Genomic DNA, 56,101 nt, shown 5'->3' with positions numbered 1-56,101 from the left:
GGACAGGCATTGCCGGGTACTGCTGCCTTCGGGGTGTTGCACTGCGCTCGCCTCCTCACCAACGCGGGGGATCGTCGTCGAGTGGGACCGGGCCGGACTACGGGGCGTCCGACCGGGGGTGATGCGGATCTTGCGCGTTGGGAGAATAACCCGCTACCTGAGGTCGCGCTGCGTTCCGGAGCGGCGTTTCGCCGGATTTGCCCCGAGTGGGCCGATCGTGGCTGTCCACTGTGGTGGCCGAAGGTGATCTGCGTCTCCCGATTGGAGAATCCGCGCCGGGTGGGGTAGGTCTCGGGCATGGCACAGCGAACGGGCGGCCCCGGCTGGGGGCGCGGCGGAGATCGGCAGCGGTCGGGCGGTCGCAGGCGCTTCGACCGGCCCAGCGGTGACCGCGGTGATGAGCAGGCGCTGCGGCAGGAGCTGCGCGCGATGCACGGGGCGAGCTACGGCCGCTACAAGTCGTTGAGCGGCCGGTGGTCCTTCGACGGGTTCACCCTGGAGATCCAGCGGGTGCAGCCGGATCCGTATGCGCCCGCGAGCCGCTGCGAGGTGCGGGTGGATGCGGCGGTCGCCGGTTTCCCGGAGCGGCTGTGGGCCACCGCGGTGCGGGCCCGCGGGCTGGCCGGATACCTGGTGCGGGCGGCGCATGCGCGGTTGCGGGACAGCCGGTTGCGGGTGGACGCCGGTCGGCAGCAGGTGCTGGACCGCAGTGCGTGCCAGCTGGTGGACGGTGCCGTGGCGCTGCGGCTGGGCATCGACCTGCCCGGTCGGGGCCGCACCATCGACGGGCGGCAGGCGGAGCGGGCGCTGTGCGATGAGCTGCCCGATGTGGTCGCGGCGGCACTGCGGTGGGAGACCGCCGATCAGGCGCGGTTGCGGGAGTTCGTGGATTCCATCGAGGACACCGATGCGCTGCGCCGGATGCTGCCTCGGTTGGGGTTGGTGGCCTTCGTCGCCGACGGCGCGATGCTGCCCCGGCGCAGCGGGGTGGACGATCGCCCGCTCTGCGGTGGCGTGCCGTTCGCGTCGCCGGAGTCGATGCGCGTCGAGGTGGAGTTGCCCAACCGGGGCGCGGTGCGCGGCATGGGGGTGCCGGAGGGGATCACGCTGATCGTCGGCGGTGGTTTCCACGGCAAGTCGACGTTGCTGCGGGCGCTGGAGTTCGGTGTCTACGACCACGTGCCCGGTGACGGGCGGGAGCTGGTGGTGTCCCGGGAGGACACCGTGAAGGTGCGTGCCGAGGACGGGAGGCGGGTGCACCGGGTGGATGTCAGCGCGTTCGTCAGCCACCTGCCCACCGGCGCTGACACGGCGGACTTCTCCACCGACAACGCCTCCGGTTCCACTTCGCAGGCGGCGGCGATCGTGGAGGCGGTGGAGTCCGGGGCGAAGGTGCTGTTGGTCGATGAGGACACCGCGGCGACGAACCTGATGATCCGGGACGCCCGGATGCAGGCCCTGGTGGCCAAGGAGTCCGAGCCGTTGACGCCGTTCGTGGACCTGATCCGGCCGCTGCGGGCCGCGCATGGGGTGTCGACGGTGCTGGTGATGGGCGGTTCGGGGGACTACATGGACGTCGCGGACCAGGTGTTGATGTTGGACGCCTACCACGCCCGCGACGTCACCGATCGCGCGAAGGGGTTGGCGGCGGCGCCGACCGGACGCCGCGCCGAGGCCGAGGTGTTCCCGCCGGTGCGCCACCGGGTGGTGGATCCGCGCTCGATTCCCACCGAGCGGCCGAAGATCCGCGCCCGGGGCGTGGACGCGCTGGCACTGGGGGAGTCCACTGTGGAGCTTCGGGGGGTGGAGCAGGTGGTCGACCCCGCGCAGGTCACCGGGATCGGGTTGGCGCTGGTCAGTTGCGCGCGGCGCGGGGTGCTGGATGGCACCCGCACGGTCGCCGAGGTGCTCGACGCCTTCGCCGCCGACGTCGCCGGGCGCGGGGTGGCGGCGGTGGACGAGCACTACGTGGGCGATTTCGCGGTGCCGCGGCGTTTCGAGCTGGCCGCGGCGTTGAACCGGTTGCGCGTCATGCGGGTGATCGGTTTTCGCACCTGAGGAGGTTTGCCCACCGGAGTTGAACGGGCATCATCGGGGCGAGTGGTTTCCCGATGTGCTGCCGTGCGCGCACGCGGCGGACGGGAGGCGGGCGATGCCTCGCATGAGTTTCCCGCAACGAACCGCCACCGGCTACGCCGATCGCAGGCATGCCGGTCGGACGCTGGCCCAGCGGATGACCGGGCTGAAACTGGTCGACCCCGTGGTGCTCGGGTTGGCCAGGGGAGGGGTGCCGGTGGCCGCGGAGGTGGCGCGGATGCTGGCGGCGCCGCTGCGGGTCTGCGTGGCTCGCAAGATCGGCGCGCCCAGCCAGCCGGAACTGGCCATCGGAGCGGTGACCGCCGATGGTCCGGCCAGCTTCGACGCCCACCTGGTGCGTTCCTTCCACCTCGACGAGCAAACCCTCCAGGCGGCCTGCGAGCGGGAGCGCGCCGAAGCTCGCCGCCGCGAGCGGCTTTTCCAGCACGGCGAGCCGGTGCCGCTGGCCGGTCGGGACGTGGTGCTGGTGGACGACGGGCTGGCCACCGGGGCGACGGCCCGCGCGGCGGTGCGGATGCTGCGTGAATCGTCGCCGAACCGGGTGGTGCTGGCCGTGCCGGTGGGTTCGCCGGATGCGGTCAGCGCGCTGCGCGAGGAGGCGGATGTGGTGGTCTGCGTGCTGCAACCGGTCGGCTTCGCCGCGGTGGGGCAGTGGTACCGCGATTTCAGCGCCACCACCGACGAGGAGATCCACCAGATCCTCCGCGACTTCGACTGAGAAGCCGCGCTCGTGAGCGCGAATCCCGGTTCTTACCACGACAAATCGCACGAGCTCTCGATGGTTCGATAATTCCTACTGGTTCAGTGTTTACCAAAACTATCGCCTCACCGAGGCGCAAAACCGACGCCTAGAACAACAGGCGGGTCCGCTAGGCGGTCGGATCGGGCTTCCAGGTCAGGGGAGGGTCGCCGTTCGGTCAGCGGCTCTGCCGCTGAGATGGCTTCGAGCTGTTCACGGCGGGGCCGGGTTCGTTGTCGGAGTCCGCGTTGCGGCTGTTGGGTGCTTCTTTCGACGGGGTGCGGCAGCGCGCGTCGTTGGCGTGCTGAGTCCGCGTCGTTGGATCTTGCCTGGTGGGGCTGGGTGGTGATGCTCTGGCGAAGGCGGCTGTGAAGAGCGGTTTCACCGTGGGTCGGGCCGTCTCGCGGCAGCATTGGTTTTGGTAGTTCTCGTTATTTCAGTGTGGACCAAAGTTAATCCTCCGGATCAACCCTCACCAACTGCGGCTCGGACGCGATAGCCTCGGCGGCACTTACTCCTGCGCTGCCGAAAGCTGAGAATCGGGTGGTCTCGTGTCACCGGTTGGGGGTCTTCGGGCGCGTCGGGGTGGAGGTCGACATCCGTCTCGGGTTGATTGGTTCGTTATGACTGCCGCTGGACATTCCGACAACACGCCGCCGCAGGCGGGTAGGCACACGCCACCTCGGCGGGCGGGGACGAGACGGAGTTCCGATTCCAGCGAGTCCGGCTATTCGGCCGAGGTGGCCTGGCAGGTGGGTGAGGCGGCCGTCGCGTTGGGCGACCGGCTGCGGGACCCGGCGGTGGCGCACACCGTCGAGGAGATCGAGAAGGTCATGCGCGGGTTCTCGCTGACGGTGGAGGGCATGTCCGTCGGCCTGGACGGGGTGACCGAGTGGCTGCGGGCGGCCGGTCATGTCGGTCCGCTGTCCGGGCACGCGAGCGTGATGTCGGAGCGGTTGTCGCACATCGGCAAGGAGCTCGGCCGGTTGGCCGAGGCGATCGAGCGGGCGCAGCAGCGGGCGAGTTGATCTCGGGGGTCCGCCCGGATCGGTGCGCGATGTGAACTCGGCGTTGTGCCGGTGCGTGATGCCGGGACGGCTGCTGGGCTGTTTCGGAGCTCTCAGTATGTTGGTCCCAACATCGCGACTGCGGTGATCGAGTTGTGCTCCGCAGCTCCGGGTGGTCCGGGGTCGCACCGGCTCGGTGGCGTGGTCGCGGGGATCAGTGCGCTGCTGCTGGTGGGCCGGCTGGTGGGGTTGGCGGTCGGGCGCCGGTCCCGCTGGTGGGTGGGCGATGTGCTGGTCTGCTGCTGGAGTCTGGTCGCAGGCGGGTGCCTGCGCGTGTTGTGGAGGTGGCCCGGTTGGTTCGCGGCAGTGTCGGTGATTCCTCTGCCGCCTTTGATTCGCTGTTCGGCGAGGTGCTCTCGGGAACTTCGGAGGGCGCTTCGGCTTCGGAGCGCGGGCTGGCGTTGGGGACGTTGCTGGACGCGCAGGCGCACGAGGTGGTGTCGAAGGCCGTTCGGGCCACTGTGGATTGGGGCAGTCGGGAGCTGGACAGCGCGCATCTGCTGTGGGCGGTGACGCAGGTGGGGGCGAGCGCGGATCTGCTGGTGTCCTCCGGGGTGCGGGTGGCGGAGTTGGCGTCCGCGGTGCGCTCGGCGGTGGTGGCGCAGGAGCCGGTGGGGTCGGGGCGGCCGGTGCTGTCGTCGGCGGCGCGGCGGGCGTTGTTGGGGGCTTATCAGCAGGCGTTGGGGGAGGGCGCCGATGTGGTGGGGGCGCGGCACGTGGTGTTGGGGTTGGCGGCGGATGCGGATTCGGTGGCTGGGCGGGCATTGGCGCGGGCGATCGAGTTGGGTGATCGGGGTGCGGGTCGGTCGGTGCTGAGCGTGACGCCGCGGTTGGACGAGTTCGGGTTGGATCTGACCGAGTTGGCGCGGGCGGGGAAGTTGGATCCGGTGGTGGGCCGGGACGCGGAGATCGAGCAGGCGATCGAGGTGCTGGGGCGGCGGTCGAAGAACAATCCGGTGTTCGTGGGTGATCCGGGGGTGGGCAAGACCGCGATCGTGGAGGGGTTGGCGCGGCGGATCGTCGATGGGGCGGTGCCGTGGTCGTTGGCGGACATGCGGGTGGTGTCGCTGGATCTGGCCGGGATGGTGGCGGGGGCGAAGTACCGGGGGGAGTTCGAGCAGCGGTTTCGGGATGTGCTGGCGGAGATCCGGGCGCACCGGGAGGACGTGCTGGTGTTCATCGATGAGATGCACAGCATCGTGGGAGCGGGTGCGGGTGAGGGATCGATGGATGCGGGCACGATGCTCAAGCCGGCGTTGGCGCGTGGTGAGGTGCGGTTGATCGGGGCGACCACGGTGGAGGAGTACCGGCGGCACGTGGAGAAGGATCCGGCGTTGGAGCGGCGGTTCGCGCCGATCATGGTTCCGGAGCCGTCGGTGGCGGACACGGTGGTGGTGTTGCGGGGGTTGCGGGATCGGTATCAGCGGCATCATCGGGTGCGCATCGAGGATGCGGCGTTGTCGGCGGCTGCGGAGTTGTCGCAGCGCTACATCGCGGATCGGTTCTTACCGGACAAGGCGGTGGATCTGCTGGATCAGGCGTGTTCGCGGGTGCGGTTGCGGCGGGGTGGTGAGGTGCGGGAGTCGGCGGTTTTCGAGCCGGTGGTGGGTGCTGATGATGTGGCGGATGTGGTGGCGTCGCGGACCGGGATTCCGGTGGCGGAGGTGAGTGCGCAGGATGCGCAGCGGTTGTTGGATTTGGATGAGGTGTTGCGTTCGCGGGTGGTCGGTCAGGATGCGGCGGTGGCGTCGGTGGCCGAGGCGGTGCGTCGGGCGCGGGCGGGGTTGGCGGATCCGGAGCGGCCGATCGGGAGTTTTTTGTTCTTGGGGCCGACCGGGGTGGGCAAGACGGAGTTGGCGCGGGCGTTGGCGCATGCGTTGTTCGGGGATGTGCAGCGGTTGTTGCGGCTGGACATGGGGGAGTTCCAGGAGAAGCACACGGTGTCGCGGCTGGTGGGGGCGCCGCCGGGGTATGTGGGTTATGGGGAGGCGGGGCAGTTGACCGATCGGGTGCGGCGGCAGCCGTATTCGGTGGTGTTGCTGGATGAGGTGGAGAAGGCGCATCCGGATGTGTTCAACACGTTGCTGCAGGTGTTGGATGCGGGTCGGTTGACGGATTCGCAGGGCCGGTTGGTGGATTTCCGCAATGTGGTGGTGATCATGACCTCGAACATCGGGGCGGATCGGATCATGGATGCGGGGGTGGATGCCGGGGAGTCGGCGTTGGTGGTGTTGGAGGAGTTGCGGGCGTTCTTCCGGCCGGAGTTCATCAACCGGATCGATGATGTGGTGGTGTTTCGGCCGTTGGCGGCGGTGCAGTTGCGGCGGATCGCGTCGTTGCTGTTGGAGCGCACCGGGCAGCAGTTGGGGGCCAAGGGGATTCGGTTGGTGGTTGGGGATGCGGGGTTGGATTGGTTGGTCGAGCGGGGGTTTCAGCCGGAGTTCGGGGCGCGGCCGTTGCGGCGGGTGATCGCGCGGGAGTTGGACAACCGGTTGGCGTCGATGGTGTTGGGGGGCACGTTGGCGGCGGGTGATCAGGTGTCGGTGGATGTGCTCGATGGGGAGTTGTCGTTGGTGGTGACGTCGTTGTGGGAGCCGGTGTCGGGTGGTCGGCATGCGGCGGCTGGTGTGGTGCGTCCGGAGCCGGTTCAGCGGCACAGCGTGTTCGGGTGAGGGCCCGGCCCGCCCCACCGGCGGGCCGGGGTTTGGGCTGGTGTCAGGTGGTTTCGGGGGTGGGGGGCCAGGGGATTTCGGCGAGGGCGGGGATGAGGGTGTGTTCTTCGTAGTCGAGGTGGGCGTGCAGTTCGTCGGCCAGGTGGTCGAGTTGGGTGTGGAAGTGGTGGGGGTCGGCGGTGGTGATGTCGGCCAGCAGGGCGAGTAGGTCGTCTTTGATGCGGGCGACGGTGCGGTGTTGTTGGTGGAGTCGGTCGAGGGTGTTGCGCAGGTGCGGGTGGTGGTGGGCGAGGGCGGGGAAGATGTGCTGGTCTTCGCTGGTGTGGTGGAAGGTCAGGAATTCGCAGAAGGCCAGGCAGTGTTGGCGGATTTGCATGCCGAGGCCTGGTGCGGGGTGGTTGGTCGGGTTGGTGAAGTGGGTGTCGGCTTCGGTGCGCACGTGTCGTAGTTGGGTGCGCAGCCAGGTGTGGACTTGGCGGAGTTTGTCGGCGAGGTTGGTGATCTCGTCGGGGGTGTCGTCTTCGGTGCGTTGGAGGGTGATGACCGGCAGGGTTCGGTTGGTGCGGGCCTGGTAGTCGGCGTAGCCGGGTGCTGCTCGGGTGAGGTGGGCGAAGAGCTGGTCGCGGTGTGGGCCTTCGGTGGGGACGGCGATGGCTTCGAAGGTTTCGGTGCCGAGTTCGACTTGGACCAGGGGGTGGGCGAGCAGGTTGTGGTACCAGGCGGGGTGTTGGGGTGCGCCGAGGTTGGAGGCGGTGATCAGCAGTTGGTCGCCGTGGCGGACGTAGCCGAGGGGGACGGTGTGCGGTTGTCCGGTTTTGGCGCCGGTGGTGGTCAGCAGGAGCAGGTCGTTGTCGGTGCAGGGGCCGCCGACGTTGCCTGCGTTGGCGCGGAATTCTTCGATGATGGCGTGGTTGAAGGACATGCGGTGTGGTGTCTCCAGGGGTGTTGGGGTGGGTTGGTCGCGCGTGCCCCTGGGTGAGGTCGAGTGCGCGCGGCCCGCGGTTGGGGCGGCGCTGGTGTTGGGGGGCAGTGTCGGGCACTGCTGAGGGACGACGCGCGGGGCGCTTGGGTGTCAGGCGCGGGGCGCGGAGTGCGAACTCATGGCGTGGTCCCTTGGTGAAGGTGCTCGCCCGGCTGCCGACCTGCCCACTGCTCTTTGGTCGGTGCCACGCGGCACGTGCGTCATTCAACCATGCGGGTGCTGGCTGTCAACCGGCCACTGTGGAGCCTGCTGGGCGTTTGGTGGGAAGCGATCGCCGCCACCGGCTGGACCGTGTGGTGGGGTGTCGTCCAGGTGGTTCTGGATCGTGTCGGTGGGCCGCCGATCGGGTGATGGTGGTTGGGTGCAACCCGTTGTGGCTCTTCCGGATGGGCGGGTTGGGTCGGACAGTGGAGCGGGGCGCAAGCCGTGGATCGCGCTGTTCGAGGAGGAGCAGTGGCCGAGGCGTTGGTGGGCATCGTCGCCAACCCGATGTCGGGTCGGGATGTGCGGCGGTTGGTGGCGCAGGCCTCGGTGTTCCCGACGGCGGAGAAGGCCAACATGGTGCAGCGGTTGTTGGGGGCGTTGGCGGCCGTGGGGGTTGGGCGGGTGTTGGTGTCGACGGATCTGGGTGGGATTTCGGCTGGGGTGCTGCGGGCGTGGCGGCAGCGGCGGCCGGGTCGGGATGCGCCGTGGCCGGAGGTGGAGTTCCTCGACGGGTGGGTGCCTGCGGGGTCGGCGGCGGACACGGTGCGCGCGGTGGAGCACATGGTGCGGGCCGGGGTGCGGGTGGTGGTGTGCCTGGGTGGGGATGGGACTGCTCGGGTGGCTGCGCAGGCGGTGGGGGCGGTGCCGTTGCTGCCGTTGTCGACGGGTACGAACAACGTTTTTCCGCAGTTGCGGGAGGCCACGGTCGCGGGTTTGGCGGCTGGGTTGGTGGCCACTGGTGCGGTGGCTGGGGGTTCGGTGTTGCGGCGGGCGAGTGTGTTGCGGGTGGTGGCTGGGTCGCGTCGTGAGGTGGCGTTGGTGGATGTGGCGGTGTCTTCGGCGCTGCATGTGGGTAGTCGCGCGTTGTGGGATCCCTCGACGTTGACCGAGTTGTACTGCACGTTCGCCGAGCCGGATGGGATCGGGTTGTCCAGTGTGGCCGGTTTGTTGCGGCCGAGTGGTCGGGATGAGGCGGAGGGGGTGGCGTTGCGGTTGGGTGCGGGTGGTCGGGTGGTGCGGGCGCCGATCGCGCCGGGGTTGATCCGGTCGGTTGGGGTGCGGGAGTGCCGGGTTTTGGGGGTGGGGGAGACGGTGGTGGTGCGGACGGCGTCGGGGGTGATCGCGGTTGATGGGGAGCGGGAGATCGAGTTCGGTCCTGGGGTGGTTCCGAGTGTGCGGTTGTGCGCCGAGGGCCCGTGGTGTGTGGATGTGCGGGCGGTGTTGCGGCGGGCGGCCGAGGAGTCGTTGTTGGTGGAGTGAGGATGGAGGGTTGCCATGACCGGCACGGTGTCCGAGCATGCCGCCGCGCCCGCTGGGGCGGATTTGGTGGCGGCGTATCGCACGATGCGCACCATTCGGGCGTTCGAGGATCGGGTGCACGAGGAGTTCGCGACGGGTGACATTCCGGGGTTCGTGCATCTCTATGCCGGGGAGGAGGCTTCGGCGACGGGGGTGTGCGCGCATTTGGATGATCGGGATTCGATTGCGAGTACGCATCGTGGTCATGGGCATTGCATCGCCAAGGGGGTGGATGTGAAGGCGATGATGGCTGAGATCTTCGGGCGGCGGACCGGGTCGTGCAACGGCAAGGGTGGCTCGATGCACATCGCGGATTTGAGCAAGGGGATGTTGGGGGCCAACGGGATCGTCGGTGGTGGGCCGCCGTTGATCTGCGGGACGGCGTTGGCGGGGAAGTTGGCGGGTGATGGTGCGGTGAGTGTGGCGTTCTTCGGTGATGGTGCGAGCAATCAGGGCACCACGTTGGAGGCGATGAACTTGGCGTCGGTGTGGAATCTGCCTGCGGTGTTCGTGGCGGAGAACAACGGGTATGCGGAGGCGACGGCGAGTCGGTGGTCGGTGGCTTCGGACAACATCGCTGATCGGGCGGCGGGTTTCGGGATGCCTGGGGTGATCGTGGACGGGTTTGATTTCTTCGCGGTGCACGAGGCCGCGGGGGAGGCGGTGGCGCGGGCTCGGGAGGGTGGTGGTCCGACGTTGGTCGAGGTGAAGTTGACCCGTTACTACGGGCATTTCGAGGGTGATCAGCAGAGCTATCGGGGTGATGAGGTGGCGCAGGCGCGGCGGGGGTTGGACTGCCTGGCGCGGTTTCGGGCGCGGGTGACCGAGGCGGGTCAGGTTTCGGCTTCGCGGTTGGATGCGGTGGATGCCGAGGTCGCGGCGTTGATCGAGGCCGCGGTGGGTGAGGCTCGGGCGGCGGCGAGACCGTCCGAAGTGGATTTGGAAACCGACGTCTACGTGTCGTACTGAGGGTGGAGGGAGCATTCGATGGCACGGTCGATCAGTTATCGCGAGGCGATCGGTGAGGCGTTGCGGCAGGAGATGCGTCGTGACGAGCGCGTGGTGGTGATGGGTGAGGACATCGCCGGTGGTGCGGGGGCGCCGGGCGCGGATGATGCGTGGGGTGGGGTGATGGGGGTGACCTCGGGGTTGTTCGGGGAGTTCCCGGGCCGGGTGTTGGACACCCCGATTTCGGAGTCGGCGTTCATCGGTGCCGCTATTGGTGCGGCTACGCGGGGGTTGCGGCCGGTGGCGGAGTTGATGTTCATGGATTTCCTGGGGGTGTGCTTCGATCAGATCTTCAACCAGGCGGCGAAGTTCCGGTACATGTTCGGCGGCAAGGCGGTCACGCCGGTGGTGATTCGCACGATGTACGGGGCGGGGTTGCGGGCGGCGGCGCAGCATTCGCAGTCGTTGTATTCGATTTTCACGCATATTCCGGGGTTGAAGGTGGTCACGCCGTCGTCGCCGTATGACGCCAAGGGTTTGTTGATCGCGGCGATCCGCGATGACGATCCGGTGATCTTCTGCGAGCACAAGGCGATGTACGACGTGGTGGGTGAGGTGCCGGAGGATTCGTATGCGTTGCCGTTCGGGGAGGCCGAGGTGGTGCGTGAGGGTTCGGATGTGACGGTTGTGGCGATCGGGCGGATGGTGTCGGTGGCGGCGCAGGCGGCTGAGCAGTTGGCGGCGGAGGGGGTGGAGGTGGAGTTGGTGGATCCGCGCACTCTTTCTCCGCTGGATTCGGAGACGATCTTGGAAAGCGTGGCGGGCACCGGTCGGTTGGTGGTGGTTGATGAGGCCACGCCGCGGTGCGGCATGGCTACTGATATTTCGGCGTTGGTGGCTGGTGCGGGGTTCGCGTCGTTGCGGGCGCCGATCGAGTTGGTGACGGCTCCGCACACGCCGGTGCCGTTCAGCGATGCGTTGGAGGACCTGTACGTGCCGGATGCGCAGCGGGTGGTCGGTGCGGTGAAGTCGACGGTGGGGTATCGGTCGTGAGCGCGGCGGGTGTGCGGCCGGTGGTGATGCCCAAGTGGGGTTTGTCGATGTCGCGGGGGCGGATCACCGAGTGGCTGGTGGCTGAGGGTGATCGGGTCGAGCCGGGCACGGAGTTGGCGGAGATCGAGACGGACAAGATCACCGGCACGTTGGAGGCCGGTGAGTCGGGTGTGTTGCGGGCGATCGTGGCGGATGCGGGTCGGGATGTGCCGGTGGGTGCCACTATCGCGGTCGTCGCTGGTGAGGATGTGGGGCAGGAGCCGGTGGCGGAGGTGGTGGCGGTGGCGCGGGAGCAGTTGGCCAGTGGTGTGGTCGTCGAGGAGCCCGGTGTGGCGGTGCAGGCCGTGCAGGTCGGGGGTCGGCGGTTGAGCTATGCGGGTGTGGGCGGTGGCGAGCAGGCGGTGGTGTTGGTGCACGGCTTTGGTGGGGACAAGAATTCGTGGTTGTTCGTGCAGGAGCCGTTGGCGGCCGCGGCGCGGGTGTTCGCGTTGGATTTGCCGGGGCATGGTGAGTCGAGCAAGGACGTCGGGGACGGCAGTCTGGAGGTGTTGGCGGCGTCGGTGGTGGGTTTCCTCGACGCTGTCGGTCTCGATCGCGCGCACTTGGTGGGGCATTCGTTGGGTGGTGCGGTGGTGGCCGCGGTGGCGCGGGCCGAGCCGCGGCGGGTGGCGTCGCTGACGCTGGTGGCCCCGGCGGGGTGCACCGCTGAGATCAACGTGGGGTTCGTGCGTGGTTTCGCGGCGGCGAGCGCGCGCCGTGATCTCAAGGCGCAGGTGGTGAAGTTGTTCGGCAATCCGGCGCTGGTCACTCGCCGGTTGGTGGAGGATTTGTTGAAGTACAAGCGCTTGGATGGGGTGACCGAGGCGCTGCAGACGTTGCAGGATGCGCTGCTCGACGGTGATCGGCAGGCGATCGACACGCCGGGGTTGTTGGCGGCGGTGGCCGCGCCGGTGACGGTGTTGTGGGGTGGTGCGGATCGGATTCTGCCGGTGCCACCGGAGTTGGCGGGGGTGCGGTGGGAGGTGGTCGACGGCGCCGGGCACATGCTGCACCTGGAGGATCCGCAGGTGGTGCGGGAGGCGGTGTTGGCTCGGTTGTGATGCCTCGACCGGACGTTTAAGGGCGCGCCGCGATCCAGCGACACCACCAACCCCGTGTTGTCACGTTGTGTGATGAAGTACTGTGGCGCGTAGCGGACAAATCGGACCGGTGATCGCCTGATCTAGGCCTCGTGTCACACGAACGTGGCGAGCCTTGTTGGGTGGGCTGGTGGCTCCTACGGTGGGAGGTGCGGCCACGCAGCCGCCACGGCGTACCTCTTGCGTTGAGCGCAGCGACGAGTTCCCGGGTCCGTGGCCAAGCGAACCGTCGATACGCACCAGGGGAGGTAGCGTGATCGTTTCCAGATCCAGCACACCACCGGCCGCGTGGACCTCCCGCGGCCACGAGATCGTGGCACCACGCACGCCCGACGATCCGGTCATCGGTCGCGGTACCTGCACTTCCGCGCTGCGGCTGGCGGTGGAATGGCCCGCCCCCGGAATCGTGGTGGTGCGCATCCGCGGCGAGATCGACCTCGCCACGGTGCCCAGGCTCACCGAACTCATCCGGCAGCGACTGACCGCGGCGGCCCTGCACACCGTGGTGCTGGACCTCTCCGAGGTGTCCTTCGCCAGCAGCGCCGCCGTCGAACTGCTGCTGCACACCCAGCGCCGCGCCGAACACCGGGGCATCCGGCTGTTCGTGGTGCCCGGCGCCGGGGCGATGCTGCGGCTGCTGACGATCACCCGGCTGCGGGAGAGGTTCGTCTGCCGGGAAACCGCCGCCGAAGCGGTCGCCGAAGCCCGTGCGTGAACCCCCAGCGGTGCTGGGTGATGGGCCGCGGCAAACCAGGTGATCGGGAGAACATGATCACGGGCCGATGACCACGTCATCGGCCCGTATTTTACTCGCAGCGGCCGTGGCCACCGGTGATCACCCATGCAATCGGTCACGCCGATCCGGCTGGGAGAATTGTTGGGTGATCCCCTACGTCGCATTGCTGCGCGCGGTCAATCTCGGCGGTCACGGCCGCATCGCGATGGCCGACCTGCGGGCCGTGGTCGCCGCCGCCGGTCACGCTGACGTGGCGACCTACCTGCAAAGCGGCAACGTCGTGTTCACCTCCGATACCGCTGATCCGGTGGTGCTGGCCGCGGACCTGCGGCATCGGCTGGCCGCCGAAGTCGGCGTGGACACCCCGGTCGTGGTGCGCACCGGCACCGAGATCGCCGACATCGCCGGGCACAACCCGTTCCTGGACCGCCAACCCGACCACACCAAACTGCTCGTGGCCTTCCTCGCCGAGCAACCCGACGCCGAGCTAGCCGCGCGGTTGACCGTGCCCGCCGGGGCGCCCGAGGAACTCCAGTTGGCCGGGCGGCAGCTCTACCTGCACTACCCGGCCGGGGTGGGCCGCTCCAAACTGACCGCCGCATACCTGGAAAAGCGGCTCGGGGTCAGCGTCACCGCCCGCAACTGGAAAACCGTCACCGCCTTGGCCGAACTCACCGGGGAGCGCTCATGACCGCTGACGTCGTCATCGCCGGGGCCGGACCCAACGGGCTGATGCTGGCCTGCGAGCTCGCACTGGCCGGAGTGCGCCCGCTGGTGCTGGAATCCCGGCTCGAACCCAGCCAGGAACCCAAGGCCAACGCGATCATGGGCCAGGCCGCGCGGCTGCTGGATCACCGCGGCCTGCACCACCGGCTCGGCGGCGACCCCGAGGGACCTCGCCCGGCACCGCAGTTCCTCTTCGGTGCGCTGCCACTGGATCTGCGCGACCTCACCGACAATCCGCTGCACGGGATCGCGGTGGCACAACCGGAGTTGGAACGGGTGCTGGCGCAGCGCGCCGGTGAACTCGGTGTCGAGATCCGTCGCGGTATCGAACTCACCGGCTTCGCCCAGGACACCGACGACGTCACCGTGCACGCGCACGACCCCGACGGGCCCCGCACCTTCCGCACCCGCTACCTCGTCGGCTGCGACGGTGCGCACAGCACCGTGCGCACCCACGCCGGAATCGCCTTCCCCGGCACCACCGGGGAGAACACCTGCTGGCGCGCCGCCCGGGTGATCGTCGAGAAAGCGGTGCTGCACCCGGATGCCGCAGAGGTGGACCTCGGCGGCCGACGGCTGCCGCTTTTCGCCTGGACCCGCACCGCCACCGGCACCTACGCGATCATGCCGACCGGCGGCGACGTTGTGCACATCAGCAGCATCGAATGGGATCAGGCACCGCCTGGCGATGACGTTGCGATGACCGTGGCGGAACTGCGCGCCAGCCTGCGGCGGGTTGTCGGCGTGGACCTGGTGATGCGGTTGCCCTCGGACGGGCCGCCGGTGCTGCGCCGCCGCCACGGCGCCAACACCCGCCTGGCCGAGCACTACCAGCGGGGCCGCGTCCTGCTGGTCGGCGACGCCGCCCACGTGCATTCCGCGATGGGCGCGCCCGGACTCAACGTCGGCCTGCAGGACGCGGCCAACCTCGGCTGGAAACTCGCCGCGGACCTGCGCGGCCAGGCACCACCTGGCCTGCTGGCGACCTATCACGCCGAACGCCGCCCGGCCGCCCAGCGCGTCGGCGCCCACACCCAGGCCCAGACCGCGCTGCTGGCGCCCGGAGAGCAGACCACCGCCTTGCGCGGTGTGGTGGCCGAGTTGTTCCGCGACGAACCCACCCGCCGCCGCATCGCCGCGCTGCTGGCCGGGACCGACCTGCGCTACCCGACCGCGCCCGATGCGCACCCGCTGACCGGCTACTTCGCGCCCGAGCTCACCGTGACCACCACGGGCGGGGTGCGGCGGCTGGCGGAACTGGCCCGCACCGCGCGCCCACTGCTGCTGGACTTCACCGGCGGTGAACTGTCCACAATGGCCCGCCCGTGGGCGGATCGGGTGGACGCGGTGGCCGCACGGCACCCGGATCCGCCGGCGGCGGGGTTGCTGGTGCGCCCCGACGGTTACCTCGCCTGGGCCGGTTCCCGAGGACTCACCGACGCCTTGACCGAATGGTTCGGCGCACCCGATGTCACACCGTGCGGGGGTCGGTGCTGATCTGGGCGAGGTTGCGCAGGTCTTGCAGCGCCACTGACAGCATCGGCACGTCCAGTCGCCCGGCGCCGCGCAGTTCCTCCAGGGTTTCCCGGCACCGTCGCACCGGGCCCGCGTTGTCGAGCAACCAGTCCTCGACCAACTCCCCCGCGCCCACTCCTGGCACGAACCGCGACAGTGCCGCGCTGGTCAGTCGCCGCCGCTGGGCGAAAAGGTCGTCGCGCAGCGAGATCTTGGCCAGCAGCGCCCAATGCGACTCCGAGGGCAGCTCGACGATCTGCTCCTGCAACCAGTCCATCCGCAACCCCACGTCCAGCGCCGAATACACCGCCGCCACGAACCCCGCGTCGCGGCGGTCCCCGGCGATCTCCACCACGTCCAGCGACGCCGCCAGCGGGGCGAGCGCGGCGACGCGGCCGGCCAGCAGCCCCGGCACGCCGTGTTCGGTGAGCTCACCGGTGCGCCGCGCCACCGCGTCGGCTTGGGCACCGGCCAGCGCGGCGGGCAGCACCGGGGCGAGTTGGCGGATCTGCTTGCGGAAGTGCTCGACCTCCGCGGCGATGTCCACCGGGGGGCGCCGGTTGCGCAGGAACCACAACGTGCCCAGCTGGCAGAACCGTTGCAGGTCGTGGAACATCTCGGTGCGCACCGGGGGTGGGCAGTCGGCGCCGAGACCGTCCACTTCGGACCACAGGGCGTTGAGGCCGAAGATGTCGCGCACCGCGAGGTAGGCGCGCACCGCATCCGGCGCGCTGACCCCGGTGGTCTCCTCCAGGCGGTAGAAGAATCCGGTGCCGAGTCCCCACGACTACCGGCCGGACATCCGCCATCATCCAGCACGTCCTCGACATGCCAGCACCGGTCGTCGCCGAGGCTCTCGGCTACCACCACGTCACCACCACCAGACTCGCCAGCCAAGTGGGCACGACCTGGAGCCGTTACGCCCCAGGCGATCACACACCACCAGCTTCACGGCGAACTCGCGACAGTTGAATACGCGACCTCACCAGTCCGGGACCCCAGCAGCGCCCGCACGAACCGGGGGCGGCCGGCCAGGGTCGCTTCGACGTAGGGTCGGCTGAAGGTGAACCCGGCCTGCCACAGGTAGTGGTAGGCCGCGCGCACCAGCGCGGCCTGCCGCCACGGCAGTCCGGCGGTGAGCACCAGCCGGTTGAAACCGTCGCGTTCGGCGCGGCCGGTCCACATCGCCGCGAACGCGTCCTCCACCAGCCGCGCGGAGGTATCGGTGAGTTCGTCGAGATCGTGCAGCAGCCCGAAATCGTCGACGCGGGCCGCCGGGCGACCCGCCGGGTGGACCTCGTAGCTGCGGTGGTCGGCCACCCGCAGGCCCAGCCCGGCGAAGATCGGCAGCACCTCCTGCAGCAGTGGTGCGGCATCGGGCCAGCAGATCCGCAGCCGCACCCCGCCCAGCGGCTGGTTCGGCGCCCGGTACACCCGGCCCAGCCTCGACTGGTCCGGGTGGCCTTCCATGATCGCGATGTCCTCGACCGCCTGCGGCACCGGTGAGTCGTCCCGGTAGCCAGGGGGGAACGCCTGGCGGTAGGCGGCGGCGACCTGGCGGCCGGTGGCCGCGCCGAAGGCGGCCCGCAGCGATTCGGCCACCTCCCGATCCCACTGTTGATACTGCTGCGGGTCGGTTTGGGGCGGCCCGCCCGCCACGGATGCGCGTGGATGCATGGCGCCTCGCCTCCTCGGCCGCGACACCGAGCTGCGACATCGACCAGTCTCGCCCGCCCCGACCGCGGGCGGGTAGGGCAGTTGGACCGCTCACGGGCCCAGCGGGTCCAGGGCTTCGGCGATGGCGACCTGCACCGGATCCAGGGTGGTGGCGCCGTCGTCGATGTCCCACAGGCAGTTCTGCAGCACCCGCCCCAACGTCCAGCCCGCCGCGCGCTGCCGGTCCAGGCCCAGGGTTTCGACCAGCACCGCGAACCGACGCCGCACGGCGGCGGCGATGTCGCCGGTGGCGACGATGTCGTCCCACCGGTTGTCCAAGGCGGGCAGCAGTTCGAACCCGGGGTCACCGGCCAACGGCTGCGGGTCGATGGCCAGCCACGGTTCCCGCTGCGCGGCCAGCACGTTGTCGTAGTGCAGGTCCCAGTGCAGCAACCGGTCGCCGGGCTCGTCGAGCAGATCGGTGACCGCGCCCGCGCAGCGGCGCAGCAGCCGCCGCTGCCCCGGATCGGGCAGCCGCGCGCACGCGCCGTCGAGTTGGGTGAGCATCGCGGCGGCGATGTCGGCCAGCCGCCGCAGCCCAGTGGGTGCGGGCAGCGCGCTCAGCCTCGCCAGGAGTTCGGACAGCAGCCGCAGCGCCGCGAGATCATCGTCGATGCTCGACAGCGAGCGCGGCCGCAGGCGTTCCAGCAGCATGCTCCCGGAGGCAGGCTCGTGCTCCAGCAGCCGCACCGCGCCCCGCCCGGCCCAGGCCCGCAACCCCACCGGTTCCCCGACGGTGTCCTCGGTGACCGGTTGCAGCTTCAACACCGCGGGCGTGCCGTCGGCGCGCAGCACCGGCAGCACCAACGCCACCATGCCGTGCCGGGGCGCCCCATCGGGCCGCAGATCCCACGCGGCCATCCGCTGCCCGGCCAGCTCGGGCAGCGTGGCGATCCACTCCGATGAACCGAAGACCTTGCGGTGGGTGGCCGCCAATTCGGCCGGAACCACCATGGAAAACGACATCAACCACTCCTTCGTCACGAACGAACCGAGCAACGAAGCATCAGTGGGCGGGCCACGCGAACGTCAAAGCACGACAACCACCCTAGCGACCACCCCGAGTACACGACCCGCTCGCCGACCGGGTGGCTGCGCGCCCAGGGGCGTGGCTCTAGTGGCCGGTCCAGTTGTGCGGGGTCTTGTCGAGGAAGGCGCGCACGCCGTGGCGGAAGTCGTCGCTACCGAACACCGCGCGCACCAGGTCGTCGCCGTCGGGCAGGTTCGCCAACCGCAGCCTGCGCACCGCCTCCTTGGACGCCCACATCGTCAGCGGCGCGTGCTGCACCAGCCGCTGCACCACACCCGCCACCGTCGCGTCCAGCTCGTCGACCTCGCACAGTTCCGCGACGAACCCGGCCGCGTGCGCCTCCTGCGCGCTGAACAGCCGGGCCCGCAGCAGCATGTCCTTCGCGCGGGCGGGCCCCAGGTGGAACACCAGCAGCGAATAGGTGTTCATCGCCAGGCAGTTGCCCAGCGTGCGCGCCACCGGCACCCCGAAGCGTCCGGTCACAGTGGACACCCGGATGTCGCAGGCCGCCGCCAACGCGATCCCCGCGCCCACGCAGTACCCGGAGATCGCCGCCACGGTGGGAACCTTGGTGGTCTCCAACCGCTCCAGCACGGCCTCGATCTTCTGCTCGTAGGCGACCCCGTCGTCGCCGCTGGTGAAATCGGCGAACTGGGCGATGTCGGTTCCGGCCACGAACGCGTCGTTCCCGGCGCCGCGCAACACCATCACCCGGATGTCGTCGTCGGCTTCGGCCGCCTCGCACGCCGCGACCAGCCCGTCGTACATCTGCCAGCTCATCGCGTTGCGCTGCGCCGGCCGGTTGAACGTCACCTGCAGCACGGCGCCGTCGCGGGTGACCAACAGTTCGTCAGACATGGTCCTTCTCCTCGGTGCGGGATGCCTCCGGGGTCGCCTTCCGGAGGGCGCGGACGCGGCGGGTGAGCACCGGGCCTGCCAGCAGCACCAACGCCAGCGCCAGGATCACCACCGCGATGGGTTTGGTCAAAACCAGCCACAGGTTGCCGTCCAGCAGCGCCGAGGACTGCACCAGTGCCTTCTCGAACAGCGCCCCGATGACCACCCCGACCACCAGCGGAGCCATCGGCAGGTCGAAGCGCTTCATGCCGTAGCCGATGATCCCGAAGATCAGCACCAGCCACACGCTGAAGAAGTTGTTGTCGATGGCGTAGGCGCCCACGAAGCTGGTGAACAGGATCAGCGGATACAGGTAGGCGTAGGGGATGCGCAGCAGCTGCGCGAACACCGGCGCCAACGGCAGGTTGAGCACCAGCAGGATCACGTTGCCGATGAAGAACGACACCAGCAGGCCCCACACCAGTTCCGGCTGTTCGGCGAACAGCAGCGGCCCCGGCTGCACCCCGTAGATCGTCAACGCGCCCAGCAGCACCGCCGTGGTGGCGCCGCCGGGGATGCCCAGCGTCAGCGTCGGGATGAAGTTGGCGTTGGCGGCGGCGTTGTTGGCGCTCTCCGGTGCCGCCACGCCCTGGATCGCGCCGTGCCCGAACTGGGCGGCGTTGCGGGACAGGCGTTTCTCCAGCCCATAGGCCAGGAACGACGCCAGCGTCGAACCCGCGCCGGGCAGCGTGCCCAGCAGGAACCCGATGACGCTGCCGCGCCCGATGGCCCCGGCGGAGTCGCGGATGTCGCGGCGGCGGATCACCAGATCCCGGAACCGGGCGCGGATCGGCGTGGCCGCACCCACCCGGATCTGGTACAGCACCTCGCCGACGGCGAACAGGCCGATGACGACCTCGATGTAGGGGATGCCGGAGAGCAGGTTGATGTTGCCGAAGGTGTAGCGGGCCTCGCCGGTGCCCGCGTCGATGCCCACGCACGCCAACAGCACCCCGGCGCAGGCCATCGCCGCCGCCCGCAGCTTCGACCCGGTCGAGAGCACCACCATCGTCACCAGCGCCAGCACCATCACCGCCAGGTTCTCCGGCGGCCCGAACCGCAGCGCGAACGCCGCGAACGGCGGTGCCAGCGCGGCCAGCAGGATCAGCGAGAGGATCGCGGCGGCGAACGAGCCGATCGCCGCGATCGCCAGCGCCGCCCCCGCCCGGCCCTGCCGCGCCATCTGGTAACCGTCCAAAGTGGTCACCACGCTGGCCGCTTCGCCCGGGGTGGACAGCAGCACCGAGGTGATCGTGCCGCCGTACTGCGAACCGTAGTAGATGCCGGCCAGCATGATCAGCGCCGTCACCGGTTCCACGGTCAGCGTCAACGGGATCAGGATCGCCACTCCTGTGCTGGAGCCCAGACCGGGCAGCAACCCGATCACGGTGCCCAGCACCACCCCGACGAAGCACCACAGCAGGTTCGTCGGGGTCAACGCCGTCGATAAGCCCAACAACAGGTTGTCGATCACGTGCGCCTCCGCCGGTTGAGAGGGTGCGCGGCTGACAGGATGGCGGTACTCGGCGGGCGCGGACGTCGCGTGGTGTGCATCGCCATCCCGCCTAGAACCCGAACACGCCGGTGGGCAGCGGTACCCGCAGCACCACCGCGAAGATCACGTACATGCCCGCCGCCGAGATCGCCGACAACGCCAACGCGGGCAGCACGCGGCGGCGCTCCAGCCACGTGGAGATCACCAGCACCAGCAGCCCGAACGCGGTGACCATGCCCACCACCGGCACCACCAGCAGCGCGACCGGCAGCAGCACGATCACCCGCCGCAGAATCCACTTGCGCTGCGCTGGGCTGCGCCCGAAATCATCGGTGCCCTGCTCGGTGTCGGTCTGGCCGGTGTCGGTCTGGCCGGGTCGCCGCAGCTGTTCGACCAGCAGCAGCGCGGCGAGCACCGCCAGCAGCCCACCGGCGGCCAGCGGCAGGAAACCCGGCCCGATCCGCGATTCCGGCAGCATCACGCCATAGCCGAGGGCGCTGATCGCGAAACCCGCGCCCACCAGGGTCAACCCGGCGAAGAGCACCACCTGGCCCAACCGCTGATCCCTCATCGCCGCACCACCTGCGCCAGCAGTTTCTCGCTGTCCTGCAAATACGCCCCGAACTCCGCCCCGAAGGCCATCCGCGGCTGCAGGTACTCCGACTCGATGTACTCGGTGTAGGCGGGGGAGGCGGCGAAGCGGCGGGCCAGCCCGATCCAGTACTCGGTGGCCTGCGGGTTGAGCCCGCCCGGCGCGATCATCCCGCGGAACTGCGCGAAGGTCACCGGCACGCCCTGCTCCACCGAGGTCGCGATCCCGGCCAGCTCCGGATAGGTGTAGCGCCGGTCGGCGAAGACGCACAACGCCTTGAGCTGCCCGGCCCGCAACTGCCCGATGACCTCGCTGGGGTTCAGCGACGCCAGCTCCACCTGTCCGCCCAGCACCGCGGCGACGGCCTCCCCGCCGCCTTCGTAGGGGACGGTGTCGACATCGGCGCCCGCCACCCGTTCCAGCTGGGAGAACACCACGGCATCCGGGCCGACCGCGCCGGAGATGGCGGCCAGCACCCGCCGCTTGCGGCTTTGCGCCACCGCGTCGGCGCAGCTGGTGATCGCCGAATCCGGTCGCGCCACCAGCAGCGTGTAGTCCTCGCCGACCTTCATGATCGGGGTGAAACTGCGGTGCGAGAACGCCACGTCCACGCTCAGCGGCAGCGACAGCAGCGACGTCTCGGTGGCCAGCAGGTAGTTCGGGGATCCGGCCTTGGCCAGGAAGTAGGAATAGCCCACCGCGCCCTGCCCGCCCTCCCGGTTGTCGACGGTGATCCGCAGATCCGGCTGCACCGACACCAATCCGTCGGCCATCGCGCGCCCGGCTATGTCGCTGCCGCCACCGGCGGCGAAGGGCACCACCATCGTCACGTTCCCCACCGGCCGAGGCCCGCCGGTACCGGCCGAGTCCTGCCCGGCGCTGCCGGTGCCGCACGCACCCGCCAGCGCCGCCGCGCACACCGCGGCCAGCACGCCGCGAGCAAGGGACAACGCGCGCATCGCTCCTCCTTGAGCTGCGTCGCGGAAAAGATGAACAAAGAGGGTTCGCGCGGGCCGGGGCCGCCAGCACCCCGGGACCGCGCCAAGCGCCGCTACTGGCCGCTGCCGAAGGTCCCCGACTGGCGCAGCCGGTCGAGTTCGGCGGGCGGTATCCCGGCCTCGGCGAGCACTTCGGCGGTGTGCGCGCCCAAACCCGGACCGGCGGCGTCGCGGCGTGTCGGGGTCGCCGACATCCGCATCGGCGAGCCGATCTGGCGGACCTCGCCGAGTTCGGGATGCGGTGCGTTCCAGAAGAACTCCCGCTGCCCGAGGTGCTCGTCGGTGAACACCTGGTCCATGGTGGCGATCGGCGCGCACGGCACCCCCGCCTCGGTCAGCGCCGCCACGATGTCGGCGGTGGTGCGGGTCGTGGTGGCCACCTCGATCGCCGGGATGAGGCTGTCGCGGTGCTGGTAGCGGTCGTAGGAGTTGGTGTAGCGGTCGTCGTCGAGCAGTTCGGCCAGGCCGAGGGCGTGGCAGAACGCCGGCCACGTCTTGGTGGTGGTGGCCCCCACGGTCACCCAGCCGTCCTTGCTGCGCACCGCCTGGTAGGGGGCGCTGTTCTGGTGCGCCGAACCGTGCGCGCGGCCGACCTCGCCGGTGGCGAAGTAGTTCCCGGCCTCCCACACCGCGAACGACACGCCCGCCTCGTACAGCGACACGTCGACGTGCTGGCCTTCGCCGGTGTGCTCGCGGGCGCGCAGCGCGGCCATCGCGCCCATCGCCGCGTACAACCCGCACACCAGGTCGCACATCGGGACCCCGACCTTGGTGGGCTCGCCGCCGGGGCTGCCGGTGATGCTCATCAGTCCGGCGCGGGCCTGCGCCATGATGTCCAGGCCCGGTTGGGCGGCCAGCGGCCCGTCCTGGCCCCATCCCGAGGCCGAGACGTACACCAGCCGGGGGTTGCGGGCGTGCACGCTGTCGTAGCCGAAGCCCAGTGCGGACAGCGCCCCCGGCCGCAGGTTCTCCACCAGCACGTCGGCGGTCGCCAGCAGGGTGTCGAGCAGGTGTTTGCCCTCGTCGGTCTTCAGGTCCAGTGCCACCGAGCGTTTGTTGCGGTTGAGCCGGACGAAGGGGGAGCTGTGTCCGTGCAGGAAGGGTCCGCTCTGGCGGACCGGGTCACCTCCGGCGGGGTTTTCGACCTTGATCACATCGGCGCCGAGGTCGGCTAGTTGCATCGTCGCGAACGGCGCGGCCATGAACGCGCCGATCTCCACCACGCGCACCCCGCGCAACGGGGCCTGGGCGGTAGCAGGTGAGGAAGTCATGCGCGGCTCCAAGAAATCCGGGACAAAACCGGATACCGTGATCGGCATCACCTGACTTTTGTCTACAGCAGGCAGGATGAAGCTGACAAGCTTACCCGTCGAGGTTGCTCCATGCGGACCAGTGCGCCGCCGCTGACACGCGAAGCGCCTCCGGCGCCGGCCCCGGAAGGAGACACTGCTGGTCGTGACCGGATCCGTTGAAGACAGCCCCACCGCTCACACCCGCGCCCCGAGCATCATCAGCCCACCGAGCCTGGTGGAACTGGCCGCCGCGACACTGCGCCGCATGATCATCGGCGGCGAACTGCTCTGCGGGCAGCGCGTCGTGGAGAACCGGCTGACCCACGAACTGGGCATCAGCCGCCCGCCGCTGCGCGAAGCGCTGCGGGTGCTCGAACGCGAAGGCCTGGTGCGCCAGGTCCCCCGCAAGGGCGTGATCGTGACCCCGCTGACGCTGCACGACATCTACGAGATCTGCACCCTGCGCGCCGAATTCGAGCGGCTGGCGGTGCGGCTGGGCGTGCCGGTCACCGAACCCACCCGGCTGCGCCGCTGCGAGCTGGCGCTGCGGCGGATGGGCGAGGCCATCGAGGCCGGTGACGAACCCGGCTACCGGGAATGCTCCTTCGAGTTCCACCTGTCGGTGGTCGGCCTGTCCGGGCACCAGCGCCTCGAAGAGGCCTACCGGTCGCTGCAACTGCAGGTCCTGCTGTCCATGGCGCTCAACCGGCAGGCCCGCCGGGACCGGGAAAGCCTCGCCGGTGACCTGGCCCGCCACCAGCGGCTGCTTTCGATCATCGAAGGCGGTGACCCCGACGCCGTGCTCGCCGAGCTCGCCGTGCACGGCGACCGCACCTTCCTGGACGGCATCGAGGACAAAGTGGACGGACACACCGAGGCGGCGCTGCAGTGGCTGCGGCGACAACGCGAGACACCGGAGGACAAGTGACCGCAGCGCAGTCGTTCACCCTGGCCATCGACGGCATCAGCCCGCAGATCGACCCGGCGGCCTTCGTCGCCCACGGCGCCGCGCTCATCGGCCGCGTGCGCCTGGCCGCCGGTGCCAGCATCTGGTACAACACCGTGCTGCGCGGCGACCAGGAGAACATCAGCGTCGGCACCGACAGCAACATCCAGGACGGTTGCGTCGTGCACGCCGACCCCGGTTTCCCCGCCGACATCCACACCGGGGTCACCGTCGGCCACAAAGCCGTGCTGCACGGCTGCACCGTGGAAGACCACTGCCTGATCGGCATGGGCGCGGTGGTCCTCAACGGCGCACGCATCGGCACCGGATCCCTGATCGCCGCCGGCGCCGTGGTCCTGGAAGGCACCGAGATCCCACCGGGCTCGATGGTCGCCGGAACCCCCGGCAAAGTTCGCCGCGAACTGACCCCGCAGGAGCAGGACCGCCTGAAGCTCGCCGCCGAAGGCTACGTGACCATGGCCGCCAAACACCGCCAAGCACAACGCTGAGCACGCCTAGCGGGGCAGCGCCGCGACCACCACGGTGGCATCGAGCTCATCGCAGGTCACCACGCGTGGCAGCAGCCCCGCAGCGGCCAACAACTCGCGGCTGGACGACGCCTGCGCACGGCTGGTCTCCACCAGCAGATGCCCGCCCGGCGCCAGCCACCCCGCCGCGCCCGCGGCCACCCGCCGCTGGATGTCCAGCCCGTCCGCGCCGCCATCCAGCGCCACCCGCGGCTCGTGCAGCCGGGCCTCCGGGGGCATCAGCCCCACCTCACCGCTGGGCACGTACGGGGCGTTGACCGCCAAGATCTCCACCCGCCCCCGCAACCCTCCTGGGAGGGGCCGGTAGAGGTCGCCTTCGACGACCCGACCGGCAGCGGCGATGTTGCGGCGCGCGCAGCGCACCGCGCGGGGATCCACATCCGCGGCCCACAACCGCACCCCGGAGAGGGTGGCGGCCAGTGCGGCGCCGACGGCTCCCGAACCGCAGCACAGGTCCACCACGACCGCCCGCGGCCCGGCGAGCGCGGCGGCCTGGCGGACCAGGAACTCGGTGCGGCGGCGCGGCACGAACACCCCCGATGCCACCGCGATCCGCAGCCCGCAGAACTCGGCCCAACCGAGCACCTGCTCCAAGGGCAGACCGCCGATGCGCCGCTGGAGCAGCTCGGCGAGCTCGACCGGGTCCCGCGCGGCGTCGATGAGCAACCGCGCCTCGTCTTCGGCGAAAACACAACCCGCGTCCCGAAGTCTCGTGACGACGGCAGCCAGCGGGGTGGGATGAGAGGTGGAAATGGGAGTGCCTTTCGGTGCCAGCGAGCGCCCTCCCGCATCACCGACGCGGATCACGGCCGTAAGAGGGGAGCACCCGACCTGCTGAAGCGGTAATGGGTCTCACCTCCTTCGGTCGTACGCGTTGGCGGCAACACTACCCGGACCGCAGGCGCGCGCCCCGCCCGGTGCGGTGGAGGTGGCGGCCACCTCGGCTGAGTACCTCCATCGGCCGAGCAAGTCGGTATCCGCGCCCTCGGGGAAGCGGTGCACAGGACCGTGTGGCTGCGGAGGTCGAAAGCCTGGAACACAACTGGTGCCGTGGCCGGGTGGCCACGGCACCAGTTGGAGGTTGCGCGGATCGGCGCGGGTGACGGCTGGCGCTCGTGGGCGGTTGTTCCGGTGCGAACCGGGATTTCCACTCACGACCACGTCCCGCCGGGCCCCGCCCTGCGCGCCCTCGTCTTACCAGCAAGTCCCAGGCATCGGGCCCCCGGTTGTTGGTTGCCCCGGTGCCCGCCACTGCGGACACCTCCGGACCGATGCCTCGACCACGCCCGGCCAGCAGGCCGGGCAGGGGTGGGAACCGACGTTCGTCGGCCCCCCGTTACGCGGTGCGCTCGGCGTTGGCGCTGGACTGCGGGTGCCGCATCACCATGCGGGCCCGCTGCATCTCGCGGGACACGCTGCCCAGCCAGCGAACCAGACCTGCCATCGGGGCATCCTCCACTACATCGAGGGAATGAATCGACGGTGCTCCGTCCCGTTGTCAATACCCGGCTTGCGACAACCAGCGCGAACCGGGCGGAAAGAACCCGTCTCACCCGCCATGTCGCCGCAGGTAGTCCCCGTGTTTCCAGCACTACATAACGTGTTGATAACAACGTATCGGCTGGCGTGCTCACCGGTCAAAAAGCGCAGCGCACACACCCGGATGGCCGCCGAGCGCGTGGGCCGGACAGCCGCATCAACCGGGGTGAGAACCCACGGTGTCGCGCAGCTCACCGGCCATCGCCATATCCGACTGGCGCGCGCAGTGCGCACAGCAGAAGAACCGGCCGCTGGCCTCCACACCATGCCCGAGGATCCGACACCCGCAGTGCTCGCACTGCGGCGCCAAACGCTGCACGGCGCATTCGAAGCAGTCGAAGGTGTGCACCCCACCGCCCATGGTGCGCACCTCGAAGGTCATCCAGTAGTCGTTGCCGCAGACTTCGCACGTCGCCATGATCTTGCCTTTCCGCGGGAATTTGGCCAGACACCCGCAGCATGCGGCCGCACGCATGGGTCAGCAACCGCGCCGAAAAGGACCCCCCATCACCCGCACCGCCGCTGCCCACCCGAGGCCCGGTTGTGCCAGCATGATCACGATCACGCCGAGGAATCGGGGGACCAGCCATGCACGACGACCGCCGCATCGTCGAACAGCGCCTCGACCGAGTGCTCGCCGAACGCCTGCGCCCCGCCCAATACGCCGACGCAGTGCCCTGCGACGTCGCCGTCTGGCACGCCCCCGGCGAACCGGTGCCCGCCGCCGAAGCACTGCGCGCCGACTACACGCCCACCGCCGTCGGCCAAGCATGGGGCCCGGCATGGGGCACCAGCTGGTTCCGGCTGTCCGCGACCGTGCCCGAGCACTGGGACGGGCGGACCGTGGAAGTCGTCGTCGACCTCGGCTTCGACGACGACCGCCCCGGATTCCAATGCGAAGGCCTCGCCTACACCGCCGACGGCACCCCGATCAAAGGACTGCACCCCCGCAACACCCACCTGCCCGTCGGACGCAACTCCGCCGGACGCACCCGCAGCTGGTACGTCGAAGCCGCCGCCAACCCGATCATCCTCGGCCCCCACGGCTTCCAACCCACCGAACTCGGCACCAAACCCACCACCAAAACCCCACCCCTGTACCACCTGCGCCGCGCCGAACTCGCCGTCCTCGACGAACCGGTGTGGCAACTCATCCAGGACACCGAAGTCCTCGACCAGCTCATGCGGCAACTGCCCGTGGACTCCCCGCGCCGCCACGACATCCTGCGCGCACTGGAACGCATGCTCGACCGCCTCGACCTGCACGACATCTCCGCCACCGCGCCCGCCGCCCGCACCGAACTCGCCGACACCCTCGCCAAGCCCGCCCACCCCAGCGCGCACGTGATCTCCGCCGTCGGCCACGCCCACATCGACTCCGCCTGGCTGTGGCCGCTACGCGAAACCGTCCGCAAGGTCGCCCGCACCGTCGCCAACGTCACCGCCCTGATGGCCGAGCACCCCGACTTCCACTTCGCCATGTCGCAAGCCCAACAACTGGACTGGATCAAACAGCACCACCGGCAGCTGTTCGACCGGGTGCGCACCTTCGTGCACACCGGACAGTTCGTGCCGGTCGGCGGGATGTGGGTGGAAGCCGACACCAACATGCCCGGCGGCGAGGCCATGGCCCGCCAATTCGTCCACGGCAAACGCTTCTACCTGGAAGAATTCGGCATCGAAACCCGCGAGGTGTGGCTCCCGGACTCCTTCGGCTACAGTGCCGCGCTACCGCAGCTGGTCGCCCTGTCCGGGTCCCGCTGGTTCCTGACCCAGAAGATCTCCTGGAACCAGACCAACCGGTTCCCGCACCACACCTTCTGGTGGGAAGGCATCGACGGCACCCGGGTGTTCACCCACTTCCCGCCCGCCGACACCTACAACTCCGAGATCACCGGCGCCGAACTCGCCCACGCCGCCCGCAACTTCGCCGAACACGGCTACGCCACCCGATCCCTGCTGCCCTTCGGGCACGGCGACGGCGGGGGAGGACCCACCCGCGAAATGCTCGCCCGCGCCTACCGCACCGCCGACCTGGAAGGCTCCCCACGCGTCCAACTGGACACCCCCGCGGAATTCTTCACCGCCGCCGAAGCCGACCACAGCGGCCCAGCGGTGTGGTCCGGCGAGCTGTATCTGGAGATGCACCGCGGCACCTACACCTCGCAGGCCAAGACCAAACAGGGCAACCGCCGAAGCGAACACCTGCTGCGCGAGGCCGAACTGTGGTGCGCCACCGCCACCATCGCCACCGGCCGCGACTACCCCCACCAGGCGCTGGACCGGCTGTGGAAGCAGGTGCTGCTGCACCAGTTCCACGACATCCTGCCGGGCTCGTCCATCGCATGGGTGCACCGCGAAGCCGAAGCCGCCTACGCCCGCATCGCCACCGAAGCCGAGGCGATCACCAGCCGCGCCCTGCACGCCCTCGCCGGCGAGCCCGCCCGGCCGCTGACCTTCAACGCCGCCCCGCACGCCCGCCACGGCATCCCCGCACTGGGCGCGGCCGCGGCCAGCGACACCACCGCACCCACCGCCACCCGCCACCCCGACGGCACCATCACCCTCGACAACGGGCTGCTGCGCGTCACCATCGACCAACGCGGCCTGCTCACCTCGATCTACGACCACGCCGCCGACCGCGAAGCACTGGGCGCGCCGGGCAACCTGCTGCAACTGCACGCCGACCACCCCAACGCCTGGGACGCCTGGGACCTCGACGCCTTCTACCGCCACCACGTCCACGACCTCACCGACGTCGAGGAGGTGAGCATCCACGAACACACCGTCCGCATCCGCCGCGGCTTCGGCCACTCCAGCGTGGTGCAGCACATCAGCCTCGCCGCCGAATCCCGGCGCGTGGACATCGACACCGACATCGACTGGCACGAAACCGAGAAACTGCTCAAGGTCGCCTTCCCACTGGACGTGCACGCCGACCGCTGTGCCGCCGAAACCCAGTTCGGGCACGTCATGCGCCCCACCCACACCAACACCTCGTGGGACGCCGCCAAGTTCGAGATCTGCGCGCACCGCTTCCTGCACGTCGGCGAACCCGGCTACGGCCACGCCCTGGTCAACGACGCCACCTACGGCCACGACGTCACCCGCCACACCCGCCCCGACGGCGGCACCACCACGACCGTGCGGCTGTCGCTGCTGCGCGCACCCCGCTTCCCCGACCCGGACACCGACCACGGCCACCACCGGCTGCGCTACGCCCTGATCGCCGGAGCCGACATCGGCGACGCCGTCCGCGAGGGCTACCGCATCAACCTGCCCGAACGCACCATCAGCGGATCACGGCCGGTCACGCCGCTTCTCGCCGTCGACAACCCCGCGGTGGTCGTCGAAGCGGTCAAACTCGCCGACGACCGCAGCGGCGACCTCGTCGTGCGCCTGTACGAATCCCGCGGCGGGCGGGCACAGGCCCGACTGAGCATCTCCTTCCCGGCGACCTCGGTGACCCGCACCGACCTGCTCGAACGCGCCCTGGCCGAACCGGACGCCACCACCGACGCACTGGATGTGCGGCTGCGCCCCTTCGAGATCCGCACCCTGCGTTTCGCCCGCCCGCCCCGGTGAGCCCACACTGATGCGAATGCAGCTGCCCGACGACGCGATCCGCTACGCAGACGGCGAGCCCCACGCGGTGCTCGCCGCCGACGCCGGACTGACCGCGATCCCCACCACGCTGCCGCGGCAGCTGCGGCACATCGACCTCGACGGCAACGCCATCACCGCACTGCCCGCGACCACCACCACCCTGCCCCGACTGCACACCCTGCTGCTCTACAACAACGAACTCACCAGCCTGCCAACAGAATTCGGTCCCGCACTGCGGCATTTCAGCGTCGGCCGCAACCACCTCACCGCATTGCCCGACGCGCTGTGGCAGACCACCACCCTGCACACCCTCAACCTCGCCGAGAACGAGCTCACCGAACTGCCCGACGCGGTGCGCGCACTCGCCGCGCTGCGGATGCTCGACCTCGGCCACAACCAGCTGCGCGACATCCCCGCCGCCATCGGTGACCTGCCCCAGCTCACCGACTACCTGTACCTCAGCGACAACCAGCTGCGCAGCATCCCCGCCGCGCTGGGCAACCTCGACCGCCTGGACTACCTCAACCTCACCGACAACCGGCTCACCGAACTGCCCGCCACCCTCGGCGGCATGAGCGCCCTGCGCGAGCTGCGGCTGTACCGCAACGCCCTCACCGCACTGCCGCACACCCTCGGGCAGCTGCACCGGCTGCGGGAACTGCACGCCCAAGACAACCGGCTCACCGAACTGCCCGAATCGCTTTCCGGGCTGCGGGAGCTGCGGCACCTCGACCTGCGCAACAACCCGCTGCGACGCCTCCCGGACGCCGTCGCGGCACTGACCGAACTGACCCACCTCGACCTGCGCGCCACCGCGTTGCGCGAGCTGCCCGAAGGCCTGCGGTCCCTGCCGCGGCTGACCAAGCTCGACCTGCGCTGGACGAAACTCGACCACCACCCCGACTGGCTCACCGACCTGCGCCACCGAGGCTGCGCCGTGCTGCTCTGACACCACCAGCGACCGGGCCGCAACAACCGCTTGCGACCTCCAGTCGGCGCGGGTGCGCCACCGGGGTCAGCACAGGAGTCGTTGCCAGGTGGATTGGTCCACCACGCCTGTGGTGGCGAGGCCGGTCGCGGCCTGGAATTCCCGCACCACCGCGATCATCCGGTCGGCGAACCGCGAGTCGGGGTTGAGGTACCGGCCGTGCGAGGTCAACAGCACCTGCGCGGCCCGCACCGCCTCGCCGGTGGCGCCCGAACCGAGCACCGGCGCCAGGCCCGCCCAACCCAAGCCGCCGAACATCCCCGGTTCGGGCAGCCGCGTGGCGTAGCACGGCGTGCCCGCCGCGCCCCGCGCGGCGGCCAGCTGGCATGCCGTGGCCTGCGTCAGTTCGCCGAAGATGCCGTCCACCGGCAGCAGCGCGCCCTGCGCCCGCAGCAGCAGTTGCAGCGCGGTCACCGCCGGTCCCGCCACACCCGGCCGCAGCAGCGGCCAGGTCCCCGGATGCGTCACGGTCTTGCCGGTGGCCGCGCCGACCGCCTCCCGCAGTTCCGGTAATCGGCCGTAGAGCACCTCGCCCGGGCATTCGGTGGCCATGAAGTCGCGATGCCCGTAGATCTCGCCGGGCTCGATGCCGTACTGCGCCACCATGTAGGTGCACAGCTCCACCAACGACGCCCACAACGCCTCCGGCACCGCGGCTTCGGTGTAGAGGCCCTCGTTCTCGATGCCCAGCGACACCGAGTTCTGCGCGCCCGCGTGCGCGCCCACCACGTGCTGATCGCCGGCGGTCAACGCGGCCAGGCTCTCGTGGCGGCCTTCGGTCAGCCAACCGCCGCGGGAGTTGGTGAAGTTCTGCCCGGTGTCGATCCAGCCGTTGGAATCCATGTGGAAGTTCTGGATCTGCCGGGACAGCTCGAACGCGTGCTGCCGCGAGGTGTCGTCGCTGTTGGCGGTCGCCGTGTGGTGCACGATGATCCGCACCGGTTCGCTGTCGAGCACGGTCACCGGAGAACTGGGGTCGCGGGCCTGCCAATCCGCTGTCGAGGCGATCTCCGGCGCGGCCTTCGCCCGCCGCGCCACCGCCGGTATTGCGCCCACCCCGACCGCCGTGACCGCCAGCCCACCGGCCAGCAACGCCCGCCGAGCCACTCGCACACCACGCAGCACCATAACCACTCCCAAAACGGACGAACGATCATGATCTGGGCCGAGCCTAGGAATCGAAACGGTACGCAGCAGCCCCCGGCGAGGAGAATTCCTGGCGACAATCCGCCAACATCCGGTCAATCAATCACCGCCCCACGCGGGGATGGCACGATCACTTTTCGATCAGCCGCCGTCATCACCGAACCGTCGCCGCGTCCCCTGTCTGTCACCAACACCCACCGCGGACAACGGGAGTGCGACAGATGGACCGGTTCGTCCAGTTCCTGCGCCGCCAGCTCGACATCGACCTGGAACTGCTGCGCCTGGCCCGCGAAGACGCCGAAACCGGCGCCGGCCGCGCCTGCCTGATCACCCCGATCCGCGGCTTCCGCGAATGCGAACTCAAAACCCGCCTGCTCGCCGCCCACCACCACTGCGGCAGCGGCGGCGGCCCCTGCGACACGCTGGGGGAGAGCTACCCGCCCGAAGACGAACGCGGCTGCCCCACCCGGGCCCTGCTCGGCCTGCCCTACGCCGACCGCCCCGGCTACGCCTCCCGCTGGCGCCCCTGACCCGCACCGAAGCCCCCCGGTGCTGGCAGTGCCGCGAATTACACAGCCAAAACTGAACAGTCTGAACTGAAGATCTTAGGACGAACGCCACCGCATCATCGAGACGATGGCCCTGCTCGAACGCCTCACCCACCTGTGATCCCCGCACACACCCACCGCACCCCAGCCGCACCGGAGGGCTTCAACCGCAAACTCATCGCCCCGATGATCCTGGGTTCAGTCCTCAACCCGGTGAACTCCTCCATGATCGCGGTGTCCCTGATCCCCATCGGCGCAGCCTTCGGCGCGCCACCATCCCAAACCGCCTGGCTGATCTCCGCGCTCTACCTCGCCACCCTGGCCCCAACACTGGGCGCACTGATCTTCGCCCGAGTACTGCTCGGACTGGGCACCTGCGCCGGATACCCCGCCGCGATGTTCCTCATCCGCAGCGAATCCCAACGCACCGGCCGCGACAGCCCCAACACAGTCCTCACCGCACTGTCGGTCGCCAGCCAAACCATCTCCGTCATCGGCCCCACCCTCGGCGGACTGCTCATCGGCCTCGGCGGCTGGCGCACACCTTCTCCGTCGACATCCCGCTATCACTGGCCTGCCTCATCCTCGGCGCCGACACCACCGGCCTGCACCACCTGGCCACGTTCATGATCGCCAGCGCCGCACTGTTCCTCACCGTCACCCTGCTGGACCGATCCCTGCGCCGAATCGGCACCAAACCCCACCCCGACAGATTGGCCACCCCCCATGACAGCGGGTGGCGGTTTCCCGCCACAGCGCCACCCGCCCCCCCCCCCCACCGGCGATTTCGCGCGAAATCGCCAAAACCCAGGCCCCGCACCAACGAGCACAGGGTCCTTCGACCCTGGTCGCCACCCCCACACCCCAACCGACCATGGGCGGCAACACACCAAGACAGGGGAGGGGGCCCCGATGCGCGCACTGGTGGTCTACGAATCAACGCCCGGCAACACCGAAACCATCGCCGAACACATCGCAGCCGGACTCGCCCGCTGGATGGAGGTCGACCTCGCCGAGGTCACCAGCGCCCCCACCTGCATCGGCGAGCACGCCGGACTACTCGTCGTCGGCGGCCCGACCAGCGCCTTCGACCCCAACCACCCCGCAACCGAACACGGGCTGCGCAACTGGCTCAACACCATCCACAAAGGACTCAACCCGGTGCACGCCGCCACCTTCGACACCCGCACCGAGAACACCCCCGGCCTGGCCACCCACACCGCCGAAAAACACCTCCGCCGAGCCGGCTTCCACATCATCACCGAACCCGCCAACAGCTTCTACCTCGACACCACCGGCACACCCCGCCCAGCAGAACCACAACGCGCCGGACGCTGGGCCGAACACCTCGCCGCCAAACTCGCCACCACCGCCCACCACCCCCGATAACCCACAACACACCCCGCCGCCTCAACCCCCGACCGGCACCAACACCTCAACCGTGCCCGCCGCACCATCCACCCGCACCCGATCACCACTGCGCAACCGCGCCGTCGCATTCCCACACCCGACCACCGCCGGAATCCCCAACTCCCGAGCCACGATCGCCGCATGCGACAACGGCGCACCCACATCCGTCACCACCGCCGCCACCCTCGGGAACAACGGCGTCCACCCCACGTTCGTCACCGTCGTCACCAAAACCTCCCCAGCCCGCAACGCATCACCCTCCGCCACCGACCCCAACACCCGCACCACGCCCTCCACGACACCAGCCGCACCCGCGAACCCGCGCACCGAACCCGACACCGGCGCCAACCGAGTCGACTCATCGAACACATCGAAACGACGATCCGCCCGCGCCGCCCACCGCAGCGGATCGAAACGCCCCCGGATCAACGTCGGATACGGCCCCAACGCCACACACGCCTGATACGCCCGCCGCCGATCCGCCACCGCCACCAACGGCTCCCGCGACCCGCCCAACACCGCCAAAACCTCCTCGATCCGCAAGAAGAACACATCCCCACCACATCCGATCAACTCACCAGCCCGCAACGCGAACGCCCGCAACACCCAAAACGCCCGGATCACCTCCGAACGAGCCGCCTCCCGACCCCGCGCCGCCCGCCCAGCGCTCGCGACCCGCCGCCGCAACGCCCGCTGCCTGCGCGGAAACCGCGACGCCAACCGCGCCCACGCCGCATCCCGCGCCCGCTCCTGCCGCCCCAACAGCTCCAGCGGATCAGTCCCCGCAGCCGCACCCCGCCAACTGCCGATCGATCCACTCCGGATCCTCCGCAGGCCGAGGCACCGACACCTCGAACTCGTCCGGACACCGATGCCCCCACCGCCGCACGAACGCCTCCCGATCGATCTCCCCACGCGCCAACTCTCCCAAACCCAGCGCATTGCCCGCCGCGAACGTCAAACTCAAGTTCAGGTAGAACCGCCCACCGATGTTGCCCGACAACCGATGCGGCCCCAACCGCGACAACGACATCGCCTCGGACATGAAGATCTCCACCAACGACCACGTGCACGGCGTCATCACACTCGGAATAGCCTCACCCAAATTCGCGCACGTCCACAGGTAATCCCCAGCCAGACTGTCGTTGCACACCTCAACCGGCCGCTCCCGCAACCCGGTGATCGGCCGCGCCTGCACCACCCAGAACCGACCACCCCGCACCGCCCACTCCACATCCATCGGCCGCCCGTACAACTCCTCGATCCGCACCCCCAACTCCGCCAACTCACCGACCTCGGCAGGGGAGAGGACCGCAACCCCACGACGATCCGCCGACACCGCCACCTCCCGAGTCCCACCATCGGCGCGCACCGTCATCACCGCCTTGTCCCCAACAACCTGATCACGCAACCCACCACCACGAGCCACCACGTAGGTGTCCGGCGTGACCTGACCACCGACGATCGACTCACCCAACCCCCAAGCCGCGTTCACCACCACATCCGCACCGCCACCGGTCACCGGATCCCGGGTGAACAACACCCCAGCCGCATCCGCGGCCACCAACTCCTGCACCACCACCGCAAGCGCCACCCCATCCGCGGCCACCCCGTTGCGCAACCGGTAGTCGATCGCCCGCGCCGTCCACAACGACGCCCAACACCGCCGCACCGCATCCACCACCGCCGACCCACCACGAACATTCAAAAACGTGTCCTGCTGACCAGCGAACGACATCTCCGGCAGATCCTCCGCCGTCGCCGAAGACCGCACCGCCACCGCCACCTCAGCACCCATCGCCGCGTAGGCCTCGCAGATCGCCTCAGCAACAGCCACCGGCACCGCGCTCTCGGCGAACAACCGCTGAATGCGCTCCGAGGCCGCCCGTGCGGTCTCCGGCCGATCAACATCGACCGCCGCCACCGCCGCCAAGATCGGCTCCCGCAAACCCGCAGCGGCTACGAAATCCCAATACGCCGCCGTCGTCACATCAAAACCCGGCGGCACCGGCAACCCAGCACCGGCCAACCGCGCCAACGAAGCACCCTTACCGCCCACCAACGCCAAATCCGCGTCAGCGGCATCCAACGGCACCACAACAGACACCGGAACACCCCTCATTCCTCGGAACCCAGCAGATCCCGATACTTCGTCTCCGCGTTCTCCAACGCCTCGTCCAAATACCGCACCGTCACCACCGCGAGCCGATCCGCCTGCGCCGCGGTGACCTCGCCACCAGCCGCCAGCGACCGGCACACCACCTCGGCCAGCAACTCCGCCCGCACCTCCTCCGACACCGCGAACTCCTCCGGAACCATCGGCGGCGCAAGGAAAAACCCCAGGAACGTCGCACTGACCAACTGCACCTGCTCGGCCAACCCCAGATCCAGCCGCACCAAGCCCTGCGCCCGCAGCACCCCCAGGTACCGCACGAAATCACTGCGCAACGCACTCCCGGCCTGCGCCGCCCGCTCAGCGCTGGCCAGCTTGCCGATCACATCCCTATCGCGCGTCACCACCGCCAGCAGCAACGGCCGACGCAGGTACACCAACGTCATCTGCACCAGCAGACTCCGCAGCGACGGACTCCCCGGACCCTCGACGACCCGCCGCCGCACCTCGGCCAGCAGCGCCACCCGCTCCCGCCGCAACAGCGCGATGAACAGCCGCTCCCGGTTCTTCCAATGCAGGTAGATCGTCCCCTTGGCGACCCCTGCCGACCTCGCCACATCGTCCAAAGTGGTCTTGTCGTACCCCCAGCGCAGGACCAACTCGGCCGCGGCATCCAAAATCCGCTGCCCACGCTGCTGCCGTTGCCCGGAACGACCCCGAGCGCCCTCCACCACCAAACCCTCCATGAAATGTGACCCAATGAAATGTGACCCAATGACCCGTGACGCCATGACCAAATGTGCTCATCCGGTCATGAGTGCGGACATTACGCCCACGACCCGGCGGCAGCAACACCAGGACCGCAAGGTCCGCCCAGCGATCGTCAGCGAGCCAGCTCCCCGATGAAGCGCGGGGGAGCGCTACCGGCGAACCCGGTCGTCACACGCGGCCGCTGAAGAACTCGCGCAGCGCGGCCACGGTCAGATCGGGCTGCTCCTCGGGCACGTAGTGATCGCACGGCAGGGCGGACCCCCGCACCTCGGCGGCGTAGTCGCGCCAGACCGAGAGCACGTCGTAATTGCGCCCGACGAAGCTGTCCGCACCCCACAACGCCAGCAGAGGGGCGCCGAGCACCCGGCCCGCGTCCGCTTGGTCGTGTTCGAGGTCGATCGTCGCCGCCGCGCGGTAGTCCGCACACGACGCGGCGATCGCCTCCGCAGCGGAGAAGCAGCGGACGTACTCCGCCATCGCGGCAGCATCGAAGGGCACCCCACCACGATGCCGCGCGGTCATCCTCGCCCTGATCCAGAACTCCGGGTCAGCACCGATCAACCGCTCCGGAATCCCACCACCCGCAGCAAGGAAGAACCAGTGGTAGTAACCCAACCCGAACGCCTTGTCCGCATGGGCGAAGGCATAACGCGTCGGCACGATGTCCAACACGGCCACCGCGCTCACGGCCTCGGGTGCGTCCAACGCCAACCGATGCGCGACCCGGCCACCCCGGTCGTGCCCGGCCACCCCGAAACGCTCGAACCCGAGCGCACGCATGACCAGCAACTGATCCCGCGCCATCGCGCGCTTCGAGTACTCGACGTCACCCGGCCCCGCCGGAGGTTTGTCGCTGTCGCCATATCCGCGCAGATCAGCGAGCACAACGGTGTGATCGGCGGCCAGCTCCGGCGCGACGTGGTGCCAGATCAGATGGGTCTGCGGATATCCGTGCAACAGCAGCAGCGGCGGGCCATCACCACCCACCGCGCAGTTGATGCGCACACCACCAGCATCGACAGCCTGGTAGGCGAACCACTCCGGCAGCGGAACACTCATCGCGAAAACCTCCGAACCACACCGAACCGGTGAAGCACCTGACGCACTCCACCGATCCTCGCTCTCGCCGCCGGTCGCGGCCAGAGGGGAGTGGACGGGAACGCCATGAACGAGGGGAGTGGCCAACGAGATCGCCGACAGGGGGCAGCTGGCTGGGGGCGGGGGCAGACCAAGCTCGCCCGCACCGCGACGGTCGGGCGCGTCCGTTCTGCTACTCCGGTTTTTGATCTCCATTTGATGGATAACGTTAATTATCCATCAAATGGAGAAAGGGTTCGGCGTCCAGCGGGCTGACCGCCCTCGGGGGACCGACACGACAGCTCGCACCGGAACCGCGTCGCCTCCTTGACCAACAAGGCAACGAACAACCTTCGCGTCGTGATCCGACATCAGCGCAAGGAAATCGTCGGGCTCACGCCAAGTCAAGATCAACATCGCTCGTCGAACCCGAGGACGTCCAATGCCTTCATGCTGTGGCCGATCCGCAGAGTCCCGGGAATCCCACCGATATTCGTCACTGTGACGTTAATGGGTCGCGGAACGAGGTTGGCGGAGACCGGGCAAGTCGTGGCTGCCTACGCGAAATCCGCCGACTCGACGGTCTCGGCGCCGCATCGAAACCCATTCGGCGCCAACCACGTGTGAACCGCCAGCGCCAACCAAACCGCCACGCACGGCGCCGCAACGAACGGATGCGCGCTCAGCGCAACATGCAAATCCGGCCCGAACGGCACTTCCCACGACCATCACCGCAGATCAACAGAGTGCCGATAATGTACATTATGTTAAGTGAATCGTACGGGAGGCACGATCGCACTCCTCCGCTGGTGTCCTGTCTCGGCCGAGTTGGCCGATCTCGGCGTAGCTGGCAAGAAATGTGGCCGTGGCCAAGCACGTCGAGACGACTGGACGTTCGCCATCTGGTCGACGAGGCACTGCCGGTTAACACGGTGCGCGTACCGTGCCGACTGACCACGATCACCCGGGTCCACGAGGCGCATGGCCACCTCTCCCCCGCACCCGCGTTCATTCGGATGGTTGGGTACGCACCGGCCACCGTCGCCAGACCGCGACGTGCAGGATCACCGCGGTGCTCAGCGCGTTCAGCATGACCTGCGTGGTCCAGCTCCATTCGCGCGCCTGCGGCACGCCGAGGGTGCTGGCGAGCATCGGCAAGAGCCGGACCAGCAACGCGGTGAGGATCACCGCGACCAGCACGGCCATGGTGCGGCCCAGCGCGATCCTGTCGACCCGGATCGCAGGCCACGCCTCGAACAACATGGTCACCAGCAGGATGCAGCCGACAGCGGTGCCGGCAGTCGCGGTGATCCGGGTTCCTGGCCAGTTGAGGACAACGTCGACGAGCAGGTAACTGCCCCACCCGCAGGCGATCACGACAACATTGCCGAGCGGCAGCCGCAACCACTTCCGGTCGATCCGCGCGAACGGCCAACCGCGCAACGCGACGTAGAAGAGCATCTGCCATGCGCCGATCGACGTGAACCAGGCACCGTGGTTCTCCGACTCGACCAGGTGCGAGCGCACCGCGACAAACCAGGCGATCAGGCCGAGCGCCCAGCACAGCACGACGGCGGCGAGGCCGGACGGAATGCGGCCGAGGCCGCCCAGCGGCCAGCGTTCGCAAACCAGGGTCAGTTGCAGGAAGATCGTGAAAATGCTGCCGGCCAGCGAGTTCGCGGCCGGGTAGAGGCCGGGGTGGGCGGGGCCCGGCGCGAACACGCCGGTCAGGTCGGTCCCGTTGATGACGAGTTGGCCGAGCACGGTCAGCAGTACGCCGCCGACTACGACGATCGCGGTGTTGTACAGGCCGGACCAGGGGCGTGGGAGCAGCGTGCCGGGCCAGTCCTCCCACCAGAACGCGATCATCGCCATGATCGGTAGCGCGAACGTGATGATCGGTCCGATCAGGGTCAACGAGTGGAGGGCCCCGCCCGCGCCGATGGACAGCAGCACGGTGACGGGGACGACGAAGGCCAGGCCGATCAGGCCGCGCAGCGGCTGGTGTTGCCTGGCGTCGGCCAGCGCGGCCGGGCTGAGTGCGTCCGGTCGGCTGACCGACGGGCGGGTGCTGAGGGCGTTGTCCGGTGTGGTGGCCATTGCGGTCGCCGATTGCTCAGAGGACATGTTCCAACCGGATGGGCAGTCGGTGCATGCGTCGACCGGTTGCGTGGTGCACGGCGTTGGCGACGGCCGCGGCGACGCCGACCATGCCGACTTCGCCCACGCCCTTCACGCCGACTGGGTTGAACAGCAGGTCCGGTTCGTCGATGAAGTCGACGTCGATTTGGTGGATGTCCGCGTTGACCGGGACCGGGTACTCCTCCAGCGTGGTGTTGAGGAAGCCGCCGAAGCGGTCGTCGACGTCGCTTTCCTCGCGCAACGCCGCGCCGATCCCCCACACCACGCCGCCGCGGACCTGGCTGGCCGCGGTGATCGGACTGGCCACCCGGCCGCAGTCCACGACGCTGACCGCTCGCGGCACCCTGATGCGCCGGGTGGTCGGTTCGACGCGGACCTCGACGAAGTGCGCGACCCAGCTGAATGTGACGAACTCGGGGTAGACCGGTCCGGCGATGGCGAGGCCGCCGCCCTTGAGCTGGTCGAGGATCTGCGGGGGTTGGCCGGGCGCGAGCGTGCTGGCCTCGACCGTCATCACCGACTTGCCCTTGGCGCGCAGCGCGGCTGGGATGTCCACGTCGTCGGGTTCGGTGACGTCCAGGGCTTTGCGCAGTTCGTCGATGGCGGACTGCACGGCGGGCAGCGCGCTTGAGGTGCCCCAGGAACCGGCGGTGAGGTGCTGCGGCGCCACTCGGGTGTCGCCGACCTGCACGATCACCTTGTTCACCGGCACGCCGAGGTCCTGTGCGACGAGCAGCGCGATGGCTGAGCGAATGCCCTGGCCCATCTCGTGCCCGCCGACGGCTACGGTGATGGTGCCGTCTTCCGTCGCGGAGACGTGTGCGATGGCTGGCACGATGCTGCCTGGATAGCAGCCGGCGGCCACGCCCCAGCCGAGGATCGAACCGTCCTCGGCGATCATCGAGCCTGGCTCCGGATTGCGTTTGTCCCAACCGAATCGGGCTGCGCCGCGGCGCAGGCACTCGGCCAGGTGGCGGCTGGAGAACGGTAGGCCGGTGACCGGGTCGACCGCGGTGTCGTTGGCCAGTCGCAGTTCCACCGGGTCGCGGCCGGTCGCGTAGGCGAGTTCGTCCATTGCGGACTCCAGCGCGAACATGGCTGGGCTTTCGAATGGTGCCCGCATGAAACCGGGGGTTTGCACGTCGGTTTGCACCAGGCGCTGCTGGCCGCGGAAGGTGGGCACCGCGTAGAGCCGGGACGAGACCGTGGTGGCCTCGGACGGGAACAGGTCGTGCCGGGAGGTCTGCTGGTCGACTTCGTGGATCGCGGCGAGCAGTTTGCCGTTGTCGTCGGCGCCGAGTCGCACGGTGTGCACCGAGTTTGGCCGGAAACTGCCGGTGTGGAATGTTTGTGGTCTGGGCAGCATCATTTTGACCGGTCTGCCGAGTCGGTGGGAGGCGATGGCGATCGGTCCGAGGTGCCCGTACATGGAGTTCTTGTTGCCGAAGCCGCCGCCGAGGTAGGGCGAGGTGACCTCGACGTTGGTCGGGTTCAGGCCGAGTTGGGTGGCCAGGCCGAACCGCACTGCGTTCACGTTCTGGGTGCTGTCGTTGACGATGAGTTTGTCGCCGTCCCAGTGCACGACGCTCGCGAAGGGTTCCATCGGTACTGCGTGCTGCGCGGGGTGCTCGTAGGTGCTGGCGATCTGCTTCGGGCTGGCCTCGAATGCCGCGTCCGCGTCGCCGACCTTGATGTCGGCTAGGAACGGCAGTGGGATCGCGTGTTCCTGCAGCAGGGTGTTGGCGCCCTCGGCGTTGATCTTCACCGCGAATGGTTCTGGCTGGTATTCGGCCGTGATCAGTTGGGCGGCCTCGGTCGCGGCGACCAGGTTGTCGGCGACGATGAGTGCGATCGGCTGGCCGCGGTAGGCGATGTGGTCGTCGCGCAGTGGTTGCAGGCTCTGCACCGCGTGCCCGCCGGTCATGAGGAAGCCGACGTCGTGCATTTCGTCCGGCCCGAACTTGGTGATCACCAACTGGACGCCGGGTATGGCTTGTGCGGCGGAGGTGTCGATGCGGACGATGTGTCCTTTGCCGATCGGCGCGGTGGCGAACGCCCCGTACGCGACGCCCTCCGGTACCCGGTCGGCGGCGTAGCGGGCGCGGCCGGTGACCTTCTCGTAGGCGTCGACGCGGCGGGTGTCCAGCGGTGGTGTACCTGTGGCGGGAGTGTCCGTGGCAGTCATCTGGTGGCTCGCTCTCCTGCCGTGCGCAGTGCGTCGGCGACCGTGCGAATGCCCAGTTCGACGCGGAATCCGTTGTGGGTGCCGGGGCGTGCCGCGGCGAAGGCGACCTCTCCGGCGTGTCGGGCGGTCTGTGGGGTCAGCCGCTGGCCGATCAGGGTTTGTTCGGCCTCGGTGGCCCGCCACGGTCGGGTGGCGACGCCGCCGAGCGCGATCCGGCATTCGTTGATCATGCCGTCCGCGTCGAAGGTCAGGCCGGCGGCGGCGGAGGCGAGGGCGAACGCGTAGGACTCGCGGTCGCGGATCTTGAGGTAGGTGGATCCGCGCCCGGCTGGGGTTGCGGGCACCCGGATGCGGATGATGAGTTCGTCGGGGGCGAGCACGTGTTCGCGGGTCGGGTCTTCGCCGGGTTCGACGTGCAGTTCGGCGAGCGGCACGCTGCGTTCCCCGTTCGGTCCGAGGGTGTCCACAGTGGCGTCGAAGGCGATGAGCGCGATGGCGAAGTCACCGGGATAGGTGGCGATGCACGAGTCGCTGCCGCCGAGCAGGGCGTGGCCGCGGTCTTGGCCGCCGATGGCGGCGCAGCCGCTGCCGGGGGTGCGTTTGTTGCACGGGAATTCCGGGCCGCCGCGGAAGTATGCGCAGCGGGTGCGCTGCAGCAGGTTCCCGCCGACGGTGGCCATGTTGCGCAGTTGCTGCGACGCGGCGCGCCACAGCGACTCGGACAGGGCCGGGTAGTCGGTGCGGATCGCTGGGTGGTCGGCTACGTCAGCCATGCGTGCACCGGCTCCGAAGACGAGTTCCCGTTCGCTGGGGTCGATGGTGTCGAGTTCAACGAGCCGGTGTACGTCGATGACCGCGGGCGGCGTCTCGATGTCCAGTTTCATCAGGTCGTACAGGGTGGTGCCACCGGCCAGGATTTTGGTGCCGGGTTGCGCGGTGCGCAGCGCGTCCAGGGTGGCGTCCAGGGTCTGCGGTGCGATGTAGGTGAAGGGGCGCATCGTGTCACGCCCCGTTCCGCGCCGCGTCCGCGGTCTGCCGTACTGCGGCCACGATGCCCGGGTAGGCGCCGCAGCGGCAGATGTTGCCGCTGAGGTATTCGCGGATCTCGTCGTCGGTGTCGGTGTGGCCCTCGGCGATGCAGGCGATGCCGGAGATGATCTGGCCGGGTGTGCAGTAGCCGCATTGCAGTGCGTCGTTGTCGATGAACGCCTGCTGCAGCGGGTGCAGGCTGCCGTCGGTGTCTGCGACGCCCTCGATGGTGGTCACCGCTTGGCGGTTGACCTGGACCGCGGGAGTCAGGCAGGACACCACCCGCCGACCGTCCACGAGCGCCGTGCACGCGCCGCAGTGGCCCTGGTCGCAGCCCTTCTTCGTGCCGGTCAGCGAGAGCCGTTCGCGCAGCACGTCCAGTAGCGATTCTCTCGGGTCCAACTTGAGTTGGACGTGCTGACCGTTGACCGTGCAGGTCAACTCCACTGTCGAGTCGGACAAAACAACCCCCATCGCGTCGGCGCTGAAAACACTTCACCTCGGCGAACGATGCTGGCGATTTGGTGGCCGGGCACGATCCGGGGAGGTGGTGCCGTCCCATCCGTCGTGCGCCTGGTGTGGAGTCAGTTTGCGCTGGTCGTGTGGCCGTTATCCAGACCCCGGCGTTGCCTACGTCTCGTGTGGCTACTACTGGCGGGGACAGGCTGGCTGGCCCCGAACCGGGACTGGGCGGCGCGATACTGGAGGGCATGGCTACCCACTCCGACTCCCGCACCGACCCGGCAGCCGTGTCGGGCCCGGGCCATGAGCGGCGCCTCGATCCGCGCACGGAGTTGAGCGAGTTCCTGCGCACCCGCCGGGCCCGGCTGAAGCCGGGCGATGTGGGGCTTGCGGGGTACGGTCGACGGCGTCGGGTGCCGGGTCTGCGGCGGGAGGAGCTGGCACAGCTCGCGGGGGTCTCGGTGGCGTATTACACGCGCTTGGAGCAGGGCAACGGCCGCAACGTTTCGGTCGAGGTGCTGGACGCGATCTCCGGTGCGCTCAAGCTCTCCGACGCGGAGCACACCCATCTGCTGCACCTGGCGAAGCCGACGCGGCAGAAGCGGCGGCCCGCGCCGCAGCGCCAGCAGGTGCGGCGCGCGCTATTGGAGCTGCTGACGGCGATGGAGGGCGTACCCGCGTACGTGTGGGGCCGTCGCACCGATGTGCTGGCGTGGAACCGCACGGCGTCCGCGCTCTTCGGTGACTGGGCGGCGCGTGCCCCGCAGGAGCGGAACTGGGCCAGGATCACTTTCCTCGACCCGGCGGCCCGGCGGCTGTTCGTCGATTGGGAATCCAAGGCTTCCGACGTGGTGGGGCACCTGAGGCTGGACGCGGGCTTGCATGCGGATGATCCGCTGCTCACGGCGCTGATCGGGGAGCTCTCCATGAAGAGCGAGGACTTTCGGACGCTGTGGGCGGCCCACGACGTCAAGAAGAAGTCGCACGGCAGCATGCGGATGCTGCACCCGCTGGCGGGTGAGCTGACGCTGCGTTACGAGACCTTCACGCTTCCTGGCGATCAGGAGCAGTCGCTGGCGATCTACCACGCCGAGCCCGGTTCGGCGTCGGAGGAGGCGCTGCGCCTGCTGGCGAGCTGGGGCGCGGACGCCTCCCGGGACTGGTCGGCTGCCGCGCGGGACTGAGCCCGGCGTCTGTCCTTTCACCGCGGCTGGTTTCATGTTTGGTCCTGATGGTTCGGCCCGACTTGATGGGCACAGTTCGCGGCTGAACGTCGTGACCGAGCAGGTCGTCGGCGTCGCCTAGCCCGCGTCCGCGAGGTGGCGTCGGAACCACGTGGTCAGGCCAGCGTCCACCTCGCGAGCCAGTGGCAGTTGTGGTGCGGGCTCGATGCCGGGCTCGTCGGCGAGTGGATGCGCCAGCCCGGGGATCGACAGCAGTTCGGAGCGGTCCCCCAACGCGTCGACGAGGTGGAACGCGTCGGCACGCAGCGCCGGGTGATCCAGCTCGCCGCTGACGACCAGCAGCGGCGCGCGACCGGCGATGACGCCCGCCTTGGGGATGAAGTCCAGGCTGTCGACGGCTTTCTCGGATTCGGCGTTGTACGGGTAGTCGCCGGGGAACAGGTCGACGACGGACCGCATCCGGATGGCGGCGTTCACGATGGCGCCAGCGGCCACCGGAATGTCGGTGTCGGCGAGGATCCGCAGGGCGACGGCCCCGCCCAGCGAGCCGCCGAGCACGCCGATCGGGCCGTCATCGACTGGCAGCTGCGCACGGATCGATGCCAGTGCGGCTGGGAATTCTTCGGTCGCCTGTTGGACGAAGGGGTGCAGGACGGACATCAGGACGTCTTTGCGCATCAACTCCACGCCAGCGTCCATGCTGCCGTCGACCATGCGCGCCCCGCACATCGGCATGCCGAGGTGCACCCGCCACGCGGGTAGGTCGTTCATCGGCAGTGCGGCGGCGAACGCGGCGTCCGACCTGGGCGCGTCCAGCATGTGCCAGGTGACGAGCAGTGGGGCGGGGCCGTCGTCGGCCGGTGCCAGGGCGGTGAACGGCACGCCCGCGGCCGTGCCCGTGATCGGTGAGTGCATGCGGCCACGGTAGATCTGCGGCCGCGTGCCGGGAATCGGTTACGCCACCGGCGGAATCAGCGCGGCGGCCGAGCGGGTTTGTCGCGCAGGTCGGAATGTGCGGCTGGACTCGCCGGTACCTCGGTCACATCGAAGCCTCCCCCGCCGCCTGACGTCGTCGGTGGCGGTGGGCTCGGCGTGTGGTCCAACGGTGGCGTCCGTTGGGTGAGCGAGAAGTGTGCGTGCGCCCGATATGCTCCCGTTGCCGGGGTTTCGCGGATTCTGTTGGGGGTTTCGTGGCATCGACTGGCGCCGGTGATGCGGTGGCGGAGCAGTGCGTCGCGCGGATCGACCGCGAGCGGCTCGCGGCGACGTTGGGTGAACTGATCGGTCTGCCCAGCGTCAACCCGTTCGGCGATGCGCCTCGCGATGGTCAGGGCGAACAGCGCGTCGCGCAATATCTCAACGACCGGCTGGAGCGGCTGGGTTGGGGTTGCGAGGTGGTGGAGTACGCGGCGGGGCGGTACAACGCGATCGGGCGGTTGGCCGGTGGTGGTGGCCGGTCGCTGATGTTCGCGGGACACCTGGACACCGTGGAGACCACCGACTACCCCGAGCCCTTCGCCGGGACCGTGCGTGATGGTCGGGTCTACGGGCGTGGTGCCTGCGATATGAAGGCCGCGCTGGCGTGCTACCTGGAAGTGGCGGAGGTGCTGGCGGAGCAGGCGGTCAGCCCGCCCGGTGAGGTGTTCGTGGCGGGTGTCGGTGACGAGGAATTCCGGCAGGAGGGGGCGAAGGCGCTGGGGGCGTCTGGTCCGCTCGTCGACGGTGTGATCATCGGCGAGCCGACGGAGTTGACGATCTGCCATGCGACCAAGGGGCTGGCTGCCTACGACCTGGTCGTCACCGGGGAGGCGACCCATGGCAGCGTGCCGCAGCACGGGTCGAACGCGATCCTCGGCGCGGCTGCGTTGCTCACCTCTTTCGGTGATTACCAGCGGTTGCTGGCGGAACGAAGTCATCCCCTGCTGGGGCCGCCCACGGCCAATGTCGGTGTCATCGAGGGCGGGGTGCGGCCGAACATCGTGCCCGCGCGGTGCGAGGTCCAGCTCAGCCGTCGGCTGCTGCCGGGGGAAACCGCGGCGGGGGCGCGGGAGGAGCTCGTGCGTTCGCTGGCGCGGGCCGGGGGCGGTGGGCAGTGGTCGGTTGGGGATGCGTGGTGGACCGTCGAGCCCTACGAGCTGCCTGCCGGGCATCCGCTGGCGGGTGCGATCGCCGGGGCCGCCGGGTGTTGCGGTGTTGACACCGAGCCGCGTGGTTTTCCGGCCAGTTCGGACGCCGCTTACTTCGGTTCGCCGGTTGTGTTGTTCGGTCCTGGTTCGTTGGCGCAGGCGCACAGTCTCGACGAGTGGGTGTCGGTCGCGGATCTGGTCACCGCGACCGAGGTGTACGTGCGGACCGTGCTCGCGTTCGGCTGAACGATGCCCGGGATGCGGTGCGCGGGTGCTGGTCGTGGTGTTAGTTTCCGGGCGGACTCCGTGCTGTGCAGAGGGGGCTGTTGCCGTGTGGGTCGTGGGTTTTCTCGCGGTTGCGTTGCTGGTCGCGTTGACTCCGGGGGCCAACAACCTGTTGGCGTTGCGCAACGGGATGGTGCACGGTTTCGCTGGTTCGATGGTCGGGGTCTGCGGACGGTTGGTGGCGTTCGCGGTTCTGGTGGTCGCGGTGGTGGCGGGGTTGGGGCCGCTGTTGTCGGCGTCGGAGTGGGCGTTGACGGTCATCAAGTGGGCGGGGGTCGCCTACCTGGCTTATTTGGGGATCACCACGTTGTGGGCGAGTTTCCGGCCGGTTGCCGGAGCTGGTGGTGCGGTCGCTGAGGTGTCGGCTGCGTCGTCGGTTTTCTCGTTGGCGCGCAAGGAGTTCCTCGTCGCGATCACCAATCCGAAGGCGGTGTTGGTCTTCACCGCTTTCGTTCCGCAGTTCGTCGTGGCCGAGCGGGGGGCGGTGACCGCGCAGTTGGCGGTGCTCGGTGCTTTCTACCTCGTTGCCGAGGCGGTGGCGGCTGGGGTGTTCGCCGCTGCCGGGAGTGTGATCAAGGCGGTTCGGTTGAGTCAGCGGGCGCATCGTCGGTTGGATCGGGCCACCGGCGGTGTGTTGTTGGGTATGGCGGGTCTGCTGGTGGTGGAGCCCACCTGAGGGTTCTCCCCCGCCGTCTCACGCGGCTTGCAGGTGTGCGTGCAGTGTTGCGGCGACGGCGGGTAGGGCGTGGGTGTGGAAGAAGTGGCCGCCGTCGAAGAGCACCGGCTGCACGGGGTGCTGGGCGTAGCGGGACCATTCGTGCAGGCGGGCGTGGTCGATCAGCGGGTCCGAGCGTCCCGCGAGCACCAGCATCGGGGCGGGGATCGGACGTGCCGGGCCGGGGTCGTAGTCCTCGATGAGGGCGAGGTCGTCGCGCAGCACCGGCAGGAAGTAGCGCTGGGCCATGGAGCGGCTCAATCCCGTTGGGACGGCGCCCATGGTGGCGAGTTCGGTGAGCAACCGGTCGTCGGAGAGCGCGGTGGCGCGCCTGCCCCACGGGCTGCGGCGGTGCGGTGGGTTGCGTCCGCTGAGCACGACCAGTCGTGGTGGCGGCGTGTCGGATGCCGCGAGCAGCCGGGCTGTTTCGTAGACGACGAGTGCGCCCATGCTGTGTCCGAACAGCGCGTAGTCCGCTTGGGCGTCGGCGAGGACCGTGGTGTGGATGTCGTGTGCGGCGCGGCGCAGGGTGGTGGCTGGGGGGATGTTGGCGCGTCGGCCGCGACCCGGTAGTTCCAGGGGTGATATCTGGATGTCGGGTGGGAAGGCCGGTGGCCAGTTGTGGAACCAGCGGGCGGTTCCACCGGCGTGCGGGACGCAGTAGAGGCGGGTGGACATCGCACTATTTCTGCAGTTCGGGCGTGGTGCCGGTGTTGATGTCGATGCGCCGTGGGCGTTCTTTCGGGAGGAGGAACCGGTTGAGGGTGCCGCGGATTTCCTCGGCTTGGGCTGGGTTGTCGATGTGCAGTTCCAGGTCGAGGTGGGTGGTGCCGTCGGGGGTTGTGGCGAGGTGTGGGGTGCAGCGCAGCACGCCGGGGATGCGGTGTGCTGCTTGGCGGATGGTGAACAGCGAGACTTTTTCGCCGCGCAGTACGACGAATTCCGATCGTCGGCCGTGGAAGTGGAGGTAGCCGTCGTCGTCGAGGGAGAAGAGGTCTCCGGTGGCGAGTTGGCCGGTTGGTAGCAGCGGTGGGTGGCCGTCGGTGCGGCGGGTGAGGGCGGTGTCGGTGGTGATGAGCAGTTCGCCGATGCCGGTTTCGGGTTGTACGTCGCGGAGTTCGACGTGCACGCCGGGCAGTGGCAGTCCGGCTGAGCCGTGGCGCTGCGCCGGTTCGGTGTGTGCGGCGAGGGTGGACACTCGTGGTCCTGCTTCGGTGAGCCCGTAGGTGAGGTACAGCTCGTGGGGGTGCAGTGCGAGCAGTTCGCGGGTGTCGGTTGGGGCGAGGTGGTCGCCGCCGACGGTGAGCATTCGCAGTTGGTCGGGCAGTTTGGTGCGGTGTTCGAGCAGGGTTCGGGCGATCGTGGGGGTGATCGATGAGGAGGTGATGTCGTGCCGGTTGAGCATCGCGTGGTAGGCGGGTGGGGAGAACGGGGGGCCGGAGATGACGAGGTGGGCGCCGGTGGTGAAGGCGGCGAGTACCTGGGCGACGATGGCGTAGGAGTAGTGCAGCGGCAGGTTGACGAGGACGGTGTCGTCGGGTCGCAGGCCGACGGCGTGGGCGTGTTTGGCGGCGTTGCGCAGCAGTGCGTCGAGGCGGTGCACGCAGGCGCTGAAGATGCCGGAGGTTCCTGAGGTGAGGATGACGAACTCGCCGGGTTCGTAGCGGACGCGGGGTGTGCCCAGCGGGGTCGCGGTGGCGGTTGCGACGGGTTGGGTGCGGTGGCGTGCCGGGCCGGGTTTGGTGGTGATGAGGGCGTCGGCGCCGAGTTGCCCGGTGAGCGCGGTGATTCTGCTCGATGGCGTGGCGGGCGATATCGCCATCGGGACGGTTTCCAGGTGCAGCAGGGCCAGCAGGATGTGGATGGTCGTCGCGGTGTTGGGCAGTGCGACGACGACCAGTGCGCCGGGGCGCAGGCCGAGGCGTTGCACGTCGTCGAGGACGTCGTCGAAGTTCGGTGGTGCTGTGGTGGGGGTTTCGTCGGTGATCCGGGCGGCGAAGTCGGTGAGGTGTGCCGCGGTGAGAGCTCGGTCAGCCGACATCTTCGGCTCCGTTCCCGACGATCAGGGGGTGGATGTCGCGGGTGTTGAGGGGGTGGGCTGCCACGACGCAGCGGATTTCGTGCACGCCCGCGTTGTCGATGCGGTGTCCTGCCAGCACGAGGTATCGGGCCAGGCCGCGGGTCAGCCACGAGTGCGCGACGGTCAGTGCAGCCGAGGTGGCGGTGGTGGGGTCGGTCGACAGCGCCAGCGATGGTCCGCGCAGGCCCCAGCGGATGCACGGCAGGCCGGTGATGGTCGCGGGATTGGCTCCGGCGAAGCGCAGTGGGGATATGCGTCCGCGTTGCGCGGCGGTGGCCACCGACCGCATGGTGTGCAGGGTGGCGTGCTCGGACATGGTGATGGTCGCGACGTGGTCGCGGTTGGCGAGCACGAGGTCCCGGTGTGGTTGCAGCGCCTGGCCGATGGCTGCGGTGAACTGCCAGGCGATCGGGTCGGCGAACAACGACGGGCGGTTGTGGGCGAATTCGGTGGGGTTGGTGCTGCGCAGTGTGCAGTGGCCGAGCACGGAGGTCGGGTCAGGCATCGCCGTCCTCGATCCGGGCGAACAGCAGGCAGGTGTTGAATCCGCCGAATCCGAGGGTGATGCTCGCTCCGGCGGTGCCGTGGAAGCTGCGGGCCTCGCCCAGTGCCAGTGGTAGTTCCGTGGTGGGGGTTTCGGTTCCGGCTATCGGTGGGGCGAGTTGGTCGCGCAGGGCCAGGACGAGTGACACCGCTTCGATGGCGCCGGTGGCTCCGAGGCTGTGTCCCAGTGCGCCTTTGGTGCCGAACACCACCGGCGGGTGCGTCTGGTCGGCGAACAGGGTGGCCAGGCTGGTTGCCTCGACCGCGTCGTTGAGCGGGGTCGCGGTGCCGTGGGCGCTGATCACGGCGATGTCGGCGGGTGTCAGGCCGCTGTCGGCGAGGCTGCGGCCGATGGCGAGCAGGATGCTGGTGCCTGATTCGTCGGGTGCGGTCAGTCCGGCGGCGTCGTTGGCGGATCCCGCACCGGCGAGTGCGGCGTGCGTTCGGGCGCGGCGCCGGTGTGCTGATCGGGGTGACTCCAGCACCAGGAATGCCGCGCCTTCGCCGAGGACCATGCCGTCGTGGCGGCGGTCGAAGGCCCGCGGTGTGGTGGGTGACATGGTGCCGAGTGCGGTGTGGCCGAGTCGTTTCGCGGTGCTGAGCACGTCCGTGCCGCCGCAGACGCAGATGTCGTGGGTGCCGGTGCGGATCAGTTCGGCGCCCACGAGGAGGCTGTCTGCGCCAGCGGAGCAGGCTGTGGTGATGGTGAGCGGTTCGCGGGGATGTCCTGCCCGGTGGGCGCTTTCGCGTGCCCAGTCGTGCAGCGAGGTGGTGTCGGGGTCATCGAGGTGGCCCGCGTAGCTGGTGCCGAGCACGAGTTGTACCGAGGGGTCGGCGGGGTTGATTCCGGCGTCGGTGCAGGCGGCCCGCAGTGTGCTGGCGGTGATGGCCACTTGGCGTTGTCCGGGGTCGGTGGTGGTTTCGGGGATGGCCGCGACGAGCTGGTTGCGGACTGGGAAGGGCGCGGGTTGTGGGCGCAGCGCGGTGTGGCCTGCGCAGAGGTGCCGCCAGGTTTGGTCGAGGTCCGAGCCCAGCGGGGTGCACCAGGCCATGCCGGTGACGAGGGGCGCCTGGTCGGTCACCACAGTTGTCGGCCCAGTCGTTGGATGGTTGTTCTGATCAGGTTGCCGGAGAACGCCGCCATCCGTCGGCCGTCCACGGTGGCGTTGGCGGAGAAGAAGAACACGTTGTCCTGCAAGCGGTCTTGGCGGAGGTCGAAAAGGACGCGGTCGCCGGGTACGACGATGCCGGTGAACCGGGATTTGACCGAGCCGATCAGGGTGATCTCGTCGTCGGTCAACGGTTGGGTGCTGAGTTGGTAGAAGACGATGCCGGATTGGGCGAAGGCTTGCATCAGGTGGCTGCCCGGGAAGATCGCGCGTTCGGGGAAGTGACCGGCGATGCTGTCGAGGTTCGCTGAGACCGACAGGACGCTCTGCAGGTGCGATCCCGGTTCGTAGTTGGTGACGCGGTCGATGTAGATCATGGGGTGGCGGTGGCGCAGGAGTTGCTTGAGTTCGGAGAAGCCCAACTGGCGGTTGGTGGTTTCGGTCATGTTCGGGTGAGTCCTTTCAGGCTTCGCGATGCCTGCGCGGGCAGTGGCACCGGGCGCCACGTGGCGGTGTCGACGGCGCACAGCACCAGTCGGGCGGCCGCCAGTGGGGTGTCGGTGTCCGTGGCGAAGTCGGCGCGGACCCGCAGCATCGCCGCGCCCGCGTGTTCCACCGCGGCGGTGATGAGCACGGTGTCGCGGAATGTCGCGGGTGCGAGGTAGCGGATCTGCAGGTTGGTGACGGCGAGTTCGGTGCCGTGGTGGTGGAAGAGGTCGAGGCCGGTGCCGTTGTCGTGCAGGTAGGACAGCACCGCGGTTTCCGCTAGTGAGGCGTAGCGGGAGAAGTGCATGACGCCGGCCGCGTCGGTGTCGACGTGTTCGACCTGGTGTCGCAGCGTGGCGGTCACCACGAGTCCCGGAAGGCGCGGGTGCCCTCGGCGATGCGTTCGACGATGGTGCTGGCCTGTTGGTGCGTGGTGACCGCTGGTGGTGCGATGCGCATGGTCGGGTGCACGTAGCGCAGTCCGCGGGAGCGTTTGCCCGCTCCGGCCATGAACTCGACGTAGACCCCGGCGCGCAGCAGCTGCTGCCGCAGTTGTGGCAGTTTCCGCGCGGCGCGTTCTTGCAGTTCGACACCGTGGATGACACCGAGGCCGCGGTTTTCCCGGTACACGTCGGGGAATTCGGTGACGAGCTGGTCGCGCAGCAGGGTGTCGAGGTGTGCGCCGAGGGCGGCGGTGTGTTCGAGGATGGCGGCGGAGCGCAGGTAGGCCAGTCCGTCGCGGAGTACCGCGCAGGTGATGGGGCGCAGGTCGGAGGTGGCGACCGCGCCGCTGCTGCGGACTCCGAGGTGGTGGCGGGCGATGACCATGGATGCGGGGACCACGCCCATGCCGAGGTTCTTGCCGATCACCGTGATGTCGGTGGGGATCGGGCCGGTGTCGTCGCTCATCGCGAAGAACTGGCCTGTTTTGGCGAAGGTCAGCACTTCGTCGGCGACGAGCAGCACGTCGGATTCGGTGCACAGCCTCGACACCGCGCGCAGGTAGCCCGCTGGTGCGACGAGCACTCCGGCGTCGCCCTGGACCGGTTCGATGACGACGGCGAGCAGTCGGTGGGCGTGGTCGGCGAAGTACTCGTGGATGGCGGCGTCGTCGCCGAAGGGGATGTGTTCGACGCGGATGTCGTAGTCGCCGCCGAATGCTCGGGTGGGTAGCCCCACTTGGTAGTGCCTGCGGTTGAGCAGTGGTACGAGGCCGTCGGTCCAGCCGTGCCAGGCGCCTTCGAAGGCGAGGATGGTGTCGCGTTGTGCGCGGCCGGGGCGTGGTTTGAGTCGGCGGGGGTCGAATCGGGATTCCAGTGCCAGCCGGATGGCCAGTTCCATGCCTTCCGATCCGGAATTGCGTCCGCTGACGCGGTATTGTCCGTTGGGAAAGCGGTCGCTCCAGAGGCCGTCGGGCCCGAACAGGGTGTGCAGTAGTCGGGCGCGTTCCAGGGACGCCATTTCGTCGGTCGCGTAGCCGACTTCTTGGACGGCGCGTTGCAGCGACCGCAGCATTTCCGGGTGGCCGGCCCCCAGGCATGCGGTTCCGTATCCGCCGCTGGCGTCGATGGCGGTGTGCGTGCGGCCGCGGTTGTCTTCGGCTGTTCCGATGAGGTCCATTTCGATTCCGCGGGCGGCGACGCAGGCGTACGGCAGCTTTGGGCCGCCGTAGTGGTCGAATTGGATGTCGCGGGCGTGTTGGAGGATTTCCAGGTCGGTGGGCGGCGGTGCGTGCGATTCGGTCAAGACCACCTTGGTGTCCCGTTCATGTCGTGGGAATGATCCGGAAAATGTGCTGGTCAGGTGGTTGTTTTGGGGGTGAGTCGTTGGATCAGCCCGGTGATCGCCGCGATCGAGGAGAAGTTTTCCGGTGAGAATTCGTCGTCCGAGATGGTCACGCCGAAGATGTTCTCGCACTGGACGCGTAATTCGACGAACCCCAGGGAGTCGAGGCCGAAGATGTCGCGCAGGCTTTCTTCTTCGTTCATTTCGTCGACGGGCACTTCCACGAAGAGATCATTTGCCAGCACTTCTTTGATCTTTTCCGCGATATTCACCTGGTATTGCCTTTCTAAAGGAGAAAGACGGTGGCCCGGTTCGGGGAATGGGCGGTGAGCTGCGGCCATGATCTGACGCGGCGGTGCGTCGCGGCCGTGTGATGTCGCGAAAGCGAGACTACTGATTCGGAATCGAGGGCCGCAAGCACCGGGGGGACGTTCACTGCTTCGTATCATCGCCGCGCCGGAAACCGCCGCCGATAGGAGTAGGGAGGTCCGCTGAAGGCATGCCGTCGGTGCCGCGTTCGCGCAGGTTGTTGCCGATGCATGCACCGGGAGACCGCTGCGGAGGACAGGCGGGCCAGCCACTCCCCTCGGCCGCCCGCGGCAACCGACGGATCCTTCGCGTCGGCGCTTGCGGCAACGGGGCGCGGGGTCTGTCAGGCGGGTAGTGTTTCGCCGGTTTCCAGCAGGGTTTTCAGGCTGGACAGGAGTGCGGGCCAACCTTCGCTGATCATGCCCAGCACGGTGCTGCCCGGTTCGAAGCCGTCGTGCACGACGGTCAGCTTGACCATGTCACCGACCGGTTCGATCTCGAAGGTCACCTTCGACCGGGGCTCCTCGGCGATGTCGGCGAGCACCTCCTCGCTGACCCCGACGGCCTTGGCCCACTGCGGGGTGAAGGTGTGCCAGGTGTAGGACAGCTTCCGGTACGGCTCGGCTTCCAGGACGAGCTGGCCGGGGTCGGTGGTCTCGCCGCCCTGCTCCTCCCAGATCATGGTCGATCCCGCGCGCCAGTCGGTTTCGAAGGCCACCCCCCAGTAGCGGCGGGTGAAGGCCGGGTCGGTCAGGGCCTGCCAGAGGAGCTGCGGCGTGGTCTTGATGTAGGTCTTGTAGACGAATCCGGTGTCGCTCACGGGTTGTCGCTCCAATGCGGTCTTCAGGTCCGCGAGGGCACGTGCCCGTTCGCGGTCGTACTGGTTGATCCAGCGGTCGGCGATGGCGTTGATCGGTGCGGCGTTGAGGTGGTGCAACTTCTGCCTGCCCCGCCACGTGGTGGTCACCAACTCGGCCGCTTCCAGCACGGCGAGGTGTTTGCTGACCGACTGCCGCGCCATGTCCAGTCCGGCGCACAGCTCGCGCAGGCTCTGCCCGTTGCGCGCGTTGAGACTGTCCAGCAGCCGTCGGCGGCTGGCATCGGCCAGCGCCTTGAACACCTCGTCCATCCCCACCACCCCACAACATGCAGCCGATTGGCTGCACAAAAATATAGGCAGCCAACCAGCTGCATGTCAAACGGGTCGACGACGAACCGACCCGGACGAGACCGACAAAACCTTCCCGCGCATGGCGGCCCAACACGGCGAGGACTGAAACCGCCCGCGACGCCAGCATTCGCCGTGCGGCGTTCCGCCTAGGCTCCCGGGCGTGGCGGCGGCAGTGGTGTTGTTCCACGACTGCTCCCCGCAACGGGCCGAGCTGGCGATTTCGCTGCCGCGACCCAGCAATCCGGTGATCGGCGGGCAAGGGGTGCGGGCGGCCGCGTGGCGGCGGATACCCACGACGTTCGTGCGCGGCGCGCTCGACCGGATGCCGGAACTGGTCACCGCCGCGATGCCGTGGGCCGCGGTCGACACCGTGGAACTGCCGAGCGGGCACTGCCCCAAAACTGGTCCCGGCCCGACCTGGTCGCCACCCTGCTGGCCGATCTGGCGCGAAAGGCCGAATGACGGCAGGCGGTCGTACGTGCTTCGGGTGGCCGCGGATTCCCGGCACACGCACGACCACTGGCCAGGTCGATCAGCTCCGCGCGGAGCGACTCCTCGTAGCCGCTCGACCTGGGTACGAGCGATCCGGTGATGGCTCGTC

General features: G+C 69.1%; 53 protein-coding genes. 23 read left to right on the top strand and 30 right to left on the bottom strand.

All coding sequences use genetic code 11. From position 1 onward, the window contains the following. The first annotated feature begins 297 nt into the window (after window positions 1-297). The 4 genes from ACTWQN_RS09390 (at window position 298) to ACTWQN_RS09375 (ending at window position 6,575) form a co-directional block, all read left to right on the top strand. The gene (locus tag ACTWQN_RS09390) at window positions 298-2,058 is read left to right on the top strand and encodes an ABC-ATPase domain-containing protein (RefSeq protein ID WP_443202977.1); all 1,761 of its coding nucleotides are present in this window, start codon (window positions 298-300) and stop codon (window positions 2,056-2,058) included. A gap of 103 nt (window positions 2,059-2,161) precedes the next feature. Then, window positions 2,162-2,815: a phosphoribosyltransferase gene (locus ACTWQN_RS09385; RefSeq protein WP_443203167.1), complete on the top strand. Its 654-nt coding sequence runs from the start codon at window positions 2,162-2,164 to the stop codon at window positions 2,813-2,815. Window positions 2,816-3,588: 773 nt separating this feature from the next. Next, complete coding sequence (locus tag ACTWQN_RS09380; protein ID WP_443202976.1) at window positions 3,589-3,864, top strand: hypothetical protein; 276 nt, start codon at window positions 3,589-3,591, stop codon at window positions 3,862-3,864. 323 nt (window positions 3,865-4,187) lie between these two features. Further along, window positions 4,188-6,575 carry an ATP-dependent Clp protease ATP-binding subunit gene (locus ACTWQN_RS09375; RefSeq protein ID WP_443203166.1) on the top strand — a complete coding sequence of 796 codons (2,388 nt, stop codon included), beginning with the start codon at window positions 4,188-4,190 and terminating at the stop codon, window positions 6,573-6,575. A 43-nt stretch (window positions 6,576-6,618) separates the two neighbouring features. Here the strand turns inward: ACTWQN_RS09375 and ACTWQN_RS09370 are convergent, their stop codons facing one another. Then, complete coding sequence (locus tag ACTWQN_RS09370; RefSeq protein ID WP_443202975.1) at window positions 6,619-7,497, bottom strand: nitroreductase/quinone reductase family protein; 879 nt, start codon at window positions 7,495-7,497, stop codon at window positions 6,619-6,621. A 270-nt stretch (window positions 7,498-7,767) separates the two neighbouring features. On the opposite strand from ACTWQN_RS09370, the gene ACTWQN_RS09365 reads away from it, so the two are divergent. The 8 genes from ACTWQN_RS09365 to ACTWQN_RS09330 all read left to right on the top strand — a co-directional run bounded on the left by ACTWQN_RS09365 (window position 7,768) and on the right by ACTWQN_RS09330 (window position 15,159). After that, a complete protein-coding gene (locus ACTWQN_RS09365; RefSeq protein WP_443202974.1) occupies window positions 7,768-7,908 on the top strand; it encodes a hypothetical protein in 141 nt (46 codons plus the stop codon). A 102-nt stretch (window positions 7,909-8,010) separates the two neighbouring features. Continuing rightward, window positions 8,011-9,021 (top strand): ATP-NAD kinase family protein, encoded by a 1,011-nt coding sequence (locus ACTWQN_RS09360; RefSeq protein WP_443202973.1) that lies wholly within the window; start codon window positions 8,011-8,013, stop codon window positions 9,019-9,021. A gap of 15 nt (window positions 9,022-9,036) precedes the next feature. Then, entirely contained in the window at window positions 9,037-10,029 is a 993-nt protein-coding gene (locus ACTWQN_RS09355) for a thiamine pyrophosphate-dependent dehydrogenase E1 component subunit alpha (RefSeq protein WP_443202972.1), read from the top strand. Between the two features lie 18 nt (window positions 10,030-10,047). Then, window positions 10,048-11,061: an alpha-ketoacid dehydrogenase subunit beta gene (locus ACTWQN_RS09350; protein ID WP_443202971.1), complete on the top strand. Its 1,014-nt coding sequence runs from the start codon at window positions 10,048-10,050 to the stop codon at window positions 11,059-11,061. Further along, window positions 11,058-12,161, top strand: a complete 1,104-nt coding sequence (locus ACTWQN_RS09345; protein WP_443202970.1) for an acetoin dehydrogenase dihydrolipoyllysine-residue acetyltransferase subunit — start codon at window positions 11,058-11,060, stop codon at window positions 12,159-12,161. The genes ACTWQN_RS09350 and ACTWQN_RS09345 overlap by 4 nt, the downstream gene beginning before the upstream one ends. A 292-nt stretch (window positions 12,162-12,453) precedes the next feature. Further along, window positions 12,454-12,915 (top strand): STAS domain-containing protein, encoded by a 462-nt coding sequence (locus ACTWQN_RS09340; protein WP_443202969.1) that lies wholly within the window; start codon window positions 12,454-12,456, stop codon window positions 12,913-12,915. Between the two features lie 166 nt (window positions 12,916-13,081). After that, the gene (locus ACTWQN_RS09335; protein ID WP_443202968.1) at window positions 13,082-13,627 is read left to right on the top strand and encodes a DUF1697 domain-containing protein; all 546 of its coding nucleotides are present in this window, start codon (window positions 13,082-13,084) and stop codon (window positions 13,625-13,627) included. Continuing rightward, entirely contained in the window at window positions 13,624-15,159 is a 1,536-nt protein-coding gene (locus tag ACTWQN_RS09330; protein ID WP_443202967.1) for an FAD-dependent monooxygenase, read from the top strand. The genes ACTWQN_RS09335 and ACTWQN_RS09330 overlap by 4 nt, the downstream gene beginning before the upstream one ends. On the opposite strand, the gene ACTWQN_RS09325 is transcribed toward ACTWQN_RS09330, so the two are convergent. From ACTWQN_RS09325 to ACTWQN_RS09290, 8 genes are all read right to left on the bottom strand, one after another. After that, a complete protein-coding gene (locus ACTWQN_RS09325; RefSeq protein WP_443202966.1) occupies window positions 15,134-15,895 on the bottom strand; it encodes a hypothetical protein in 762 nt (253 codons plus the stop codon). The two genes, ACTWQN_RS09330 and ACTWQN_RS09325, sit on opposite strands and share 26 nt — an antisense overlap. Window positions 15,896-16,125: 230 nt before the next feature. Then, window positions 16,126-16,854, bottom strand: a complete 729-nt coding sequence (locus tag ACTWQN_RS09320) for a hypothetical protein (protein ID WP_443202965.1) — start codon at window positions 16,852-16,854, stop codon at window positions 16,126-16,128. A gap of 90 nt (window positions 16,855-16,944) precedes the next feature. After that, the gene (locus tag ACTWQN_RS09315) at window positions 16,945-17,859 is read right to left on the bottom strand and encodes an aminoglycoside phosphotransferase family protein (protein ID WP_443202964.1); all 915 of its coding nucleotides are present in this window, start codon (window positions 17,857-17,859) and stop codon (window positions 16,945-16,947) included. A 148-nt stretch (window positions 17,860-18,007) separates the two neighbouring features. Beyond that, window positions 18,008-18,781, bottom strand: a complete 774-nt coding sequence (locus ACTWQN_RS09310; RefSeq protein WP_443202963.1) for an enoyl-CoA hydratase/isomerase family protein — start codon at window positions 18,779-18,781, stop codon at window positions 18,008-18,010. Beyond that, on the bottom strand, window positions 18,774-20,294 hold the full coding sequence (locus tag ACTWQN_RS09305; protein WP_443202962.1) for a tripartite tricarboxylate transporter permease: 1,521 nt from the start codon (window positions 20,292-20,294) through the stop codon (window positions 18,774-18,776). The genes ACTWQN_RS09310 and ACTWQN_RS09305 overlap by 8 nt, the downstream gene beginning before the upstream one ends. A gap of 91 nt (window positions 20,295-20,385) precedes the next feature. After that, the gene (locus ACTWQN_RS09300; protein ID WP_443202961.1) at window positions 20,386-20,886 is read right to left on the bottom strand and encodes a tripartite tricarboxylate transporter TctB family protein; all 501 of its coding nucleotides are present in this window, start codon (window positions 20,884-20,886) and stop codon (window positions 20,386-20,388) included. Then, window positions 20,883-21,866, bottom strand: coding sequence for a tripartite tricarboxylate transporter substrate binding protein (locus tag ACTWQN_RS09295; protein ID WP_443202960.1), 984 nt, complete (start codon window positions 21,864-21,866; stop codon window positions 20,883-20,885). Before ACTWQN_RS09295 ends, ACTWQN_RS09300 begins: the two co-directional genes overlap by 4 nt. 92 nt (window positions 21,867-21,958) lie before the next feature. Continuing rightward, on the bottom strand, window positions 21,959-23,176 hold the full coding sequence (locus ACTWQN_RS09290; RefSeq protein ID WP_443202959.1) for a CaiB/BaiF CoA transferase family protein: 1,218 nt from the start codon (window positions 23,174-23,176) through the stop codon (window positions 21,959-21,961). 184 nt (window positions 23,177-23,360) lie between these two features. Between ACTWQN_RS09290 and ACTWQN_RS09285 the strand changes: the two genes are divergently transcribed. Both ACTWQN_RS09285 and ACTWQN_RS09280 read left to right on the top strand, forming a co-directional pair. Next, entirely contained in the window at window positions 23,361-24,125 is a 765-nt protein-coding gene (locus ACTWQN_RS09285; protein ID WP_443202958.1) for a GntR family transcriptional regulator, read from the top strand. Next, window positions 24,122-24,652 (top strand): gamma carbonic anhydrase family protein, encoded by a 531-nt coding sequence (locus ACTWQN_RS09280; protein ID WP_443202957.1) that lies wholly within the window; start codon window positions 24,122-24,124, stop codon window positions 24,650-24,652. Before ACTWQN_RS09285 ends, ACTWQN_RS09280 begins: the two co-directional genes overlap by 4 nt. Window positions 24,653-24,658: 6 nt before the next feature. On the opposite strand, the gene ACTWQN_RS09275 is transcribed toward ACTWQN_RS09280, so the two are convergent. Both ACTWQN_RS09275 and ACTWQN_RS09270 read right to left on the bottom strand, forming a co-directional pair. Beyond that, window positions 24,659-25,444: a putative protein N(5)-glutamine methyltransferase gene (locus ACTWQN_RS09275; protein ID WP_443203165.1), complete on the bottom strand. Its 786-nt coding sequence runs from the start codon at window positions 25,442-25,444 to the stop codon at window positions 24,659-24,661. Window positions 25,445-26,387: 943 nt separating this feature from the next. Further along, window positions 26,388-26,648 (bottom strand): metallothionein, encoded by a 261-nt coding sequence (locus ACTWQN_RS09270; protein ID WP_443202956.1) that lies wholly within the window; start codon window positions 26,646-26,648, stop codon window positions 26,388-26,390. Window positions 26,649-26,818: 170 nt separating this feature from the next. Between ACTWQN_RS09270 and ACTWQN_RS09265 the strand changes: the two genes are divergently transcribed. Together ACTWQN_RS09265 and ACTWQN_RS09260 are read left to right on the top strand one after the other, a co-directional pair. Next, window positions 26,819-29,815, top strand: a complete 2,997-nt coding sequence (locus ACTWQN_RS09265; protein ID WP_443202955.1) for an alpha-mannosidase — start codon at window positions 26,819-26,821, stop codon at window positions 29,813-29,815. 16 nt (window positions 29,816-29,831) lie between these two features. Then, window positions 29,832-30,785, top strand: a complete 954-nt coding sequence (locus ACTWQN_RS09260) for a leucine-rich repeat domain-containing protein (protein ID WP_443202954.1) — start codon at window positions 29,832-29,834, stop codon at window positions 30,783-30,785. A gap of 66 nt (window positions 30,786-30,851) precedes the next feature. Here ACTWQN_RS09260 and ACTWQN_RS09255 read toward each other — a convergent pair whose 3' ends face one another. Beyond that, window positions 30,852-31,952, bottom strand: coding sequence for a peptidoglycan recognition protein family protein (locus ACTWQN_RS09255; RefSeq protein ID WP_443202953.1), 1,101 nt, complete (start codon window positions 31,950-31,952; stop codon window positions 30,852-30,854). Between the two features lie 239 nt (window positions 31,953-32,191). On the opposite strand from ACTWQN_RS09255, the gene ACTWQN_RS09250 reads away from it, so the two are divergent. The 3 genes from ACTWQN_RS09250 (at window position 32,192) to ACTWQN_RS09240 (ending at window position 33,907) form a co-directional block, all read left to right on the top strand. Next, window positions 32,192-32,500: a DUF6221 family protein gene (locus tag ACTWQN_RS09250; RefSeq protein ID WP_443202952.1), complete on the top strand. Its 309-nt coding sequence runs from the start codon at window positions 32,192-32,194 to the stop codon at window positions 32,498-32,500. Window positions 32,501-32,704: 204 nt separating this feature from the next. Next, window positions 32,705-33,148, top strand: coding sequence for an MFS transporter (locus ACTWQN_RS09245; protein ID WP_443202951.1), 444 nt, complete (start codon window positions 32,705-32,707; stop codon window positions 33,146-33,148). A gap of 282 nt (window positions 33,149-33,430) precedes the next feature. Continuing rightward, the gene (locus ACTWQN_RS09240; RefSeq protein ID WP_443202950.1) at window positions 33,431-33,907 is read left to right on the top strand and encodes a flavodoxin family protein; all 477 of its coding nucleotides are present in this window, start codon (window positions 33,431-33,433) and stop codon (window positions 33,905-33,907) included. Window positions 33,908-33,928: 21 nt separating this feature from the next. Here the strand turns inward: ACTWQN_RS09240 and ACTWQN_RS09235 are convergent, their stop codons facing one another. The 8 genes from ACTWQN_RS09235 to ACTWQN_RS09200 form a co-directional block, all read right to left on the bottom strand. Beyond that, a complete protein-coding gene (locus ACTWQN_RS09235) occupies window positions 33,929-34,690 on the bottom strand; it encodes a PEP-utilizing enzyme (RefSeq protein ID WP_443202949.1) in 762 nt (253 codons plus the stop codon). Between the two features lie 13 nt (window positions 34,691-34,703). Further along, on the bottom strand, window positions 34,704-36,035 hold the full coding sequence (locus ACTWQN_RS09230; RefSeq protein WP_443202948.1) for a PEP/pyruvate-binding domain-containing protein: 1,332 nt from the start codon (window positions 36,033-36,035) through the stop codon (window positions 34,704-34,706). A gap of 11 nt (window positions 36,036-36,046) precedes the next feature. Further along, window positions 36,047-36,775, bottom strand: coding sequence for a TetR/AcrR family transcriptional regulator (locus ACTWQN_RS09225; protein WP_443202947.1), 729 nt, complete (start codon window positions 36,773-36,775; stop codon window positions 36,047-36,049). Window positions 36,776-36,980: 205 nt separating this feature from the next. Further along, window positions 36,981-37,871 carry an alpha/beta fold hydrolase gene (locus ACTWQN_RS09220; RefSeq protein WP_443202946.1) on the bottom strand — a complete coding sequence of 297 codons (891 nt, stop codon included), beginning with the start codon at window positions 37,869-37,871 and terminating at the stop codon, window positions 36,981-36,983. A gap of 1,026 nt (window positions 37,872-38,897) precedes the next feature. Beyond that, window positions 38,898-40,016 carry a hypothetical protein gene (locus ACTWQN_RS09215; protein ID WP_443202945.1) on the bottom strand — a complete coding sequence of 373 codons (1,119 nt, stop codon included), beginning with the start codon at window positions 40,014-40,016 and terminating at the stop codon, window positions 38,898-38,900. After that, window positions 40,006-42,216 (bottom strand): xanthine dehydrogenase family protein molybdopterin-binding subunit, encoded by a 2,211-nt coding sequence (locus tag ACTWQN_RS09210; protein ID WP_443202944.1) that lies wholly within the window; start codon window positions 42,214-42,216, stop codon window positions 40,006-40,008. Before ACTWQN_RS09210 ends, ACTWQN_RS09215 begins: the two co-directional genes overlap by 11 nt. Continuing rightward, window positions 42,213-43,214 (bottom strand): FAD binding domain-containing protein, encoded by a 1,002-nt coding sequence (locus tag ACTWQN_RS09205; RefSeq protein ID WP_443202943.1) that lies wholly within the window; start codon window positions 43,212-43,214, stop codon window positions 42,213-42,215. The genes ACTWQN_RS09210 and ACTWQN_RS09205 overlap by 4 nt, the downstream gene beginning before the upstream one ends. Before the next feature lie 4 nt (window positions 43,215-43,218). Then, window positions 43,219-43,707 carry a (2Fe-2S)-binding protein gene (locus tag ACTWQN_RS09200; RefSeq protein ID WP_443202942.1) on the bottom strand — a complete coding sequence of 163 codons (489 nt, stop codon included), beginning with the start codon at window positions 43,705-43,707 and terminating at the stop codon, window positions 43,219-43,221. Window positions 43,708-43,955: 248 nt separating this feature from the next. Here ACTWQN_RS09200 and ACTWQN_RS09195 point away from each other — a divergent pair, with 248 nt between their 5' ends. After that, complete coding sequence (locus ACTWQN_RS09195) at window positions 43,956-44,891, top strand: MmyB family transcriptional regulator (RefSeq protein ID WP_443202941.1); 936 nt, start codon at window positions 43,956-43,958, stop codon at window positions 44,889-44,891. Between the two features lie 117 nt (window positions 44,892-45,008). Here the strand turns inward: ACTWQN_RS09195 and ACTWQN_RS09190 are convergent, their stop codons facing one another. Next, window positions 45,009-45,806 carry an alpha/beta hydrolase family protein gene (locus ACTWQN_RS09190; protein ID WP_443202940.1) on the bottom strand — a complete coding sequence of 266 codons (798 nt, stop codon included), beginning with the start codon at window positions 45,804-45,806 and terminating at the stop codon, window positions 45,009-45,011. A gap of 275 nt (window positions 45,807-46,081) precedes the next feature. Between ACTWQN_RS09190 and ACTWQN_RS09185 the strand changes: the two genes are divergently transcribed. Both ACTWQN_RS09185 and ACTWQN_RS09180 read left to right on the top strand, forming a co-directional pair. Then, window positions 46,082-47,263 (top strand): M20 family metallopeptidase, encoded by a 1,182-nt coding sequence (locus tag ACTWQN_RS09185; RefSeq protein ID WP_443202939.1) that lies wholly within the window; start codon window positions 46,082-46,084, stop codon window positions 47,261-47,263. Between the two features lie 94 nt (window positions 47,264-47,357). Then, a complete protein-coding gene (locus ACTWQN_RS09180; RefSeq protein WP_443202938.1) occupies window positions 47,358-47,978 on the top strand; it encodes a LysE family translocator in 621 nt (206 codons plus the stop codon). An 18-nt stretch (window positions 47,979-47,996) separates the two neighbouring features. On the opposite strand, the gene ACTWQN_RS09175 is transcribed toward ACTWQN_RS09180, so the two are convergent. From ACTWQN_RS09175 to ACTWQN_RS09135, 9 genes are all read right to left on the bottom strand, one after another. Then, the gene (locus ACTWQN_RS09175) at window positions 47,997-48,695 is read right to left on the bottom strand and encodes a thioesterase II family protein (RefSeq protein WP_443202937.1); all 699 of its coding nucleotides are present in this window, start codon (window positions 48,693-48,695) and stop codon (window positions 47,997-47,999) included. Window positions 48,696-48,699: 4 nt separating this feature from the next. Further along, complete coding sequence (gene amcH / locus ACTWQN_RS09170) at window positions 48,700-50,058, bottom strand: adenylate-forming 2-oxoglutaryl-ACP ligase AmcH (protein ID WP_443202936.1); 1,359 nt, start codon at window positions 50,056-50,058, stop codon at window positions 48,700-48,702. Then, window positions 50,048-50,602 carry a cispentacin moiety biosynthesis protein AmcG gene (amcG, locus tag ACTWQN_RS09165; protein WP_443202935.1) on the bottom strand — a complete coding sequence of 185 codons (555 nt, stop codon included), beginning with the start codon at window positions 50,600-50,602 and terminating at the stop codon, window positions 50,048-50,050. The genes amcH and amcG overlap by 11 nt, the downstream gene beginning before the upstream one ends. Then, entirely contained in the window at window positions 50,595-51,722 is a 1,128-nt protein-coding gene (amcF, locus tag ACTWQN_RS09160; RefSeq protein ID WP_443202934.1) for a cispentacin biosynthesis acyltransferase subunit AmcF, read from the bottom strand. Before amcF ends, amcG begins: the two co-directional genes overlap by 8 nt. Further along, window positions 51,719-52,195, bottom strand: a complete 477-nt coding sequence (amcE, locus tag ACTWQN_RS09155; protein ID WP_443202933.1) for a cispentacin biosynthesis cyclizing decarboxylase AmcE — start codon at window positions 52,193-52,195, stop codon at window positions 51,719-51,721. Before amcE ends, amcF begins: the two co-directional genes overlap by 4 nt. Next, entirely contained in the window at window positions 52,192-52,599 is a 408-nt protein-coding gene (locus ACTWQN_RS09150; RefSeq protein WP_443202932.1) for an acyl-CoA thioesterase, read from the bottom strand. The genes amcE and ACTWQN_RS09150 overlap by 4 nt, the downstream gene beginning before the upstream one ends. Continuing rightward, window positions 52,596-53,981, bottom strand: coding sequence for an amipurimycin biosynthesis protein AmcC (gene amcC / locus ACTWQN_RS09145; RefSeq protein ID WP_443202931.1), 1,386 nt, complete (start codon window positions 53,979-53,981; stop codon window positions 52,596-52,598). Before amcC ends, ACTWQN_RS09150 begins: the two co-directional genes overlap by 4 nt. Before the next feature lie 53 nt (window positions 53,982-54,034). Then, window positions 54,035-54,361, bottom strand: a complete 327-nt coding sequence (amcB, locus tag ACTWQN_RS09140) for a cispentacin biosynthesis acyl carrier protein AmcB (protein ID WP_443202930.1) — start codon at window positions 54,359-54,361, stop codon at window positions 54,035-54,037. A 311-nt stretch (window positions 54,362-54,672) separates the two neighbouring features. Continuing rightward, window positions 54,673-55,458: an ArsR/SmtB family transcription factor gene (locus ACTWQN_RS09135; RefSeq protein WP_443202929.1), complete on the bottom strand. Its 786-nt coding sequence runs from the start codon at window positions 55,456-55,458 to the stop codon at window positions 54,673-54,675. 202 nt (window positions 55,459-55,660) lie between these two features. Here ACTWQN_RS09135 and ACTWQN_RS09130 point away from each other — a divergent pair, with 202 nt between their 5' ends. Beyond that, window positions 55,661-56,092 carry a hypothetical protein gene (locus tag ACTWQN_RS09130; RefSeq protein ID WP_443202928.1) on the top strand — a complete coding sequence of 144 codons (432 nt, stop codon included), beginning with the start codon at window positions 55,661-55,663 and terminating at the stop codon, window positions 56,090-56,092. The last annotated feature ends 9 nt before the right edge of the window (window positions 56,093-56,101 follow it).

Origin of the sequence: Saccharopolyspora antiqui, from assembly GCF_052246905.1 — a bacterium.
GTDB lineage: Bacteria > Actinomycetota > Actinomycetes > Mycobacteriales > Pseudonocardiaceae > Saccharopolyspora.
This window is presented reverse-complemented; position numbering and strand designations above follow the sequence as displayed.

What these genes read in the sequence shown, in the direction of transcription:
- ACTWQN_RS09295 (WP_443202960.1), bottom strand. Translation starts at nt 21,866, where the DNA reads ATGCGCGCGTTGTCCCTTGCTCGCGGCGTGCTGGCCGCGGTGTGCGCG.
- ACTWQN_RS09175 (WP_443202937.1), bottom strand. Translation starts at nt 48,695, where the DNA reads ATGTCCACCCGCCTCTACTGCGTCCCGCACGCCGGTGGAACCGCCCGC.
- ACTWQN_RS09260 (WP_443202954.1), top strand. Translation starts at nt 29,832, where the DNA reads ATGCAGCTGCCCGACGACGCGATCCGCTACGCAGACGGCGAGCCCCAC.
- ACTWQN_RS09370 (WP_443202975.1), bottom strand. Translation starts at nt 7,497, where the DNA reads ATGTCCTTCAACCACGCCATCATCGAAGAATTCCGCGCCAACGCAGGC.
- ACTWQN_RS09315 (WP_443202964.1), bottom strand. Translation starts at nt 17,859, where the DNA reads ATGTCGTTTTCCATGGTGGTTCCGGCCGAATTGGCGGCCACCCACCGC.
- ACTWQN_RS09310 (WP_443202963.1), bottom strand. Translation starts at nt 18,781, where the DNA reads ATGTCTGACGAACTGTTGGTCACCCGCGACGGCGCCGTGCTGCAGGTG.
- ACTWQN_RS09220 (WP_443202946.1), bottom strand. Translation starts at nt 37,871, where the DNA reads ATGAGTGTTCCGCTGCCGGAGTGGTTCGCCTACCAGGCTGTCGATGCT.
- ACTWQN_RS09330 (WP_443202967.1), top strand. Translation starts at nt 13,624, where the DNA reads ATGACCGCTGACGTCGTCATCGCCGGGGCCGGACCCAACGGGCTGATG.
- ACTWQN_RS09250 (WP_443202952.1), top strand. Translation starts at nt 32,192, where the DNA reads ATGGACCGGTTCGTCCAGTTCCTGCGCCGCCAGCTCGACATCGACCTG.
- ACTWQN_RS09195 (WP_443202941.1), top strand. Translation starts at nt 43,956, where the DNA reads ATGGCTACCCACTCCGACTCCCGCACCGACCCGGCAGCCGTGTCGGGC.
- ACTWQN_RS09245 (WP_443202951.1), top strand. Translation starts at nt 32,705, where the DNA reads ATGATCCTGGGTTCAGTCCTCAACCCGGTGAACTCCTCCATGATCGCG.
- ACTWQN_RS09240 (WP_443202950.1), top strand. Translation starts at nt 33,431, where the DNA reads ATGCGCGCACTGGTGGTCTACGAATCAACGCCCGGCAACACCGAAACC.
- ACTWQN_RS09365 (WP_443202974.1), top strand. Translation starts at nt 7,768, where the DNA reads ATGCGGGTGCTGGCTGTCAACCGGCCACTGTGGAGCCTGCTGGGCGTT.
- ACTWQN_RS09190 (WP_443202940.1), bottom strand. Translation starts at nt 45,806, where the DNA reads ATGCACTCACCGATCACGGGCACGGCCGCGGGCGTGCCGTTCACCGCC.
- ACTWQN_RS09290 (WP_443202959.1), bottom strand. Translation starts at nt 23,176, where the DNA reads ATGACTTCCTCACCTGCTACCGCCCAGGCCCCGTTGCGCGGGGTGCGC.
- amcG (WP_443202935.1), bottom strand. Translation starts at nt 50,602, where the DNA reads ATGCCTGACCCGACCTCCGTGCTCGGCCACTGCACACTGCGCAGCACC.
- amcB (WP_443202930.1), bottom strand. Translation starts at nt 54,361, where the DNA reads ATGGCCGCAGCTCACCGCCCATTCCCCGAACCGGGCCACCGTCTTTCT.
- ACTWQN_RS09385 (WP_443203167.1), top strand. Translation starts at nt 2,162, where the DNA reads ATGAGTTTCCCGCAACGAACCGCCACCGGCTACGCCGATCGCAGGCAT.
- ACTWQN_RS09350 (WP_443202971.1), top strand. Translation starts at nt 10,048, where the DNA reads ATGGCACGGTCGATCAGTTATCGCGAGGCGATCGGTGAGGCGTTGCGG.
- ACTWQN_RS09210 (WP_443202944.1), bottom strand. Translation starts at nt 42,216, where the DNA reads ATGACTGCCACGGACACTCCCGCCACAGGTACACCACCGCTGGACACC.
- ACTWQN_RS09215 (WP_443202945.1), bottom strand. Translation starts at nt 40,016, where the DNA reads ATGTCCTCTGAGCAATCGGCGACCGCAATGGCCACCACACCGGACAAC.
- ACTWQN_RS09135 (WP_443202929.1), bottom strand. Translation starts at nt 55,458, where the DNA reads ATGGACGAGGTGTTCAAGGCGCTGGCCGATGCCAGCCGCCGACGGCTG.
- ACTWQN_RS09355 (WP_443202972.1), top strand. Translation starts at nt 9,037, where the DNA reads ATGACCGGCACGGTGTCCGAGCATGCCGCCGCGCCCGCTGGGGCGGAT.
- ACTWQN_RS09390 (WP_443202977.1), top strand. Translation starts at nt 298, where the DNA reads ATGGCACAGCGAACGGGCGGCCCCGGCTGGGGGCGCGGCGGAGATCGG.
- ACTWQN_RS09300 (WP_443202961.1), bottom strand. Translation starts at nt 20,886, where the DNA reads ATGAGGGATCAGCGGTTGGGCCAGGTGGTGCTCTTCGCCGGGTTGACC.
- ACTWQN_RS09205 (WP_443202943.1), bottom strand. Translation starts at nt 43,214, where the DNA reads ATGCGCCCCTTCACCTACATCGCACCGCAGACCCTGGACGCCACCCTG.
- ACTWQN_RS09265 (WP_443202955.1), top strand. Translation starts at nt 26,819, where the DNA reads ATGCACGACGACCGCCGCATCGTCGAACAGCGCCTCGACCGAGTGCTC.
- ACTWQN_RS09270 (WP_443202956.1), bottom strand. Translation starts at nt 26,648, where the DNA reads ATGGCGACGTGCGAAGTCTGCGGCAACGACTACTGGATGACCTTCGAG.
- ACTWQN_RS09320 (WP_443202965.1), bottom strand. Translation starts at nt 16,854, where the DNA reads ATGCATCCACGCGCATCCGTGGCGGGCGGGCCGCCCCAAACCGACCCG.
- amcH (WP_443202936.1), bottom strand. Translation starts at nt 50,058, where the DNA reads ATGTCGGCTGACCGAGCTCTCACCGCGGCACACCTCACCGACTTCGCC.
- amcE (WP_443202933.1), bottom strand. Translation starts at nt 52,195, where the DNA reads ATGACCGAAACCACCAACCGCCAGTTGGGCTTCTCCGAACTCAAGCAA.
- ACTWQN_RS09255 (WP_443202953.1), bottom strand. Translation starts at nt 31,952, where the DNA reads ATGGTGCTGCGTGGTGTGCGAGTGGCTCGGCGGGCGTTGCTGGCCGGT.